At 33.6% G+C, this 57,671-nt stretch carries 59 protein-coding genes, 2 pseudogenes and 1 CRISPR repeat array (1 of these 62 running past the window's edge); of the genes and pseudogenes, 46 read left to right on the forward strand and 15 right to left on the reverse strand.

Features of this window, described 5'->3' with window-relative positions; all coding sequences use genetic code 11:
• A CRISPR array of direct repeats spans nt 1-749; the repeat unit is 36 nt; unit sequence ATTTTATTTTAGCCGATTTTGTAAGGAACGTATAGC (it extends 3,113 nt beyond the left edge of the window).
• 210 nt (nt 750-959) lie between these two features.
• The gene (locus tag B9Y54_RS04735; protein WP_085559191.1) at nt 960-1,208 is read right to left on the reverse strand and encodes a hypothetical protein; all 249 of its coding nucleotides are present in this window, start codon (nt 1,206-1,208) and stop codon (nt 960-962) included.
• A gap of 214 nt (nt 1,209-1,422) precedes the next feature.
• Here B9Y54_RS04735 and B9Y54_RS04740 point away from each other — a divergent pair, with 214 nt between their 5' ends.
• Both B9Y54_RS04740 and B9Y54_RS04745 read left to right on the forward strand, forming a co-directional pair.
• Nucleotides 1,423-1,665 (forward strand): AbrB/MazE/SpoVT family DNA-binding domain-containing protein, encoded by a 243-nt coding sequence (locus B9Y54_RS04740; protein WP_085559192.1) that lies wholly within the window; start codon nt 1,423-1,425, stop codon nt 1,663-1,665.
• Complete coding sequence (locus B9Y54_RS04745; RefSeq protein WP_085559193.1) at nt 1,659-2,000, forward strand: type II toxin-antitoxin system PemK/MazF family toxin; 342 nt, start codon at nt 1,659-1,661, stop codon at nt 1,998-2,000. Before B9Y54_RS04740 ends, B9Y54_RS04745 begins: the two co-directional genes overlap by 7 nt.
• Nucleotides 2,001-2,211: 211 nt before the next feature.
• Here the strand turns inward: B9Y54_RS04745 and B9Y54_RS04750 are convergent, their stop codons facing one another.
• The 4 genes from B9Y54_RS04750 to B9Y54_RS04765 form a co-directional block, all read right to left on the reverse strand.
• Nucleotides 2,212-2,400, reverse strand: a complete 189-nt coding sequence (locus tag B9Y54_RS04750; protein ID WP_085559194.1) for a helix-turn-helix transcriptional regulator — start codon at nt 2,398-2,400, stop codon at nt 2,212-2,214.
• Nucleotides 2,390-2,722 carry a DUF2178 domain-containing protein gene (locus tag B9Y54_RS04755; protein WP_234987817.1) on the reverse strand — a complete coding sequence of 111 codons (333 nt, stop codon included), beginning with the start codon at nt 2,720-2,722 and terminating at the stop codon, nt 2,390-2,392. The genes B9Y54_RS04750 and B9Y54_RS04755 overlap by 11 nt, the downstream gene beginning before the upstream one ends.
• Nucleotides 2,723-3,100: 378 nt before the next feature.
• Complete coding sequence (locus tag B9Y54_RS04760; RefSeq protein WP_085559195.1) at nt 3,101-3,286, reverse strand: RepB family plasmid replication initiator protein; 186 nt, start codon at nt 3,284-3,286, stop codon at nt 3,101-3,103.
• A gap of 209 nt (nt 3,287-3,495) precedes the next feature.
• The gene (locus tag B9Y54_RS04765) at nt 3,496-3,942 is read right to left on the reverse strand and encodes a HEAT repeat domain-containing protein (protein WP_085559196.1); all 447 of its coding nucleotides are present in this window, start codon (nt 3,940-3,942) and stop codon (nt 3,496-3,498) included.
• 376 nt (nt 3,943-4,318) lie between these two features.
• Here B9Y54_RS04765 and B9Y54_RS04770 point away from each other — a divergent pair, with 376 nt between their 5' ends.
• From B9Y54_RS04770 to B9Y54_RS04780, 3 genes are read left to right on the forward strand one after another with little or no spacing between them, the layout of a single operon-like run.
• Nucleotides 4,319-4,717 carry a DUF6508 domain-containing protein gene (locus B9Y54_RS04770; protein ID WP_085559197.1) on the forward strand — a complete coding sequence of 133 codons (399 nt, stop codon included), beginning with the start codon at nt 4,319-4,321 and terminating at the stop codon, nt 4,715-4,717.
• The gene (locus B9Y54_RS04775; RefSeq protein WP_085559198.1) at nt 4,704-5,273 is read left to right on the forward strand and encodes a DUF4256 domain-containing protein; all 570 of its coding nucleotides are present in this window, start codon (nt 4,704-4,706) and stop codon (nt 5,271-5,273) included. Before B9Y54_RS04770 ends, B9Y54_RS04775 begins: the two co-directional genes overlap by 14 nt.
• A 32-nt stretch (nt 5,274-5,305) precedes the next feature.
• Entirely contained in the window at nt 5,306-6,604 is a 1,299-nt protein-coding gene (locus tag B9Y54_RS04780) for a DUF2254 domain-containing protein (protein WP_085559199.1), read from the forward strand.
• An 89-nt stretch (nt 6,605-6,693) separates the two neighbouring features.
• Here the strand turns inward: B9Y54_RS04780 and B9Y54_RS04785 are convergent, their stop codons facing one another.
• Nucleotides 6,694-7,197: a hypothetical protein gene (locus tag B9Y54_RS04785; protein ID WP_085559200.1), complete on the reverse strand. Its 504-nt coding sequence runs from the start codon at nt 7,195-7,197 to the stop codon at nt 6,694-6,696.
• A 336-nt stretch (nt 7,198-7,533) separates the two neighbouring features.
• Here B9Y54_RS04785 and mnmH point away from each other — a divergent pair, with 336 nt between their 5' ends.
• The 5 genes from mnmH to B9Y54_RS04810 are packed head-to-tail and all read left to right on the forward strand — an operon-like array spanning nt 7,534 to nt 11,720.
• Nucleotides 7,534-8,574, forward strand: a complete 1,041-nt coding sequence (mnmH, locus tag B9Y54_RS04790; protein ID WP_085559201.1) for a tRNA 2-selenouridine(34) synthase MnmH — start codon at nt 7,534-7,536, stop codon at nt 8,572-8,574.
• A 3-nt stretch (nt 8,575-8,577) separates the two neighbouring features.
• Nucleotides 8,578-9,606 (forward strand): selenide, water dikinase SelD, encoded by a 1,029-nt coding sequence (gene selD / locus B9Y54_RS04795; RefSeq protein ID WP_085560508.1) that lies wholly within the window; start codon nt 8,578-8,580, stop codon nt 9,604-9,606.
• A gap of 35 nt (nt 9,607-9,641) precedes the next feature.
• Nucleotides 9,642-10,265 (forward strand): sulfurtransferase-like selenium metabolism protein YedF, encoded by a 624-nt coding sequence (yedF, locus tag B9Y54_RS04800; RefSeq protein WP_090005190.1) that lies wholly within the window; start codon nt 9,642-9,644, stop codon nt 10,263-10,265.
• Nucleotides 10,262-10,537 carry a putative Se/S carrier protein gene (locus B9Y54_RS04805; protein WP_085559203.1) on the forward strand — a complete coding sequence of 92 codons (276 nt, stop codon included), beginning with the start codon at nt 10,262-10,264 and terminating at the stop codon, nt 10,535-10,537. The genes yedF and B9Y54_RS04805 overlap by 4 nt, the downstream gene beginning before the upstream one ends.
• 16 nt (nt 10,538-10,553) lie before the next feature.
• Nucleotides 10,554-11,720, forward strand: a complete 1,167-nt coding sequence (locus B9Y54_RS04810) for an aminotransferase class V-fold PLP-dependent enzyme (RefSeq protein WP_085559204.1) — start codon at nt 10,554-10,556, stop codon at nt 11,718-11,720.
• A gap of 202 nt (nt 11,721-11,922) precedes the next feature.
• Here B9Y54_RS04810 and B9Y54_RS04815 read toward each other — a convergent pair whose 3' ends face one another.
• Nucleotides 11,923-12,711 carry a YibE/F family protein gene (locus B9Y54_RS04815; RefSeq protein WP_085559205.1) on the reverse strand — a complete coding sequence of 263 codons (789 nt, stop codon included), beginning with the start codon at nt 12,709-12,711 and terminating at the stop codon, nt 11,923-11,925.
• 247 nt (nt 12,712-12,958) lie between these two features.
• On the opposite strand from B9Y54_RS04815, the gene B9Y54_RS04825 reads away from it, so the two are divergent.
• Nucleotides 12,959-14,065 carry an IS4 family transposase gene (locus tag B9Y54_RS04825; RefSeq protein WP_085559169.1) on the forward strand — a complete coding sequence of 369 codons (1,107 nt, stop codon included), beginning with the start codon at nt 12,959-12,961 and terminating at the stop codon, nt 14,063-14,065.
• A 151-nt stretch (nt 14,066-14,216) separates the two neighbouring features.
• Here the strand turns inward: B9Y54_RS04825 and B9Y54_RS04830 are convergent, their stop codons facing one another.
• The gene (locus B9Y54_RS04830; RefSeq protein ID WP_234987820.1) at nt 14,217-15,218 is read right to left on the reverse strand and encodes a YibE/F family protein; all 1,002 of its coding nucleotides are present in this window, start codon (nt 15,216-15,218) and stop codon (nt 14,217-14,219) included.
• 305 nt (nt 15,219-15,523) lie between these two features.
• On the opposite strand from B9Y54_RS04830, the gene B9Y54_RS04835 reads away from it, so the two are divergent.
• Nucleotides 15,524-16,660: a multicopper oxidase family protein gene (locus B9Y54_RS04835; RefSeq protein ID WP_085559208.1), complete on the forward strand. Its 1,137-nt coding sequence runs from the start codon at nt 15,524-15,526 to the stop codon at nt 16,658-16,660.
• Nucleotides 16,661-16,681: 21 nt separating this feature from the next.
• Here the strand turns inward: B9Y54_RS04835 and B9Y54_RS04840 are convergent, their stop codons facing one another.
• The gene (locus B9Y54_RS04840; protein ID WP_085559209.1) at nt 16,682-18,067 is read right to left on the reverse strand and encodes an ISNCY family transposase; all 1,386 of its coding nucleotides are present in this window, start codon (nt 18,065-18,067) and stop codon (nt 16,682-16,684) included.
• 170 nt (nt 18,068-18,237) lie between these two features.
• On the opposite strand from B9Y54_RS04840, the gene B9Y54_RS04845 reads away from it, so the two are divergent.
• Complete coding sequence (locus B9Y54_RS04845; protein ID WP_085559210.1) at nt 18,238-18,603, forward strand: multicopper oxidase domain-containing protein; 366 nt, start codon at nt 18,238-18,240, stop codon at nt 18,601-18,603.
• Nucleotides 18,604-18,652: 49 nt separating this feature from the next.
• Here B9Y54_RS04845 and B9Y54_RS04850 read toward each other — a convergent pair whose 3' ends face one another.
• Complete coding sequence (locus B9Y54_RS04850) at nt 18,653-20,437, reverse strand: heavy metal translocating P-type ATPase (protein WP_234987822.1); 1,785 nt, start codon at nt 20,435-20,437, stop codon at nt 18,653-18,655.
• Nucleotides 20,438-21,023: 586 nt separating this feature from the next.
• On the opposite strand from B9Y54_RS04850, the gene B9Y54_RS04855 reads away from it, so the two are divergent.
• From B9Y54_RS04855 to B9Y54_RS04910, 14 genes and pseudogenes are all read left to right on the forward strand, one after another.
• A complete protein-coding gene (locus tag B9Y54_RS04855) occupies nt 21,024-21,248 on the forward strand; it encodes an SHOCT domain-containing protein (RefSeq protein WP_085559212.1) in 225 nt (74 codons plus the stop codon).
• 62 nt (nt 21,249-21,310) lie between these two features.
• A complete protein-coding gene (locus tag B9Y54_RS04860) occupies nt 21,311-21,697 on the forward strand; it encodes a DUF302 domain-containing protein (RefSeq protein WP_085559213.1) in 387 nt (128 codons plus the stop codon).
• A 229-nt stretch (nt 21,698-21,926) separates the two neighbouring features.
• Nucleotides 21,927-22,520 carry a UPF0236 family transposase-like protein gene (locus B9Y54_RS04865; RefSeq protein ID WP_085559214.1) on the forward strand — a complete coding sequence of 198 codons (594 nt, stop codon included), beginning with the start codon at nt 21,927-21,929 and terminating at the stop codon, nt 22,518-22,520.
• 194 nt (nt 22,521-22,714) lie between these two features.
• Nucleotides 22,715-22,960, forward strand: a pseudogene (locus B9Y54_RS13170) (hypothetical protein); the annotation flags it as partial.
• On the forward strand, nt 22,961-23,137 hold the full coding sequence (locus tag B9Y54_RS12315) for a hypothetical protein (RefSeq protein WP_159446057.1): 177 nt from the start codon (nt 22,961-22,963) through the stop codon (nt 23,135-23,137).
• Between the two features lie 62 nt (nt 23,138-23,199).
• Entirely contained in the window at nt 23,200-23,733 is a 534-nt protein-coding gene (locus tag B9Y54_RS04870; protein ID WP_085559215.1) for a DUF421 domain-containing protein, read from the forward strand.
• A 753-nt stretch (nt 23,734-24,486) separates the two neighbouring features.
• Entirely contained in the window at nt 24,487-24,723 is a 237-nt protein-coding gene (locus tag B9Y54_RS04875) for a hypothetical protein (RefSeq protein WP_085559216.1), read from the forward strand.
• A gap of 65 nt (nt 24,724-24,788) precedes the next feature.
• The gene (locus tag B9Y54_RS04880; RefSeq protein WP_085559217.1) at nt 24,789-27,461 is read left to right on the forward strand and encodes a sensor histidine kinase; all 2,673 of its coding nucleotides are present in this window, start codon (nt 24,789-24,791) and stop codon (nt 27,459-27,461) included.
• Complete coding sequence (locus B9Y54_RS04885) at nt 27,454-28,164, forward strand: response regulator (protein WP_085559218.1); 711 nt, start codon at nt 27,454-27,456, stop codon at nt 28,162-28,164. The genes B9Y54_RS04880 and B9Y54_RS04885 overlap by 8 nt, the downstream gene beginning before the upstream one ends.
• 278 nt (nt 28,165-28,442) lie before the next feature.
• Entirely contained in the window at nt 28,443-28,523 is an 81-nt protein-coding gene (gene kdpF, locus B9Y54_RS13175) for a K(+)-transporting ATPase subunit F (RefSeq protein ID WP_085559219.1), read from the forward strand.
• A gap of 17 nt (nt 28,524-28,540) precedes the next feature.
• Complete coding sequence (gene kdpA, locus B9Y54_RS04895) at nt 28,541-30,253, forward strand: potassium-transporting ATPase subunit KdpA (protein ID WP_085559220.1); 1,713 nt, start codon at nt 28,541-28,543, stop codon at nt 30,251-30,253.
• Between the two features lie 13 nt (nt 30,254-30,266).
• On the forward strand, nt 30,267-32,321 hold the full coding sequence (kdpB, locus tag B9Y54_RS04900) for a potassium-transporting ATPase subunit KdpB (protein ID WP_085559221.1): 2,055 nt from the start codon (nt 30,267-30,269) through the stop codon (nt 32,319-32,321).
• A 117-nt stretch (nt 32,322-32,438) separates the two neighbouring features.
• A complete protein-coding gene (locus B9Y54_RS04905) occupies nt 32,439-33,071 on the forward strand; it encodes a K(+)-transporting ATPase subunit C (protein WP_085559222.1) in 633 nt (210 codons plus the stop codon).
• 357 nt (nt 33,072-33,428) lie between these two features.
• The gene (locus B9Y54_RS04910; protein WP_159446058.1) at nt 33,429-33,806 is read left to right on the forward strand and encodes a YidH family protein; all 378 of its coding nucleotides are present in this window, start codon (nt 33,429-33,431) and stop codon (nt 33,804-33,806) included.
• Nucleotides 33,807-33,891: 85 nt separating this feature from the next.
• On the opposite strand, the gene B9Y54_RS04915 is transcribed toward B9Y54_RS04910, so the two are convergent.
• Entirely contained in the window at nt 33,892-35,220 is a 1,329-nt protein-coding gene (locus B9Y54_RS04915; protein ID WP_085559224.1) for a DUF1576 domain-containing protein, read from the reverse strand.
• Nucleotides 35,221-35,709: 489 nt separating this feature from the next.
• Between B9Y54_RS04915 and B9Y54_RS04920 the strand changes: the two are divergent.
• From B9Y54_RS04920 to B9Y54_RS04970, 11 genes and pseudogenes are all read left to right on the forward strand, one after another.
• Nucleotides 35,710-36,246 (forward strand): annotated as a pseudogene (locus B9Y54_RS04920) (peptidase dimerization domain-containing protein); the annotation flags it as partial.
• 386 nt (nt 36,247-36,632) lie between these two features.
• A complete protein-coding gene (pdxS, locus tag B9Y54_RS04925) occupies nt 36,633-37,499 on the forward strand; it encodes a pyridoxal 5'-phosphate synthase lyase subunit PdxS (protein ID WP_234987824.1) in 867 nt (288 codons plus the stop codon).
• Between the two features lie 719 nt (nt 37,500-38,218).
• A complete protein-coding gene (locus B9Y54_RS04930) occupies nt 38,219-39,169 on the forward strand; it encodes an ATP phosphoribosyltransferase regulatory subunit (RefSeq protein WP_085559226.1) in 951 nt (316 codons plus the stop codon).
• On the forward strand, nt 39,169-39,792 hold the full coding sequence (gene hisG / locus B9Y54_RS04935; RefSeq protein WP_085559227.1) for an ATP phosphoribosyltransferase: 624 nt from the start codon (nt 39,169-39,171) through the stop codon (nt 39,790-39,792). The genes B9Y54_RS04930 and hisG overlap by 1 nt, the downstream gene beginning before the upstream one ends.
• Nucleotides 39,789-41,075 carry a histidinol dehydrogenase gene (gene hisD / locus B9Y54_RS04940; protein WP_085559228.1) on the forward strand — a complete coding sequence of 429 codons (1,287 nt, stop codon included), beginning with the start codon at nt 39,789-39,791 and terminating at the stop codon, nt 41,073-41,075. Before hisG ends, hisD begins: the two co-directional genes overlap by 4 nt.
• Nucleotide 41,076: 1 nt before the next feature.
• On the forward strand, nt 41,077-42,084 hold the full coding sequence (gene hisC / locus B9Y54_RS04945) for a histidinol-phosphate transaminase (protein ID WP_085559229.1): 1,008 nt from the start codon (nt 41,077-41,079) through the stop codon (nt 42,082-42,084).
• Nucleotides 42,071-42,649: an imidazoleglycerol-phosphate dehydratase HisB gene (gene hisB / locus B9Y54_RS04950; RefSeq protein ID WP_085559230.1), complete on the forward strand. Its 579-nt coding sequence runs from the start codon at nt 42,071-42,073 to the stop codon at nt 42,647-42,649. Before hisC ends, hisB begins: the two co-directional genes overlap by 14 nt.
• A gap of 51 nt (nt 42,650-42,700) precedes the next feature.
• The gene (gene hisA / locus B9Y54_RS04955) at nt 42,701-43,408 is read left to right on the forward strand and encodes a 1-(5-phosphoribosyl)-5-[(5-phosphoribosylamino)methylideneamino]imidazole-4-carboxamide isomerase (protein ID WP_085559231.1); all 708 of its coding nucleotides are present in this window, start codon (nt 42,701-42,703) and stop codon (nt 43,406-43,408) included.
• Entirely contained in the window at nt 43,402-44,157 is a 756-nt protein-coding gene (gene hisF, locus B9Y54_RS04960; protein WP_085559232.1) for an imidazole glycerol phosphate synthase subunit HisF, read from the forward strand. Before hisA ends, hisF begins: the two co-directional genes overlap by 7 nt.
• Nucleotides 44,158-44,754 carry a bifunctional phosphoribosyl-AMP cyclohydrolase/phosphoribosyl-ATP diphosphatase HisIE gene (hisIE, locus tag B9Y54_RS04965; protein ID WP_085559233.1) on the forward strand — a complete coding sequence of 199 codons (597 nt, stop codon included), beginning with the start codon at nt 44,158-44,160 and terminating at the stop codon, nt 44,752-44,754.
• Nucleotides 44,755-44,766: 12 nt separating this feature from the next.
• Nucleotides 44,767-45,567: a histidinol-phosphatase HisJ family protein gene (locus B9Y54_RS04970; RefSeq protein ID WP_085559234.1), complete on the forward strand. Its 801-nt coding sequence runs from the start codon at nt 44,767-44,769 to the stop codon at nt 45,565-45,567.
• A 56-nt stretch (nt 45,568-45,623) separates the two neighbouring features.
• Here B9Y54_RS04970 and B9Y54_RS04975 read toward each other — a convergent pair whose 3' ends face one another.
• Nucleotides 45,624-47,075, reverse strand: coding sequence for an FAD/NAD(P)-binding protein (locus tag B9Y54_RS04975; protein WP_159446059.1), 1,452 nt, complete (start codon nt 47,073-47,075; stop codon nt 45,624-45,626).
• A gap of 417 nt (nt 47,076-47,492) precedes the next feature.
• Between B9Y54_RS04975 and B9Y54_RS04980 the strand changes: the two genes are divergently transcribed.
• Complete coding sequence (locus B9Y54_RS04980; RefSeq protein WP_085559236.1) at nt 47,493-48,314, forward strand: ZIP family metal transporter; 822 nt, start codon at nt 47,493-47,495, stop codon at nt 48,312-48,314.
• A 268-nt stretch (nt 48,315-48,582) separates the two neighbouring features.
• Here B9Y54_RS04980 and B9Y54_RS04985 read toward each other — a convergent pair whose 3' ends face one another.
• Nucleotides 48,583-49,473 carry a mechanosensitive ion channel family protein gene (locus B9Y54_RS04985; RefSeq protein WP_085559237.1) on the reverse strand — a complete coding sequence of 297 codons (891 nt, stop codon included), beginning with the start codon at nt 49,471-49,473 and terminating at the stop codon, nt 48,583-48,585.
• Between the two features lie 213 nt (nt 49,474-49,686).
• Between B9Y54_RS04985 and B9Y54_RS04990 the strand changes: the two genes are divergently transcribed.
• The 7 genes from B9Y54_RS04990 (at nt 49,687) to B9Y54_RS12320 (ending at nt 56,203) form a co-directional block, all read left to right on the forward strand.
• Nucleotides 49,687-50,178, forward strand: a complete 492-nt coding sequence (locus tag B9Y54_RS04990) for a PH domain-containing protein (RefSeq protein ID WP_085559238.1) — start codon at nt 49,687-49,689, stop codon at nt 50,176-50,178.
• Nucleotides 50,171-51,610 (forward strand): PH domain-containing protein, encoded by a 1,440-nt coding sequence (locus tag B9Y54_RS04995; RefSeq protein ID WP_085559239.1) that lies wholly within the window; start codon nt 50,171-50,173, stop codon nt 51,608-51,610. Before B9Y54_RS04990 ends, B9Y54_RS04995 begins: the two co-directional genes overlap by 8 nt.
• Nucleotides 51,611-51,953: 343 nt before the next feature.
• Nucleotides 51,954-52,142: a hypothetical protein gene (locus tag B9Y54_RS12190; protein WP_143062470.1), complete on the forward strand. Its 189-nt coding sequence runs from the start codon at nt 51,954-51,956 to the stop codon at nt 52,140-52,142.
• Nucleotides 52,143-52,737: 595 nt separating this feature from the next.
• Complete coding sequence (locus B9Y54_RS05000; RefSeq protein ID WP_085559240.1) at nt 52,738-54,816, forward strand: ABC transporter ATP-binding protein/permease; 2,079 nt, start codon at nt 52,738-52,740, stop codon at nt 54,814-54,816.
• A gap of 168 nt (nt 54,817-54,984) precedes the next feature.
• Complete coding sequence (locus B9Y54_RS05005) at nt 54,985-55,410, forward strand: cupin domain-containing protein (protein WP_085559241.1); 426 nt, start codon at nt 54,985-54,987, stop codon at nt 55,408-55,410.
• A gap of 244 nt (nt 55,411-55,654) precedes the next feature.
• On the forward strand, nt 55,655-55,792 hold the full coding sequence (locus tag B9Y54_RS05010) for a helix-turn-helix transcriptional regulator (RefSeq protein ID WP_085559242.1): 138 nt from the start codon (nt 55,655-55,657) through the stop codon (nt 55,790-55,792).
• Between the two features lie 192 nt (nt 55,793-55,984).
• Nucleotides 55,985-56,203 carry a hypothetical protein gene (locus B9Y54_RS12320; protein WP_085559243.1) on the forward strand — a complete coding sequence of 73 codons (219 nt, stop codon included), beginning with the start codon at nt 55,985-55,987 and terminating at the stop codon, nt 56,201-56,203.
• 266 nt (nt 56,204-56,469) lie between these two features.
• On the opposite strand, the gene B9Y54_RS05020 is transcribed toward B9Y54_RS12320, so the two are convergent.
• Both B9Y54_RS05020 and B9Y54_RS05025 read right to left on the reverse strand, forming a co-directional pair.
• A complete protein-coding gene (locus tag B9Y54_RS05020) occupies nt 56,470-56,886 on the reverse strand; it encodes a DUF4430 domain-containing protein (RefSeq protein ID WP_085559244.1) in 417 nt (138 codons plus the stop codon).
• A gap of 78 nt (nt 56,887-56,964) precedes the next feature.
• A complete protein-coding gene (locus tag B9Y54_RS05025) occupies nt 56,965-57,561 on the reverse strand; it encodes a cob(I)yrinic acid a,c-diamide adenosyltransferase (RefSeq protein ID WP_085559245.1) in 597 nt (198 codons plus the stop codon).
• Between the last annotated feature and the right edge of the window lie 110 nt (nt 57,562-57,671).

Raw genomic sequence — 57,671 nt, forward strand, 5'->3', positions numbered from 1 at the left:
CCGATTTTGTAAGGAACGTATAGCGCCAGCGGAAACTGGTGGTCTTTTTTTATATTTTATTTTAGCCGATTTTGTAAGGAACGTATAGCGATACAAACGTTTGATTTAAAAAGAATTATATTTTATTTTAGCCGATTTTGTAAGGAACGTATAGCCGCAACGCAGGAACGTTGCAAAGAAAAAAGATTTTATTTTAGCCGATTTTGTAAGGAACGTATAGCTCTTGATAGTCTTCGCCTGTCTTCATCCGTTATTTTATTTTAGCCGATTTTGTAAGGAACGTATAGCTTCGCAAGAACTAATATATATAAAAGGGGAATTTTATTTTAGCCGATTTTGTAAGGAACGTATAGCAAGAAGAAACTAATCGTAAAATCAGGAAAAATTTTATTTTAGCTGATTTTGTAAGGAACGTATAGCCGAGCTGTTAGAAGTGACGCGGTTTTGGTGATTTTATTTTAGCCGATTTTGTAAGGAACGTATAGCAAATGTTACGAATTACATCACGACTCCTGAATTTTATTTTAGCCGATTTTGTAAGGAACGTATAGCTTTGATTACTTGCATTGGTTTTAATTTCGTATTTTATTTTAGCCGATTTTGTAAGGAACGTATAGCGTGAACAAGGCAGTCAACAGCAAGGGCAGGATTTTATTTTAGCCGATTTTGTAAGGAACGTATAGCTACGAAAACAAAAGAGATAAGACTTATGTATTTTATTTTAGCTGATTTTGTAAGGAACGTATAGCAACAATCGCATAATGAATGATAATTTGCTTAGTTGTCATGTTTGTAACGGCTCTTATCATGGGATTAAACGTGAATTGATCAATTAATTGATAGAGTGTAATCCCTGATCCTATGATAATAAAAGGAACGGCTGTTTTAATAATGGATTTTAAAATATCATTAGTTGAAACAGTACTGTTCTTTTTACTCATGGCAAGGTTCCTGTCCATTTAAGATTTTTTTCTCCAAATCACAAAGAGTAAATATAAAGCACTAAATAGTGCCCTAACAAAAGCACCAAAAGTTGACGCTGACACAGCATCAACGACTTCTCCATTAATGACTATCCGAATAATATAGAGAACACCTACTACTCGCGATAGGATGCTACCGCCTGTCATCCAAGCCGATCCATTAACCATTTTATCTTGGGAATTCATTTCATTTATTTTAGTGTTTGTTTCATCGTATACTTGCATACCTCACTCTCATACGTTTATGTAGTAAAGTTCAGTTTACTTCTTTCTTCGTTCTCTCACAACACTTTACTGGTCGATTAAATCGTATTAATAAAAAATTAAACTGTTTAAAGTGAAGATAATTTCTATCATCTTTCTATTTTCAACGAATTGAAAGTATATACAAAGCAGATACTTTTCTGGTATAATGGATAAAAGAAAGGAAGGGATATTAATGATTAAACTACCAGTTAAACAGTGGGGAAACAGTCATGCTATCCGTTTACCAAAAAGCCTATTAGAAACATTGGAAGCAGAAAAAGATGATGATTTAAATGTAGAGATTATTAATCATTCGATTATATTAACCAAAGCCGAAAAAGAGGTCACGTTTGAAGAACTTTTTAAAGACTACAATAAAGAAAAATTCACTACAGAAATACAACGTTTTTCTCCTGTAGGAAATGAAAAATGGTAAAACAAGGCGATATTGTTAAGATAAATTTAGATCCTAAACAAGGACATGAACAACAAGGGTACAGAACTTATATTTGTTTGAGTTATCATGGTGTCAGTGACTATGCTAATATAGCAGTCTTTGCTCCACTATCAAACACAGAACGCAACTATCCTTTATACATTCCTTTAGAAGGTACGAAATCTTCAGGAAAAGTTTTATTAGATCAATTAGTTACCATTGATTATAACGCAAGAAAATATAGTTACATCGAAACTGTTCCTGAGAAATTAATAGATGAATTATTAATGAAAGTAAAAGTAATCTTTCAAAAAGATGAAAAAATAAAGCGATAAAATAGTTGTAACAGTGAAAATTATCTTTTAGCAACGAAGGCTATTAACGTTTAAAAGGACTCTACCGCTTAAAAAGCAGTAGAGTCTTTGTTGCGATACATGAAATGACATAAAGTCATGTATCTAGAACCTTGTCAAATCAAGGTTATTTTTTCATCTTAAAATTAAAAATCAGACACAAAATGTATCTGATTTCTTTTATAACCATTGTTTAATCTTTAAAAATGTCATCAACGTTTGTCTCAAGAACTTTAGCTAACTCAAATGCCAATTTTAAAGTTGGATCATATCGATCATTTTCAATGGCATTAATTGTTTGTCGAGTGACGCTACACTTTTTTGCTAAAACCTCTTGTGTAAGTTTTTTATCTTTTCGGAGTTCAAAAATTTTATTTTTCATAGCTACTCATTTTACGACTATAAATCCAGTAATATATAAAATAACTAACAATCGCAATTAACAAATAAAATAACTCCGGATAATTAAACTCTACCATTGCTAAACGCTCATCATTCAAGTTAAAGAAATTGAAAACAAAGTTAATAATGAAAAACATTATTAGTAATAACCAACTACTTACAATCGCTTTATGTTTAATCAACTGTGAACGTTCGTCGTCCTTTTTACTTGTAACACCGTATTCATTATTTCCAGTCAACCAACCAATAACAAAAAACATAATTAAACCAACTGCAAAAGTAACTATCCACCTGATTAACAATCAAATCACCTCACTAAAATGTCAAAAACTCTTTCCACTTAACTTTACAATAATAACTTCTTAATGTCAAAAACTCTTTACATGTAATGTTTGTACTATCTTACTAAATTGGCCCGGTTTTTGAATATTGAGTAAAGTAGAATATCATCGGCGTAACTTACACTCTAGTTGAGTTTTACATATTCATCATATTTTATTAGATACATGAAATTATATACAATCGTGTATCCAGAATTACTTAACAATAGGGTTCTTTTTTTGTGACCGTCTTCAATACACGATATCATTTTAACCAGCGTTTTAATCGTCTATTCTTTTTTGTTAAAATAGACGGTTAAAAAGCCTTTTTTTATTGTCTGTTTGTTTAATTCGGTAAACTCAATCTTCTAGAGTTGGTTGATAACTATTTAGTTCTTTTAATTTTTTAAAGGAAAACGTTACTCCTTGAGTACCTTGTTCTCTTACCCTAGAACAAATAGCAAAGAACCGATCTATTTCTTTAGAAGTAAAATTTCTAAAACCTAACGTATTCATTTGATTACTTATGTTTATAATTTCATGCATAAATTAATACTCTTCTTTACTCAGACAAAAAGTACTCTTTACTAGTTTACAACACTATATAGGGCGCGACAAAATTTATTTTAGTTGATTGTGCAAGAAATATGCAAAAAACAGAATAGATTTCTTTTTTTAACGTAGTAAATTTATTCAAAAAAGAACCAACATACATGAATTCGTATGTTGGTTCTTTTTATTGATTAGACGAGTATTTAACGTAAATTCTCATATAAAGCAGTCATCCATAAATCAAAGTTCTCTTGTTCTTCGTATTGCATGACATCATACATTTCAGAACTAACAACTTGGAATTGTGTTTTAAAAGCTTCTAAATCAAATTCTTCCATAGTTAAGTCTCTTTTAACACGACTAAATATTTTAGCGAAATCTTTACTGCTGTATCCGATATCTCTTCTCTTTAACACAAGAGGGAGACCTTTTCTTGTAATACCCATTGCTGTTGCAGCATTGAAAGCAGCTTCTTTAACAGTAAACACGCGATCACCTGATGCAAGTTTAGTTAAGATATACCGTGATTTTTGACAATCGTATTTTGCTAACTCATGAACAGCAGCTAATCTAAGCTCCCAATCATCTTTTGTCATAGCTTGTATTTTTAACTCTTCAATATTTGTTGGTTCTGCTTGAATAATTTTCATAAATACGTTGCCTCTTTCTGTTTCTTTCTTACTACCCATATTATAGGGTTCGATTTACTATTACAAGGTTATTTCGATTAAATACAGGATTTCTATAATGTTTTATACACACATAATCCGCAGGCACCTAAAGCGCTGTTTATTGGCTGATAAGGTTTGAAAATTCGTTTTGTATATGCTTACACTTTACTTTTAATCCTACTCCTACTCTTTAATAAATTAGAGAGCAGTAAGACTAACTTTTATTCATCACTTAGTCAATAGGTTAAGCTGATTTCGCAACTTTTAGTAGCCGCTTCGATGGTGCTTTTTCATAAGAAAGGTTAGAATAAAGACAATAGAACAGATTAAAAGGAAAAAAGGAGGAGCTGATTTAATGGATTCAGTCGTTTTAGCTAATTACATTAAAGAAATAAGAACAATCAAAAAAAGTGAGTGGACAAAAGAAGATGAGTCATTAGAAGTGAATCAATTATCCTATCCTGAATATCCTGCTGTAGTAGAGGAATTATTTAACTATTTAAACCGACAGTCGTTTTACGATGTCAATTATTTAGATAATATGGAAAGAATTGAAGGGAAAGCTATCTCTTTATTTACGAAAGAGGAGGTAAAAAGCTATTTGACCTCGTTAAAAAGAGAAGAACGTTATGGTGATGGAGTAATTGCTGAAGCTATTGAGTTAGGCTTATTTTTAAAAGTGTTATTAAGATTAGAAGATATACTTCAAAAAGAAAAAGCAGATAAAGGGGAGAATAATAATGACAAAAAATGAGGAAAAAGAAGTCACAATTAAAAGACGAGAAGAATTGATAACGATACTTAAAAAACGTTTTGATGAAAATAATAGTCGTCATAGCGATCTCAAATGGGAAAAAATAGAAAAAAGATTAACTAAAAGCGGGAAAAAACTCTGGTCACTTAGCCAGATGGAAGAAACCGGTGGAGAACCAGATGTTATTGGTTACAATGAAAAAGAAGATGTTTATATCTTTTGTGATTGCTCACAAGAAAGTCCAAAGGGTCGTCGATCAGTTTGTTATGACTTAGAAGGATTGGATTCGAGAAAAAATAATCAGCCAGAAAAAAATGCGGTTGGTATGGCGGCAGAAATGGGAATAGAACTGTTATCCGTTGAACAATACCAAACACTACAAGACATGAGTGATTTTGATACGAAAACATCTAGTTGGGTAAAAACACCTATTGCTATTAGAAAACTAGGTGGAGCTCTTTTTTGTGATTACCGATTCGGACAAGTTTTTCTATACCATAATGGAGCTGAGTCCTATTATACCGGTCGAGGATTCCGGGGAGTACTGAGAGTATAATATCATTTTTAAAACGGAGGAGACAGGATGCAATGAAGATAAAACAGGGATATGAAACGATAAAGAAAAGTATCTGGCTTTATCCAGTCGTATATAGTGTATTAGCTTTATTATTAGCAGCTATTGTCGTTTTATTAGACAATGGATATTTGTTTGATATGAGACCCTATCTACCTGATTTATTATTAACGAGCGCAAGTTTAGCTAAGTCTGTTTTGGGCGTCGTTTCAAGTGCCTTCATTACAATCACAACCTTTACTTTTTCAACAACAATGGTCGTCTTGAGTGTCTATATGAGTGAGTTTTCTCCACGAGTAGTTGAAAATTTTCTAGCCGATGAGCGAACGATGAAATCTTTTGGTATTTTCGTAAGCGGATTTATCTATAGTATTACTTGCATGCTTTTTATCCGCGAAGAATATTTAACAAAACCCATTCTTGCCGGAACGATTGGAGTTATTTATATTATCTTTGGTTTATTTAATTTTATTTTATTTATTAATAGTGTGGGTAAATACATCCAGGCTAGTAATTTAATTGATCGTTTATACGTTCAAGCGCAAGAAGTTATTTCTATTTATAAAAATGAAATGAGCCAATATGAAATTGTCTCAAAAGCAGGTGTAGAAAGCCAAGGTCCAGGACTTCCGATAAGAGTTCAGACAAATGGGTACATTCAGATAGTAGATTATGATCGCTTATTTGAAGTAGCGAAAAAATACCAGGTAACCGTTCGCTTCAATAGAATGACGGGACAGTTTGTGACAAATGAAGTTGTTATAGGTGAATTGTTACTCAGTTCAGAAAGTACAGACACTCAAAGAGTAGCAGAAGAAATACGTGAGCACTATTTAATTGGGATGCGTCGTTCAGAAGAACAAGATTTTAATTTTTCTATCCAAAAGATGGTAGAAGTTGCGTTAAGAGCACTATCCCCGGGGACCAACGATCCTAATACGGCTGTTTTTTGTATTAATAGTTTGGGATTATTATTAGGAGAATTGTGTTCGTTAAAGGAGGGGTACGTTGTGATGGAAGAAGAAGGTTCAGAAGGTAAAATTTATCGAGAAACCTATGATTTAGATAGGTTGCTACGTGATACTTTCCTTCAAATCATTCACTATGGACAAGGAGATGTTTATGTGATGTTAGCTGTTTTTCAAGCTTACCGTCATATGACGAATGAAGCGAAATTTACCAATAGAGAAGTCATCCAGGAGCAAGCACATTACCTTTTTGATCGTTTGTTGAAAACGGTCCATGATTCTTTAGAAAAGAAATTAATTATAGAGGCCTACGAAGATATTCTTAAATCAGAAAGCAAATTTTAAATACAAAAACTATGTAAGGAATGTGTTCAACAAAAAAGAAGAAACAAGGGAGAACTAATCAGCTGATTAGATTGCTTGTTTCTTCTTTTTTAGATCATTCTACTATCGTATGCCCAATGAAGAAGCGTTTGCCTTTGTTTTTTTCTACAGCTTTGATCTTTATGCTCACAATTTTTCTTGATAGCTCCTGCATGCCTTTTAATAGCTTTCCATCTTTTGATTTGGATTTGATCTTCTTCAGGTAGTCTACGACCATAATAATAACGGCAATACCATTGGAACCAACCGCGTGGGTCCCCTGAATGAATCCAACCTTTTTCTTGCCAAGTTTCTAAGGGCATGGAGGCATCAACTTGATAATAATTCAATGAGATATCTTTTTTTTCTGGAGATAATTTAGCATGGTCAAACCAGTCAGATGGAAACTCATCTGCACAGTCAGTCATATATTTCCCACCAAAGATACCTAACGCTAAAAGTTCTTTAGGTGATAGCTCAGGTTTAAAATCCGGGTCAAAATTTTTACCAGATTCTTCGGATAGTTCGTATTCACCTTGTTGCATCTTATCATTAATAGTAACGATTTTTTTCATTGTATCATCCTTTCGTTGAATGAATTTAAAAGAGTTATGCTCAAATGATGCACTAACGTCTCTTACTATAATGAAAGTTTACCTTATTTACATAAGGTGGTACAACAAGAGAATCAATTTTTAGTAGAATAAGGAACTAAAAGAGAAAATAAAGGTAAAATTATTTAATGAAAGAAGAAGAACTAAGAGACTGGATTAGTCTTTTAAGTGTCTTATTTTTGACATCATTTTTGGTTAAAAAATTCTTTAATCAAGCGGATAATAGAGAAGTCTGATAAAAATAGTAGTATGATAGAAGATGACATGATAAATTAGTTAGTCAGGAAGTGGTAAAAAATGAAGCCAACGATAACGTACGAAGAAATAATAGCAGCTAAAAAAAATAAAATGATTGGCTTTGTAGATGTTCGTAGTCCCAAAGAACACAGTTTTTCTACCATTCCAGGAGCGGTAAATATTCCTGTTCTGGATGATGAAACACGTGCAACGGTAGGGATTTTGTATGTCAACGGACAAGTTGAAGAAGCTAAACAATACGGTGTAGACTGGGCCGCTAGTCAACTTCCCAATATGTATACTCACTACCAAAAATTATTAGACCAATACGATGAATTAGTTATTTTTTGTAGCCGAGGTGGCATGCGCTCTAATTCTATCTTTTCATTATTAAAAGCAATGGGATTACCAGTAAGTAGATTGAGTGGGGGGTATAAAGCCTACCGTCACTATATTAATGAGCATCTAAATACCGAGCTAACAAAGGCAGCATTTATAACTCTCTATGGTCTTTCAGGTAGTGGGAAAACAGAAATTTTGAAAGAACTCTCGAGAAAAGGAGCCAATATATTAGATTTAGAAGGTTGTGCTAATCACAGAGGATCTATGCTAGGCAGTATCGGGCTATCTGAACCTCATTCTCAAAAAGCATTTGAAAGTTTACTTTTTGAAGCTAGCCAAGGATGGAAAGAGGGAGAAGTAGTCTTTACTGAAGGAGAAAGCAAACGGATTGGAAATGTTGTGATTCCTTCAAGCCTATTTTCTGCAATTAAAGAAGGTAAAAAATTCTACATTGATGCGCCTCTAGAATTACGAGTTGCCCAAATTCATCGTGACTATGTAAAAGAAGACAATCAAAAAGAATTATCTGATTCCTTAGGTGCTTTAAAAGCTTTTATTAATGAGGATCGAGTTAATTTATTTCAAGAGCAAGTCATGAGTGGCGATGTAGATTTAGTCATAGAAAGCTTACTGGTCTCTTACTATGATCCACGTTACAATCACCATAAATCACAACGAGATTTAACACTGGTTAGTCTAGATGCTATAGAAACGGCGGATAGGATACTAGAATGGCAAAAAGAAAGTGAGCAAAAATAAATGATGGAAAATCAATGGTTGGATGGATTATTTATATGCGGTGGCTGTAATGCAAAAATCGGTCCCGGAGATTTAAGTAGTATTTTGGAAACATTACCTAAACAAGAGGATAAAAATTTATTAGTCGGATTTGACTCTGCAGATGATGCAGCAGTCTATCAACTAACTGAGGACCTAGCGATGATTCAAACAATGGATTTTTTCCCCGCAATGGTTAGTGATCCACGATTATTTGGTCAAATTGCAGCAGCAAACGCAATGAGTGACGTTTTCGCAATGGGTGGAGAAGTGCTAACAGCGATGAACATGGTTTGTTGGCCAGAAGAAAAATCTTTAACCATTTTAGCTGAAATATTAGCTGGTGGACAAGAGAAAGTAAAAGAAGCAGGTGGTATTCTAGTTGGTGGTCATTCTATTCATGATTCTCTACCAAAATATGGTTTATCTGTATCAGGAAAGGTTCATCCTGATAAAATTTACAGAAATGATACATGTGAACTAGGTGATAGTTTAATTCTTACTAAACCATTAGGAACAGGGATTGTGACAACCGTTTATAGTGCTGGTGAAATGGGTGAAGAAGAATTTCAAGCAGCTGCTGCTTCGATGACGTTATTGAATGTGTATGCGTCAACGATTTTGAAAAAATATACGGTACACAGTTGTACGGATGTAACAGGTTTTGGTTTGTTAGGGCATTTGAATGAAATGTTAACAGATCAATTTAGTTGTGTACTAGAAAGCTCAGCGACACCTATTTTAAAAGGAGCTTATAAAGGGGCTCAGGAATTTCTGATAACAGCTGGTGGACAAAGAAACCGAAATGCACTAAGTTCCGATGTTAAATTTGAGTTTGATGATTATGCTTTAGAGGAATTATTCTTTGACCCTCAAACTTCCGGTGGATTATTGGTTAGTGCGCCAACAGCACAAGCCAATGATTTATTGCTTGAATTACAGGCAGAAGGCTTAAACAGCGGGATAATTGGCGTTGTTACAGAACGGTCTGACTATAAAATGACTATCTATTAAACTAGATTAAAAAGATGAAAGAAGGGTGTAAAACGATGCACGAAATAAATGCGCTAGAACAAGCTTGTCCTATGCCAGTAATTTTAACGAAAAGAGCCATGAAAGAATTTCCAAATGAAGACTTAACCGTTTTAGTAGACAATAAAATTGCTACGCAAAACCTAAAAAAAATGGCAGATCAATTAGGATTTAAAACAACGATAGAACAAAATAGCGTTTCTTCTTATACTGTCCAATTAACAAAAGAAAAAGAAGAAAATAGTTCAATCAACCAAGTGAGTGAACAAAAGCCTACCTTTTTAAAAAAAGAGACGGAATCAAAACAACAACCCTATATTGTTAGTATCCATTCTGAAATCATCGGTAATGGTTCCCAAGAATTAGGCACAACGTTGATGAAAAGTTTTTTCTTTTCTTTATCTGAACAAGAACAATTACCTGAAAAGATTCTCTTTTACAATGGTGGGGCTAAATTAACTGCTGAGGGTTCATCCATTTTACAAGATTTACAAGCAATGGCAAGTGATGGAGTAGAAATTTTGACCTGTGGCATTTGTGTTGAATTCTTTGAACTTGAAGACCAGCTTATGGTTGGTGAAGCAACAAATATGTACCGCATCGTTGAATTGCAAAGCCAATACAAAACGGTCTCTCCATGATCAATCGCCAACACTACGGGATTCTTGTTTTTGAGAGTTCATCAGCTGCCTCACAAGCAGAAATCAAGATGACAGAAAAGAACTGGAGTTGTCGCTTGATTCCTATTCCCGAACAACTTTCAGCAGGCTGTGGTTTGGTGTTGCAACTTTCAGTGGGTGATTTAAAAGAAATCAAAACATTTATCACAAAAGAAGCCATTAGTTGTGATGGAATTTATGAAGTGAAAGTCTCAAAAGAGCGTAAAAAAACCGTTTCACCTTGGAAACAATAAAGATTAGGAGGCAACAATGGATTATTTTGATAACGGTGCAACAACACTAGTCAAGCCGCCTCAAGTAGCAGATGCTGTATACAATGCCATCCAAAGCCAAACAATCGGGAATCCGGCTCGTGGCAGTCATGCACCAGCGCTTCAAGCTTTACGTCAAGCTGAGCAGACACGGATGAAAATCGCCCAATTATTTCATGCACAAGATGCTAGCCAAATAAGTTTCACCTCGAATGCGACGATGGCTTTCAATTTACTTTTAAAAAGTTTATTAAATCCAACAGATGCGGTCATTACAACAAAAAACGAGCATAATTCTGTGTTGCGACCACTTTATCAACTAGAAAAAGAAGGTCTACAACTTGATTTTCTTGAATTAGATGAAAGGGGACAAGTACGGTTAGATCAATTGGAACAGTTAATGAAAAAAAATACTAAAGCGATTATCATCAATCATATGTCTAATGTTACGGGTCAAATAACTGATTTGAAAAAAGTTGGAGCCTATTGTCGAGAAAATCATATTTTGCTCATTGTTGATGTTGCGCAAAGTGCAGGTGTAGTCCCAATTGATATGGTTGAGATGCAGATTGATGCGTTGTGTTTTACCGGCCATAAAAGCCTTTACGGACCTCAAGGAACAGGCGGAATTGTTTTAAATCAGCCTAATCTCAATCTAAAAACGGTATTTAGTGGGGGAAGTGGAAGCCATTCCTATGACAAAGAAATGCCTCAACAGATGCCAGGTCTCTTCGAACCAGGAACGTTAAACGTACATGGTTTGGCAGGTTTAGAAGCAGGCTTAGATTATGTTGCAGAGCTATCGGTAGAATCGATTCAAAAACAATTACAAGAACTGACACTTTTTTTTCTTGAAGAAGTTTCTATCATTACAGGGATAACAATCTATGGGTGTAATCTAAAAAGCTTAAAAGAAAATCCAGAGCAACATGGCGCAGTTGTTAGTTTGAATTTAGCGGGTTGGAGTTCAGGAGACCTAGCGGATGTCTTGTACGAAGAATATGATATTTGCGTTCGCTCAGGCGCTCATTGTGCCCCGCTCGTTCACGAGCATTATCACACAATCGAAAGTGGAATGGTTCGCTTTAGTTTTTCTAGCTTCAATACAAGAGCAGAAATAAATAGAGCTATTGAAGTTTTAACAGAGTTAGCTTTAGAAAAATAGAGAGAAGATGGCAAATAAACCATCTTTTCTCTATTTTTTTATACAGAATTTAAACTAGAAGTCTATTTTTAGAATAACTAGTTTAAATAGATGCATCTAATTTAGTTTTAACTATTTTTTTGCTGAACGAGTGAAATGAATAGGAAGCTTCTTAGTTAGGATAATAAAAGTACTGAACCATCAAATAATCTCATATAAATAACTAGGTGGAAATGATTTTATTTATAGTGAGGTCAACTTTATACTTAGTCAACAGATAGGCTGAAAGCCAAGCAGTGATAGGGATAACGAGAATAGCACCTGTACCAATAAAAAGAATAGAAATGATCTCTGAACTAAACACTTTTGAATTAATGACTTCACCAAAGGTATAAGCTAAATCTTTGAACCACAATATTAAAGCCAAGTATCCACCAGTAAAAGCAAAAAATAGCGTATTTGTGGTCGTACCTAAAATATCTTTGCCGACATTCATACCGGATTTAAAAAGACTAGAACGGTCTAATAACGGATTACGCAGATAGATTTCACTCATAGCAGAAGAAATAGAGATAGCTGTATCTGTAATCGCACCTATTGCGCCCATAATAATAGTACAAATGGCAAGTGTAGTAAAATTTACTCCTACATATAAGGTAAAAGAAGTAAGGTCTTCTATCTCTTCTATACCAAATCCTTGAATCATTGAACGATTAACAATCATAAAAATAAGGATAATTAAGAAAAGTAAGGTAAAGATAGTAGCAAGAAAAGCTGTAATAGATTTGAGATTAATATGATTGATATAGAAAAGATTAATGCAACTAATAATTATAGAAGCTGCTAACGTAATTAAGATTGGATTAATAGCTTGGACAGTCATAAAAAATATAGTTAAAAATAAAACACCCGCGTTTAAGAAAAGAGCTGTAAACGATCGAGTTCCTTTTTCGCCACCGATAAGTTTCATAAGTAGAAATAAAATAATAGTTAAGTAAACTAAGACATTCATTTGGATAGGCTCCTTTTATGAATAAAATAAGTCGCTGTATAAATACTAATGGGAATAGTTAACACGATTCCTATACCACCAACAAGAGCTCTAGTTAATTCTAAAGACAAATTCATAGATAAAGTCACTAGTGTTGCATGAAACATTATGTGTTTCACAAATTTGTTTATATTATTCCAATATGCAAAAAAGTCCTTTATACTGAACTCAGATGACTCATCCAAGACCAATAAAAAGGACCTAACACATGGATAAGTATAAAACAAATTCTGCTTTTAATAAATGGTTTTCTTCCATTAAGCTAAATCTTTTACCAAGCTCTATTCAAAAAAAGATTGTTGACTTTGATAAATACCATAAGAAACTTAGTTTCTTCCAAGCTCTTCAACTTTTTCTTCATGGAATCAATGACGAAAAAGAAAGTCTTAGAGAGATGGATGCGGCTTTTGTTTCGAAAGAACTTCAAAAAGAAATGTGTATGACTAGTATCAGTTATTCTCAGCTCTCTAGAACTCTCTCAAAAATAGATTCAGAGATTCTTTTAGCCATTTTTAGTCAGCTAGTTAGTCAGGCTAAAAATAAAAGGCCCGTAACGAAACGAAATAGTCTCTACCTAATTGATTCTTCGACGTTTTCACTTAACCAAAACCTTTATCAATGGGCTGATTTTCGTAAAACAAAATCAGGAGTTAAGCTTCACTTAAAACTTTGCTTTATGGATAATGAACATCTTTACCCAGATGAATTCACACTGACTAACGCCGTCGAGCACGATACAAATCAGTTAGAAGTATTGGTTAATCAACCTGAAGCGACTTATGTGTTTGATCGCGGTTACCTTGATTTTGAACGATTAGATACGATGCACTCGCAGGGCTACTTCTTTGTGACAAGAATCAAAAAGAATACAAAAGTTCATGTTTTAGAACCATTAGTAGCTTCCAAGAGTGAGTCCGTTATCAGCGACCAAATGGTCGCATTAGGTGCTCAGAACCATCTAACGTCCAGATTTCGTTTAGTAACCGTTCAAGACAAAAAGGGGAAAACTCTCCAGTTTATTACCAATCGTTTTGACTGCTCCTCTACTGACATTGCAGAAATGTACAAAGCACGTTGGCAAATAGAGCTGTTCTTCAAGCATATTAAACAACATATGACGATTAAAAAGTTTTTTTCGAGAAGTGAAAAAGGGGTTGTCAATCAGCTGATTTTAGCCATGATTGCCAGTTTATTAACCTATTTGATTAAGTTAAAAACAAAAAGTAAACAGTCTGTTTTCCAAATCAAACGATTTTTTCGTTATCTGTTATTTCAACCGGCAGAAGAATGGTTTAATCTTTTGATACCGACTTAGACCCTTAAAGAAAGGGTGTCCGTTGGTAATGGAATCAGTTGAATAAGCAAAATTTTCTGGAAATAGTCATCTTTTGCGTAAGCACTCCCTTTTTTTGCCTTTTTTCAGAAAAACAAGAAATGAGGTCAAATTAAGCTATGTTTATGCAACACTAGTGAGATAAAGTATAATTTAAAGGAGCGCCATTCTTTAAATAAAGTAAAAGCATAGGAATACTTCCACTAACATACGCAAAAAATAAAACATTGGTCATACTTCCCATGATATCTTTACCTATCTCCATCCCAGATTCTTTTAAGTCCTCTAGAAGAATATGATTATTTTTATCGTATAGTTCATAGAGTGAAGACGTGATAGTGATAGCGATATCCATTACAGCGCCCAAAGAGCCTATAAGAATACTAGCTAAAAAGACTTTTTGAGGAGACCGAGTTACAAAGGACATTTCCTCGTATCGCAATCCTTTTTCAGCTGTGACTTTCATAACAACGTAAGCGATAAGTAAAGCAGAAAATGTCCCTATAATGGTTGCTAAAATAGCTGCGTATGTTTTTTCATTATTACCACTAACCGATAATAAAGAAGTAACAGTAAAAAATACAACCAATCCGCTACAAATAAGCAATAAGCTGGCTCCCTCTAACTCTGTATAGCGATTTAACGCGAGTATCAATATAAGAACGTTAATTATTAAACTAACAATTGAAAATAACCCGCTTTTTTTACCGATTAGAAACACAGTTACCATAAATAACCACGCAGCCACAACGACGTATGTATCTCTTTTTGGGTAATCAATGATACCTGTTAGCTCTTTTCCTTTGTCGCTTTGAATAGTGATAAATAACTTGTCGCCTACTTGATATTTATGATCATGAGCTCCAGAAGAGGAGTAGGTATTTTCTAACAAAATGAATGCATCTTTTTGTTCGCCATTTTTTATTTTACCGACTAAATTTTGATGAAAGATAATCGCCTCATTATTTACTGAGCCAACGGACTCTGTTTTATCTTTCGGAGTTGCTTGTGTTACTTCAGCAATAGGTTGTTTATATAAATAAAAATTGTTTTGAACAAATAATAGTGAAATAAATACGCAAAATAAAATGAGACTGGATAAAATAAGCGTTTTTTTCTTTATAGTTATCTTCAAAAGAGTACCTCCATTGCATAAATAGCTTGTAATCATTACCTTGTTTCACTAGTTATTGTACCATATTCTTTTTTAACGACTAACTATTAGAATAGAACGTCTAACTGTTTAGTGAAAAATAGAAAGAAAAAACTAATCGTTTACATATGTAGTTATTAGGAATACAATAAAGAAAAAAGTTAGTTACTTGATAAATCTACTAATTAGTTCTCTCTAGAGATTTTATTTATCGTTGGCTGACTGCCTAAATAGATAATGATGAGTTACGTTAAGAATACAATATATTTTGAAAGTAGGTTTAAAGCATGAAGAAAAATAGAATTTGGTACTTTGCACTAACGGTCTCTCTAATTTTGTTGATTATATACGTTGGTTATCTTTTTATAAATAGAAACGAAAGAATACAAGATAAGACTATGGGCGTAGAAGTACCATCAATCGTTAGCAATCAAAAGCAAATAGGCAATAAATTGCCTATTCCACCACTCCTAGAAGATAAAAATCCTGAAAGTGGAAAAGCTGAATTTGATTTGACTGTACAATATGGAGAAACAGAATTTTTTGAAGGTCATAAGACGGAGACTTTAGGCTATAATGGCGATTACTTGGGACCAATTATAAAAGTGAGTAAGGGCGATGAAGTAAAGATAAATGTAGAGAATACATTAAGTGAAATGACTACAGTGCACTGGCATGGCTTGGAAGTGCCGGCAGAGATGAATGGTGGTCCACATCAAACCATAGACCCAAAATCAAGTTGGAACCCTTACTTTACGATAAATCAACCCGCAGCTACACTGTGGTACCATCCGCATTTATTAGGCAAGACGGGTGAACAGGTTTACAAAGGTCTAGCAGGACTTTTCTATATTGAAGATGAAGAATCTAAGAACTTAAACCTTCCGAAAGACCACGGTGTAAATGATATTCCAATAGTCGTACAAGATAAGCGATTTACAAAAGATGGAGACATTCCTTATGAATTAGATATGAGAGATACGATGAACGGTTTTATGGGCGATACGGTTTTAATTAACGGAGCGATAAATCCTGAGTTAGATATCAAAAGTGAACTCGTCAGATTAAGAATCTTAAATGGATCAAATGCTAGAACGTATGATTTTAGTTTTAGTGATAATACTCCTTTTTATCAAATTGCTTCAGACGGAGGATTCCTAGAAAAAAGTATTGAAATGACTCATGTAACTCTTGCACCAGCTGAAAGAGCAGAAATACTTGTTGATTTTTCTGATTATAAAGTTGGAGACAAGGTAACGTTTAAAGACGCTAAGGATAACCTTATGACGATAAATATAGTAGAAGAGAGCAATCAAAAAGTAGACATCCCAAAAAAATTAGTGTCAAGCGAAAGAGAAAATGTCCTAAAACCAAGGGTCACATTAATGCAAGCTTTTACTTCGCAAAAGCTTGCATTAATGTGACCAAATTTGTTAAAATTAGTCTTAAGCTGTTTGTTCAGCTTCATACTCTTCGAGTGTTTTTCCGACACTACGAAGATATCTTTTGAAAGACTCTAGTTTCCACGGGTGAGACTGTAGGGGAATATACTGGCGTCTTTCTTTTTTTTGCTCTGGAATCGAATCAAATTTTTGTGAGTAGTAGTCATGTTCTTTCAGTCTCCTTGTTGTGTATATTTTTTCAGCTATATTTACATAGATATTTCCATTAAACGCTTCGATAATTAGCACCTTTGATCTTCGCGTAAAGTATCTATCTTCACTACCTTCCGTAGGCAGGTAATAGTTATTTTGATAACGAATATGATGCCTACTATCCACTTTTCTATTAGCTACTCGTGCTAATAATAAATTGATTTCTGATTTAGTTGGTGCATTTTCATAGATGGATTCCTTCGTTTTATTACCAAACTTCTTATTAAAAGTTCTAACCCATTTTATTAAAAAGTGATTGGCTTCCTCCATAGACTGTATTCCAGCTAATTCTAAATCTACAGGAAGTCGCGATTGAACAGTCCCGTTTAAACGCTCTACACGGCCCTTAGCTTGTGGTATAGACGTGGTATTAACCTCAATACCGAGTTGATGACAGGCAAAACCAAACTGGGTAAATGTATCTTCTTCAACCGCTCTCATGGTTTTTGATGTGTATTCAAAAACAGTTCGTTTATCTGTTAAAAAAGCTAAGGGGATGCCTTGTTTCGTTAGGATTTGATTGAGCACATGATAATAGCCCTTGAGTGTTTCTTGCGTATCGAAATAAGCCCCAACGATGTTACCAGAAGCGTCATCAATAGCTAAATGAAGATGTGCCACATCTTTACCAAACCAGTTATAGGAGCTGGCATCCATTTGAATAAGCTCCCCCTGATATTTCTTTCTAGGACGGCTAGGATGGCTTTTTTCGGGTAACTCCATTTGATCTTCTGCTCTTGGAACCAGTGGGTTCTCAACCTCTTTTTTTCCTTTCATTGATTTAGCTTTGATTCGAGCTTTTATTTTCTTACGCGTTTTTCTTTGAGTTTTAGGTGATAGAATATGAGCTTGATATAAAATACGGCGAATAGTCGTATCAGTGTAACAGATGTCATGATCTTCCTTCAAAATTTCAGTAAAATGCTTCACGTTAGGTTTTATCTTAAAACTTTGATAGAGCTCAATTACTTGTTTTTTTGTTTCCTTAGGCACGGCGTGCTTAGCTATTTTTCCTCTATTACCGTGTGAAAAAACACCTTTTCCTCCTTCTTGATATTCTTGAATTAATCTGTTGACTTGCCTCATCGAGAGCCCAAGTTCAATACAAGCTCTCTTTTTGTTCTTTCTTTTTTCTGCCACAGCTTTTATTGCTTTATATTTCTTATCTTCATTCATCGTTAGTAGGATCCTTTTCATTAGTTTATTTTATCATTTTGGGACATTTTATGCTTCGACCTACTTAGGACATTATCACGTTCGAACGATAAAAAGTAGACATCCCAAAAAAATTAGTTGACATACCAAAGTACGATAAAAAAGATAGTATCCGTTCAAGAGATTTTGTCATGAGCGGTATGGGTCCAATGGTCGCTATAAATGGTAAGCAAATGGATATGGATAGAATTGACGAAGAGTTAAAGCTAAATCAATTAGAAGAATGGGTTGTCGCTAATGAATCAACTGGAGGAATGGGTATGATGTCTTCTTCTCCTCATCCTTTCCATGTACATGGTGCACAATTTCAGATAATAGAAAGAAATGGAAAAACTCCTCCTTTAAATGAACAGGGTTGGAAAGATACGGTAATAGTCAAAAATAATGAAAAAGTAACATTACTAGTTGTTTTTAAAGAGGAAGGCTTATTTATGTATCATTGTCATATCTTGGAACATGAAGACTCGGGAATGATGGGGCAGTTCAAAGTTGAGTAAGTTAAATAGCAATAAAATAATATGCTTTTTAGCTTCTTTTAAATGAACGTTACTTTGCATCTTTAGTCGTTATATCGTCTACTTTTAGTAGACGAGCATTAATAGCGACAATTACTGTACTTAATGACATAACTGCTGCTCCAATTGCAGGCGTAACAACGATTCCTTGATTGATTAGTACACCAGCTGCAAGAGGTATAGCGATAATGTTATATCCCGCAGCCCAGATAAGATTCTGGATATTTTTTTTATAGGTTGCTTTAGACAAGTTGATAATATTAATGACATCTCGCGGATCACTATTAACTAATACGATATCAGCAGTCTCTATGGCTACGTCTGTTCCAGCTCCAATAGCAATGCCAATATCAGCTTCAGCTAAAGCAGGTGCATCATTGATACCGTCTCCAACCATGGCAACTTTCATTGTCCCGTTTTCTTTCAACTGTTTAATTTTTTCTGATTTTTCATTAGGCAACACTTCTGCAAATACATGAGTCAAGCCGAGTTCTTTACCAACGCTATTTGCCACTTTTTCATTATCACCTGTAATCATGATTGATTCGATGCCACGTTCATTTAACAGTTGAATGGTTTGTAAAGCGGATGAACGAATTCTATCACTTAAGGCAATCATTCCTTGTAATGTATTTTCTTTTATTACAAATACAACTGTTTTCCCATCTTGAGAAAATTGGTCAAATGTTTTTTTATCAAAAGATAGATTTCTTTCTTTCATAGTACCTGGACTGACAATAGATACTTTTTCACCTTCAACTTTCGCATTTAGGCCTCGACCCGCTAAATTTTCATATTCAGTTACAGATAGCTTAGAAAGATTTTCTTCTTCTCCCTTACGAACAATCCCTTTAGCAATAGGGTGATCAGATTGGCTTTCTACGGAATAAGCTAGTTGAAGTAAGTCTTCATCTAGAATACCTTTTGTAGGCAAAATAGCGTCAACTCCGAATTGGCCTTCCGTTAACGTACCCGTTTTATCAAAAACAACTTTATCGATAGAACGTGCAATCTCGAATTGAGTCCGATTTCGAATTAAAAGTCCTTCTCTGGCAGCAATAGAGGTTGACACTGAACTGACCAGAGGCATAGCTAACCCTAGAGCATGTGGACAAGCAATAATAAGAACCGTTACCATCCGTTCAAGAGCAAATTCAAAGTCAGCGGCTGTTATCCAATAAGCAAGAGTCAATAGTCCGGTACCTAAGGCTATATAGAATAACCATTTTGCGGCTACATCTGCAAATCCTTGAGCTCGAGACTTAGTTGCCTGTGCGTTTTTGACTAACTCAACGACTTGCGCCAAGTAAGTGTCAGAACCGACCTTTTCAACTTTTATCGTTAAGACACCATTACCATTGATTGCTCCGCCAATAACACCGTCTCCGCTTTTTTTATCTATGGGAACGGATTCACCAGTGAGCATAGATTCGTCTAAAGTAGATTCTCCTTTTAAAATTTCACCATCTAAAGGGATTTTTTCGCCTGATTTCACCAGAATGTAATCTTCAGGTTTTAATTCTTCAACGGATACGTCAGTTGTATTCCCAGCGTCATCTAGTTTATGAGCTTCATTAGGCATGAGTTCAATCAATTCTTCTAAGGCTTTAGATGCGCCCATTTGAGATCTCATTTCTATCCAATGGCCTAATAGCATAACGACAATAAGTGTAGCTAATTCAAAATAGAAGTCGCTTCCGGTAATAAAGAAGGTTGTTAAAGAACTATAAACATAAGAAGCGACAATGGCTAAAGAAATAAGAGTCATCATTCCAGGAGTATGGTCTTTTAGAATTTCTTTTTTAGCACCACTCAAGAATGATTTTCCACCATAGAAAAAAACAAAGGAAGCGAGGGCAAAAAGAAGAATATTTGAACCTGTAAAAGTAAGTTGATAATTAAATAAATTTTGAAACATAGGGGATAATAGTGAAATAGGAATTGAAGCAATCAAACTTACCCAAAATCTTTTTTTGAAATCTTCTATCATATGGGCGTGATGATTTGTGTTGATTTTTTGACTGATGATTTTCCATAAAATTTCCTCCTTTTAGCTAGCTATCAATAAGTTTATATTAACTAATACATTGGGTATTTTATCTGTTGTTGGACAATAGTAATGGTCCAATTATTTTTTTATAGCTGTCTTAGCGAAAGGATAATGGCAAAGGTTTATATGGGGCCTATTCTCAAAAACCAAGCAGCAGGTACGACTACTTTTGTAATCGTTCTATAGATTAAGCATACCTGTACACTTAACTAAAGTCAAAAATTATAATTTATACACTTACTAGTTGAATAGGTATTGAAAGCTGCTCTTATCTTTATTTAAGTCTTTTTTATTTACATCAAAAAGTGTGGGGGTTATCATTAAGTTGTCTATAAGAAGAAAGGAGCATGATATGCATAATCAATTTGATTATATGGGTCCTAATATGTTTTTAATGTTTTTGATACCGTTGGTTATCCTATTAGTGGTTGGATTATCCATCTATATGATAAATAAGAATAATAACGAGAACAGAGGAGATAAAGAAACTGCGTTAGATATTTTAGATAAAAGGTACGCAAATGGTGAAATAGATGAAGAAGAGTACCTTAAGAAGAAAAAAATACTAAAAAATTAAGGATAAGTAATTGTATAGAGAGTCATCTATTTGTATCTAAATAAAATTTAGGAGGCAAAGAAATGAATATTGTATATGAAAAAAGAACAGATAAAAGTTTAAACGAGGCTATCGAGGCATTAGAAGAAAATTTAAAAGAAAACAGTTTTGGAGTTTTATGGCAGCTTAATTTTAAAGATAAGCTTGCTGAAAAAGGGTTAGACTTAAAGGATGATTTTGTCGTACTAGAAGTATGTAACCCAAAACAAGCGAAAGAAGTATTGGAAAAAAATAGCCATATCGGTTATGTGTTGCCGTGTAAAATGGTCGTAAGAACAGAAGATGGTCAAACGTATGTAGGAATGACAAGTCCTGAAAAACTTATTAGTTTATTTGACGATTCGGAATTAACAGAGATTGCTAAGGATGTTGAACAAGCTTTGGAAAAAGCTGTTCTAGCTTCAATTTAATGATAATAGCTTGAATTTAACAATTAAAAAGCGATTTAAAAGAAAGAAACGAAAGATTCTAAATAATAGATTGTCTTCATTTTTATAAAAGCTCTTTGGTGCATATATGTACCGAAGAGCTTTTTTTGTTATTTTCACTAATGACCATTTAACTTTACATAAAAAAAGAAACAACTCCTGTGTTAAACTGTTTTTACCACTAAAAACATAGAACAGGAGTTGTTCCTTAATGGACATTATACAGTATGCAGTTGAAAAAATCAGTGAAACAATGGTAAAAAATTTAGATTTAACACAAAAGAAAGAATTGGCTTTCCATAATCTTATTTCTGACGTCCAAGAATCGATGAATCAAATTGGTATTACTTTAGTAGAAGACTTCATTGAAAACTTAGATGATTCTCTAAAACACTATCCAGCAAGAAAAGAAGCCTGGCATGTTCAACGGAAGAATGATGAGAAACGACTTTCTACTACTATGGGAGACGTCGTCCTAAAACGGACGTACTATAAAAATAAGCAAAGTGGTCAGTTTACCTATCTAGTAGACGATCATTTAGACTTAGCTCCTCATAGTCGTATGGACTTAGGATTAGAAGCTGAGATTTTAGAAAGAGTGAAAGATTTATCCTACCAAAAAACAATCGATAGTTTTAAGACTATTTCTATTCGTAGCCGCACATCCGTCATGAACGTCGTTCATAAACATCTATTAGAACCTACTGATGTCGCTATTCCTTCACAGAAAAAAATAGTCGATGTATTATATATTGAAGCAGATGAAGACCACGTTGCCTATCAAGATGGGAAAATCGGTTTATGAAACTTGTGTATGTTTATGAAGGTCGCAAAGAAGTGGCTGGTACAGCTAAGCGAATAGAATTAGAAGGGAAACGTTACTTTACTGGGCTTTACCCAAATAATGAAGAATGATGGTTCTCAGTATTAGACCATTTTGATGAAGCGTATGATTTAGAGAAAGTAAAACACATTTATCTTTCTTGAGATGGCGCTCCCTGGATTAAAGCAGGAGCTAAAATTATTCCAAATAGTACATTTATCCTAGATAGTTTCCATTTAATAAAGTATATTAAAAAAACCTGCACGGCTCACCAAGAGTGGTTTTCCATCCTCTACGGATGGATAGTAAAAGGTCAAAAAGATCTCCTCCACTTATTTTATCAAACACGATTAGATGATGAGTTAAACGATTCTGAAAGGATTGCATTATTAAACTTTAAAAGGTATATTTTTAGGCAATAGATGGCTATTCAAAATCAAAAGAATCCAGATTATTTTAGATGCAGGAGAAACAACTGGCCATTAGTAGAAGATGATGTCTTTGAAATCAGCATGCAAAAAATAGAAGAAAGGCGAAAAAAGCTTTTAGGTCTATTAATCGAAGACAATTGGAAAGAGGAAGACTTAAAATTAATTTAATTTTATTAGATCATAAAGTAGAGGAATAAAAACCAACTATATTAAAAGGGAGAAGGATTAAAGTGGATTTCTTATTTAAAGACTGGACGATGGTCTATAGAACAGTAATTGTAGGGACGTTAGCTTACTTGTTATTAATTTTCGTTCTTCGGATTTTTGGAAAACGAATATTAGCAAAAATGAGCGCTTTTGACTTCGTTGTAACAGTTGCCTTTGGTTCTATTTTAGCAACCATTCTAACAAATAGTAAACTAACCTTAGTCGACGGAATGGCTGCACTAACGTTATTGGTATTATTACAATTTATTTTATCAAAATTAATTTTACACGTTAATTTTATAGATAAGTTGGCTAAGTCAGAGCCTGCCTTGTTGTATTTCAATGGGGAATATGATGAACAAGCTATGAAAAAAGAGCGAGTTTTAAAAGAAGAACTTTATCAAGCAGCACGCTCATCTGGATTTGTTTCAATGGATGATATTTTAGGTATTGTCCTAGAAGCAAATGGTGAGTTTTCAGTTCTTTCTAAAAGCGAATATACTACTGGAAATAGTACCCTAATAAACATAAAAAAAGATTATTTTACTAGCTTATAAGTCGCTTGAATCAGGTATAATATTTTTCATAGTAGTAAAAAAAGTTAAAATATAAATAGTTTGAAAACAGATAGTTTTTATGAGTATAGCACTGTAATAAATATTGTGTGGTTTATTTAGAATCTAGTTTTATTAGGTATAAAGTTAGAGGAGATAAATTATTTACAGTATACTCATATTAAAAATAAAAGATGAGAGAATCTAGATGACGAATGCATTAAAAACTTATATCAATCAATTGGTATATAATTTAGTAAAAACATTAACACATCGAGAGTCTATTTAAAAAAGTTTTCAATGACTACAGTATTATTTCTTCTTCTTCTTCTTCTTCTTCTCAGTCTCATGATACACAAAACACTGTATAACAATTTAGAAAGAAGGGACAGAAACTGTAGCCGATGTAAAAATAAGAGTGTCATCTAAAGATACTTGGAAATTAAATAATTACGATAGTTATTATTTTGGTATTATCAATTTGGATAAAGACTATTAATTCATTTATTTAGTTTTAATCTAACAGAAGACTTCGACTGGCTATCTTCGGGCACCAAAATGGGTTGAGTAATTAAAATACCAGACAATATCGTTTTTGAAGAATTAGTCCGAAAAATTATGGAGGAAAATAGTTGTATTTGGTATGGAGTCAACAATATTCTTTCATTTGATGGTGACCGGCAAGAAATAGAAAAATTATGACAACTGATGAAAAAGGTATTTTTATTACCTTGCGATATTTAGTAGATTATAGAAATGGAACAAGTAGAAAGATCTCACTACAAAGAGAAAATTGATAAGAACTCAACTATAAAATTTGAAGCACTAGATAGTCGGATTTTATCCAAAGTAATAAAGGTTATAAAAAGAAATCGAGAAAGTATTAAAAAAATAGAGAAACTAATGAAAAATTGTATACCAACATTAGAAGAACAAAATCAGATGTATTTAAAGGGTGCTAATAATAGAAATTTAATAAAAAAATCAAGATAGTTCGTTTGTCTAAATAAATATAAGTTTGTAGAGATAGGATAGTTCGTTTCTTGAGAGGAGAAACTATGGAGAATCAAGAGAGTAGAACAGTTGGGCACGAAGAAAGTAAGCAGGGAAAGCTAAGGATATATTTTGGATATGCAGCAGGAGTTGGGAAAACTTATGCGATGCTTAAGGATGCACATGAAGCAATAAAAGAAGGGGTGGATGTTGTTGCAGGCTATATTGAACCACATGAACGCCCTGGAACAAGTCAATTACTTGATGAAAATCTAGTTGTTTTATCTTTGAAAGAGCTGTCTTATAAAGGGATAACACTTAAAGAATTTGATTTAGATGCTGCACTTAAAAGAAAGCCAAAATTAATACTAGTAGATGAACTGGCACATTCGAATGCTCCAATGAGTCGAAACAAAAAAAGATTTCAAGATATTGAAGAGCTATTAAAAGCAGGTATTGATGTATACACAACAGTAAATGTTCAGCATATTGAAAGTCTCAATAATATTGTTGAAAAAATTACAGGCGTTTATGTTCAAGAACGAATTCCAGATAGTATTTTTGATCAAGCAGATCAAGTTGAATTAGTAGATATTGAACCAGAAGATTTAATTGACAGATTAAACAAAGGAAAAATATACAAACAAAGTCAGGTAAAAAGAGCATTAGATAATTTTTTTACTAGAGGAAAACTAGTTGCTTTAAGAGAAATCGCATTAAGAAAAACAGCAGATCAAGTAAATAGGATGGCAATACAAAGTAAGATAAGTACAAAGAGTTCTTTTACAAAAGAACACATATTAGTATGTGTATCTTCTTCACCAACGAGTTTGAAAGTAATTCGTTCAGCTGCTAGAATAGCAGATGCTTTTAAGGCAAGTTTTACCGCGCTATATGTTGAAGAGGCAGAAGATGGGATAGTGGATGATAAAGAACAAGTGTCATTACGTGAGAATCTACGTTTAGCTGAACAATTAGGAGCACAAATTTCGACTTTATATGGTGATGACGTATCCAATCAAATTGCAGAGTACGCTAAAATCAGTCATGTTTCAAAAATAGTTATAGGAAGAACAGTGCATTCTAAAAGATGGGTAAAAACAAATTTTGTAGATACTCTCACTCAATTAGCCCCTGAAATAGATATTTATATTATTCCAAATTCTAATTCTGTTTTAAAAAAAGAAAAAAAGTTTAAACTGATGAAACCACCAGAATTTTCATTAGAAGATACGATAAAAACACTCATTATACTTATGTCGAGTACAGTAGTCGGGTTTTTATTTGAGTGGATGCAGTTTGATGTATCCAATATTATTATAATTTATATTTTAGGTGTACAAATAAATGCTGTTGTTACAAAAGGAAGGCTATACAGTATAGTATCCTCTGTATTAAGTGTATTAGCTTTTAATTACTTGTTTACTAATCCACGTTTTACTTTTGAGGTATTTAATTCTAGTTACCCTATTACTTTTCTAGTAATGTTAGCAGCTGGGCTTATTACAAGCTCCCTTACAAAAAGAATCAAAGAACAAGCGAGACAAACAGCGCAAAAGGCTTATAGAACAGAGATTTTATTAGAAACCAATCAAAAATTACAAATGGCAGATGGCGTTCATGAAATTTTAAACCAGACTGGAAATCAGCTTGTAAGACTACTAGATAAGGATATAATTATTTATCCGGTTTTTTCAAACAAGCTATCTGCTCTTATTTTAATGGCTACTGATCATTCTGAAGAAACGTTAGTCACATACAACGCACTGAAAGAAAGTGGCGTAGCAGAGTGGGTATTAAAGAATAATAAGCGTGCTGGAGCAACAACAAACACGTTACCTGCATCTAAGTATCTATATATGTCCGTTAGAAAGAAGAATCAGGTTTTTGCTGTTATTGGCATATCAATGGGTGCTGGGAAGATATTAGAAATTTTTGAAAAAAGTATTCTAATTGCGATTTTAGGAGAATGCTCGATAGTTTTAGAAAAAGAAATCTTTAGGGATAGACAACATGAAATCTCTACAAGAATAGAGAAAGAACAATTACGTACAAATCTACTCAGATCAGTATCACATGATCTCAGAACACCTTTAACAGGAATATCAGGGAATGCTAAATTATTGATGGAAAAAGGTATTGATTTAACCAAAACGCAAAAAGAGGAATCGTATGCTATGATTTACGACGATTCAATGTGGCTAATAAATCTGGTTGAAAATTTATTATCGATTACTAAAATCGAAAATGAAAATATGAAGTTGAACCCTCAAATTGATGTGATGAATGAGGTGATAATAGAAGCAATTAAACATGTAGATAGACACCTTTCAGAACATGAATTTCATGTGGATTTAAGTGAGGACATTCTTATTGCTAAAATGGATCCACAGCTAATCATGCAAGTAATTGTAAATATTATTGATAACGCTATAAAATATACAGAAAAAGGTTCAGAAATTCAGTTAAGAGCAAAAAAAGAGGGTTGTCATATCCAAGTAGAAATAGCTGATGATGGCCCAGGTATTTCAGACGACGCTAAGATAAAAATCTTTGAGCTATTTTATACGGCTAATCAATTAGGAGCTGATGCGAGAAGAGGACTAGGTTTGGGTCTGTCATTATGTCGAAGTATACTTGCAGCACATGGAGGAGAAATATACGTGAAAGATAATAAGCCTAAAGGAACGATTATCGGATTTAGATTGGAATCAGTCGAGGTGAATCTAAATGAATAAGTCAACCATTTTAGTTGTAGAAGATGATCCTTCTATTAGTAAACTCATTTCTATCACTCTAGAGACCCACGATTATCTCTATCGGACAGCTAAGAGCGGAAATGAAGCTATTCTTGAAATTTTATCGAATAAGCCAGATATAATTATTTTAGATCTAGGATTACCTGATATGGATGGAATAGATATTATAAAAAAAGTTAGAAGCTGGTCTAGTATTCCAATTATTGTAGTAAGCGCTCGTGGAGAAGACCGAGATAAAATAGAAGCTTTAGATGCGGGTGCTGATGACTACCTAACAAAACCTTTTAGCGTGGATGAGCTTTTAGCAAGATTGCGTGTTAGTTTGAGGCGTATCCAAAAAGATGATGAATTAAAATTGAAAGAAAAAAGTATATTTATTAACGGTCGTTTAAAAGTTGACTATTTATCCCATTCTGTTTTGATAGAAGAGCAAGAAATTCATGTTACACCAATCGAGTACAAACTCTTGTGTCTGTTAGCGAAAAATAGCGGCCGAGTTCTTACGTATAATTTTATCTTGAAAGAAGTATGGGGGATACATGATAACGATGCATCGGCTTTACGCGTATTTATGGCTACTTTGAGAAAAAAGATAGAAGAAAAACCAGCTAAACCACAGATTATACAAACTCATATAGGTGTAGGATATAGAATGGTTCGTATAGAAGAGAGAAAAGAATAATGTTGTTACTTTAAAAGTTTATTAAAAAAGCCAATCCCACCGATTAGCTTTTTTAATAACTTTTTTTAGTAATCTGAAATCTTAACACGATATTAATGTATTACAAGGAATCCTTACACTACCTTAATAGTGCAGATGGTAGGATTCTACTATCAGATAAGAGGAGATGAATGAGATGGATGCTATTGCGATAGGTATGATTATAATCAGCTTTTGGTTGATAAAAATGTTGGTTTCATGGTGTGATCGGCAAATAAAAAATACAGGAGGGTGATGAAATGTTAATTCTTTTAGGTGTTGTGCTTATTTTTTTAGCAGGCTATCTTTTATATGCTTTAATTAATCCAGAAAAATTTTAATAGTGGAGGTGTTCAATATGCTTCAAATAAGTTTAATAATAGTCGCATTTTTATTGTTGATTATTCCAACAGGCAATTATTTATACCACATTGCAACAGGACAACATACTTTTGCAGATCCATTTTTCGATAAGATAGATAATGGCATCTACAAATTAAGTGGGATAAAAAAAGAAGATATGAGTTGGAAAAAATATGCATTTTCGATGTTAATGACAAATGCAGTTATGGCAATGTTGGGCTATTTTGTTTTGAGAATACAATCGATTCCTTTACTAAACCCAAATGGGATATCCGGTATGGAATCTTTTCTTTCTTTTAATACGATTATCAGTTTTATGACAAATACAAATCTTCAACATTACGCTGGAGAAACTCACTTGTCTTACCTAGGACAAATAGTAGTCATTATCTTTATGATGTTCACTTCAGCAGCAACGGGATTCTCGGTTGCAATGGCTTTTATTAGAGGACTCTCAGGAAAAGTTATTTCATTAGGAAATTTTTACGTTGATTTAACTCGCATCATCACAAGAGTCTTGTTGCCGTTTTCGATTGTCGGAGGTTTATTATTAGTTTCTCAAGGTGTCCCACAAAACTTTACGCAAAATGTAACCATTCAAACAATTGAAGGTACTTATCAAGATATTGCTATGGGTCCTGTTGCATCATTAGAAATCATCAAACATTTAGGAACGAACGGCGGTGGTTTTTTTGGAGCAAACTCAGCAACACCATTTGAGAATCCGAATGTGGTAACGAATATGATTGAAATGCTAGCCATGATGTTACTACCTGGATCTATCGTTATAGCATTTGGGCATATGGTTAGCAATCGAAGAAAAGAGAAAACGAAAGAAAAAGCCTCATGGATTGGGAGGCAAGCCAGACCGCTATTTATAGTGATGTTATCGCTGTTTTTTATTGGATTAAGTATTTGCTTATGGGCTGAAAAAGCTGGTAATCCTATTTTAGAAAGTATCGGTTTAAATCAAGATATGGGAAGTATGGAAGGTAAAGAAACGCGTTTTGGGATAGAACAGTCGGCACTTTTTACAACAGTAACAACTGCATTTACGACAGGTTCTATTAACAATATGCATGATACTTTGACACCAATTGGAGGAGCTGTTCCATTAGTAAATATGATGTTAAATGTTGTATTTGGCGGTAAGGGTGTTGGCTTAATGAATATGGTTCTGTATGGTATTTTAGCAGTCTTTATCTGCGGCCTAATGATTGGTCGTACACCAGAGTATCTGGGTAAAAAAATTGAAGGAAAAGAAATGAAACTGACTGCATTAGGAATTATCATCCATCCTTTAATTATTTTATCTTTCTCTGCGCTCGCATTAGCAACTTCAAGTGGAGTTGAAGGAATTACGAACCCAGGCTTTCATGGACTCACACAAGTAATATATGAATTTTCATCATCAGCTGCTAATAATGGATCGGGATTTGAAGGATTGGCTGATAATACTAATTTTTGGAATATCACAACAGGACTTGCTATGTTTTTTGGCAGGTACCTTACAATTATCATTCAGCTAGCAATTGCAAGCTCGTTAATGATGAAACGACAAGTAAATGAATCTATTGGTACATTAAAAACAGATACAGGAACGTTTACGGTAGCACTGTTTATGGTTATTATGATTATTGCAGCGTTAACATTCTTCCCTGTAGTAGTACTAGGACCAATTGCGGAACATTTAACCTTATGGAAATAGAGGTGGATTTTTGATGAATCAAACAGAGAAAAAAACTTTAATAGATAAAAAAATATTATTGAGCGCTATAAAGGGCTCATTTATAAAATTAAATCCAAGATATATGATGAAGAATCCAGTGATATTTGTAGTTGAAATTGGCTTTTTTATCACACTACTTTTAAGTTTTGTACCGGATTTATTCGGTAGTGTAAATACAAACGCAAGAACGTACAATATGATTGTAACTTTTATTTTATTCATAACCGTTTTGTTTGCAAATTTTGCTGAATCAGTTGCAGAAGGTCGAGGCAAAGCACAAGCAGAAAGTCTTAAAAAGACACAAAAAGATATGAAAGCAAGAATTTTAAAAGAAAATAAATCAGAAGAAATGGTTGATGCTAATCAGTTGAAAAAAGGAGACTTGGTTCTGGTTAAATCTGGCGAACTTATTCCTACAGATGGAGAAGTAGTTGAGGGAATTGCTTCTGTCGATGAGTCTGCTATAACTGGAGAATCTGCTCCTGTAGTTAAAGAAAACGGTGGTGATTTTGCTTCCGTAACTGGTGGTACAACAGTTGTGAGTGACTGGCTAAAAATAAGAGTTACTTCTAATCCAGGAGAATCTTTTTTAGATAAAATGATTTCACTTGTTGAAGGGGCTTCAAGGAAGAAAACGCCCAATGAAATTGCATTGAATACGTTACTGGTTAGTTTAACCATCATTTTCCTGATTGTCATTGTTACTTTGTATCCACTAGCTAGTTACGTTGGAGTAAAGTTAGAAATCTCCACATTAATTGCTTTAACGGTGTGCTTAATTCCTACAACGATTGGTGGGCTATTATCGGCAATAGGCATTGCAGGTATGGATCGAGTAACTCGTTTTAATGTTATTGCCATGTCTGGCAAAGCAGTTGAAGCTTGTGGTGATGTAGACACAATGATTTTAGATAAAACCGGAACAATTACCTACGGGAATCGTATGGCAGCTGAGTTTTCACCTGTAAAAGGGGTGAGTGAAGTTGAATTAATTGAAAAGGCTGTTCTAAGTTCTCTTCAAGATGATACTCCAGAAGGTAAATCCATTGTCGATTTAGGAATTAAGCAAACTGGTAAACACTTTAGTGAGAATTTACAGACAATATTTATCGAGTTTACAGCTCAGACGAGAATGAGTGGTATAGATATAGAAAATGGAACAAAAATTCGTAAAGGGGCCTCCGATGCGATAATCGAATATGTTCAATTGATAGGTGGATATATTCCAAAAGACTTAGAAGAAATTGTTCGAAATATTTCTTCGCTAGGTGGTACACCACTAGTAGTGAGTGAAAACAAGACTATCCTAGGAGTTATTTATTTGAAAGACACCATAAAACCAGGTTTGGTTGAACGTTTTGCTCGACTTAGAGAAATAGGAATCAAAACAATCATGTGCACAGGAGATAATCCATTAACGGCTGCAACAATTGCACAGGAAGCTGGAGTAGACAGTTTTATTGCTCAATGTAAGCCTGAAGACAAGATTAAGGTAATCAAAGATGAGCAATCAGAAGGAAAAGTCGTTGCAATGACTGGAGATGGTACTAATGATGCGCCTGCACTTGCTCAAGCAGATGTTGGAATTGCTATGAATAGCGGAACCTCTGCAGCTAAAGAAGCAGCTAATATGATTGATTTAGATTCAGATCCAACGAAAATTTTGGATGTTGTAGAGATTGGCAAACAACTTTTGATTACTAGAGGATCTCTCACAACGTTTAGTATTGCAAATGATGTAGCGAAATATTTCGCGATTATTCCAGCTATGTTCATGAACGTTATACCCCAATTAGGTGTATTGAATATCATGGCTTTGTCCACTTCTTACAGTGCAATCCTGTCGGCATTGATTTTCAATGCACTCATCATACCTTTACTTATTCCTTTAGCAATGAGGGGAGTTAAGTATAAGCCACAACGCTCTGAGAAGATGTTGATTCACAATATGCTGATTTATGGTTTAGGTGGTATGATTGCTCCATTTATAGGGATAAAGATGATTGATTTAGTCATTACTCCTATACTAATTATTATTGGACTTTGATTGATAGGGTAGGTTATACCATTATTTCTATATAAAGTAGTAAAATTAAATACAATAGATCAATTAAAAATAAGCTTAAAAAACAAATATTATGTTAACTAGGAAGGAGAATAAACTATGAAAAAAGTAATGCTAGAACTAAAAACACCTTTTTTGATAAGTATTGTATTTCTATTTATTTGTGGCTTAGCATACCCGCTACTGATGACAGGAGTGAGCCAAGTTATTTTCCCGAAACAAGCTAACGGCAGTTTAGTCATGGTAAATGATGAAATTGTAGGATCAAAGTTAATAGGACAAAAATTTACTGATCCTCGCTTTATGAAGAGTCGTCCATCTGCTGTGAATTACAATACGTATACAATAGAGGAAAAAAATGAAGGTTTATATAGTGGCGTAGCTTCAGGTTCAACTAATTTTGCAGCAACTAATCCAGAATTAGAAAAAAGAGTAGAAAAAGATATGGCCTATTTTTTACAAACTAATCCAAGTATCAAAAAAAGTCAAATTCCAACTGATTTATTAACAGCTTCGGGTTCTGGATTAGACCCGCACATAAGCTACGAGTCAGCATTAGTTCAATTGCCAGAAATTTCTGAGACTTCAGGTCTTAATCAAGATGAGCTTCAAAAAATTGTGAAAAAAAATACTGAAAATAAATTTATTGGTATTTTTGGTGAGAAGATTGTAAATGTTTTAGGTGTAAATATAGATATTGCTAAAAAAATAGACGTGGTTATAGGTAAATAAAGGTCAGATGTACTAAGAAAGAAGTACTATTTGTTCATTTTAATAAATTTCTGATGGGATTTAATTATAAGTAAATAAGTATTTAGTCAGTTAGGATAATAGTAACCAATAAAAAAGGAAAATCTACAATAGATAATATTGTAAGATTTTTCTTTTTTTAATTCATATGTAAGTTATTAAATGTTAATGTATACTAGATTTGAAAGCTAACAATAGCAAGTATAAACTTACTTTAGATAAATAGATTGCAGTGTGTTTATGTTAATGACAAAAATGTTAAAAACATTTGATAATAAAAGCAAATTAAAAATATTTAACAGAATAGAATAAAGTGAGCAAAAATAAGGAGTGATGATTTTGAAAGACGAGGCTAGTAAAAATGATCTTGCAAAGAAACGGACAGAACTAGCAGTGCAAAGAACAATATTAGCAAACGAAAGAACCTTTAGTGCATGGATAAGAACAGGATTATCCTCAGTTCTAGGTGGATTAGCAGTTGTTAAATTTATGGGCGATAACGAAATTTATCGTGGCTATATCTTACTGATTGGTATCTTATTTGTACTAATAGGGATAGCTATTTACATTCTTGCTTTCTTAAGCTTTAAAGATAGTTTTAAACGATTGAAAAAAGAGAATGAAGATATCTCAAATTCATTGGCTATTCTAATAGCAATTACCACGGGGATGGTCCTAACGGCTGTACTTATTATGGGGCTCTTAATATCCTATTAGATTAAATTCTTATCTGTTCATTTTTTTGCTCCAGACAACATGTTTAGCAGTCTAAGGCAATCTTTTAGAAATAGGCTTACTTTTTTTAATTTAACTTAACTTCATCAGCGGGGTTAATTTCTTGATCCAGTAATTCATGACCTACTTTGCGATAATGAAGAGCTTCTAGGAATGGAACAAGAATAGCAGCGACTAAACCAGCTGCGAATCCATTATTATAAAGATTGATACCGCCATGTAGAAAACCGATATTGACTACTAAAGTAAGATGAAGAGCACCTGCAATAAAACCAGCAATTGCACCATAATGACCAGCAATAGGCGAAAGTGATGTAACAAAAAGAATAGAAATTAAAACATTCGTATCTTGGATTTCATAAAGAGTAAAGTAAGACATGACAGTAGCGCCTAACATAGGTGCTACTATTGTTTTAATATTTTTACCAAATGCACCAAAACCGACGATACAAAAAATTCCACCTAAAACAGGTCCATTTAATTCTCCACCTAGAAGTAATATATATATAGTAGAAATGATACCCAATAATCCCATATTAAAAAAAGTCGCACCGACTCCACCTATTTCAATATAATCAGTTGAAAGTTGACCAGAACGGCTCAAAATTTCTTTTAACCCTTTTAAATCTCCCTTATTAACGATAAGGCCTATCAGAATCATGCAGGTGAAAAGAACGAGTAAAAAAAGAGAAAAAGGGAAATTATAACCACTGGCAAGGATAGACACACTTTCTACTTCACGTCCGAAATTCCTCATAATAGAAGTAAAGACCGTTCCTATTAATCCACAAACGAATCCGATGTTATACAGACTGAAACCTTTGGTAAAAGTGATAACGTGACGTGCAAGTGGAGGCAATAAAAAGCCAGCAATAAATCCAGATAGACTACCTAGAAAAATACCAATAGAAAGAGGAAGTTCTTGTCCAAAGCTAAGTTCGCTTACTAGTGGACTCAACGCTGTTCCGAAAAGTGCTGCAAGCAAGGACTTCTCTAAAGGAATCTGAGTAACTTTTGCAAAACCGAAAGCTCCTAAAATAATGGGTAAAGAGTTGTAGAAATTTTTACCAAAGAAAGAAAATCCTGTGATAATAAGTATTCCAGCAATGACAGGGCCATTAATTTTAGCTTTACACATTCGCACGAGGAGTAGCGATTCCAATGTCATAATGGAGACATTTAAAAAAGCTGCTCCTGCATTAGCTAATTCGATATAGTCGGTTAATAAAGTTGCTGGAGAGCTCATAATTATCCAAAAGCCAGTCCATATTTCTTGTGGAGAATTGAATAAAAAAGCTAGCACACCAAAGGATAAAGCGAAAACAGTAAATAGAAAATACATTTTTTTTTGGGATAATTCGGGGAATTTTTTTCTTTCTTCAGAGACTGCTATCATTATCTTCCTCCTATCAAAAAGTAGGTTTTAAAAAGAGAACGTGACCTTTTTTGAGTGTAACAGAAAAAACTAGAGCTCTACAACAAGAAACGACTTTTATTGCTATATTATTTACTAATCATAGCGTCCACCTCTCTAGTATTTGATAAAAGTCAAACTGATTTCCTAAGATAGAAATATAAATAATGATTATTTTATAGATGACTGAGATTGTGGTATCAACTATTCTATATTAGTATTAGGGAAAAATTCGCTCAAATTATTTTTCGTCGCTATTATTTTCAATAGCCTGCTATAAATTTTTCAATTCTAGTAAGATTATTAATGCTACTCTTATCTTAAAAAAGAAAGAAATGATTTAATGAGTAAATTAAGAGGTAATTATTTAGAAAAACTACTAAAAAATGAAGGAATAGCTTACCACATAAACCATTGCTTACTGGCAATGCTCTCGATATGATGCGTTAGCAGCTAAAACCTTATACGAGAGTTTCTTATAGTATCACGAAAGGCGGCGAAGCATCTAACGTTATTCCGGAAGAAGCAGAAATGATCATTAACATGCGCAATTCAGATAAATTTAATTTGAAACAAACTCTTGAAAAAGTGATGAATTGTACCAGAGGAGCATCAATCGCTACCGAAACAGAGTATACCACTATGAAAACTGGTGAAGACTTCGATAATATGAATGTTAATTATAAAGGGACGGAAGCTATTAAAGAAATAATGGCTTTAATTGATCTTCCATATGTAGAAGAAAAACAAGGACAAGCTACAGGTAGTTCAGATATCGAAAATGTAAGTTATGTTTGTCCAACTTTTTATCCAATAATGACTATTCTGGATCATTATTTCCCATTGCATACGAAGGAAGTCGCAGATATTATGAAATCTGACTCTATTAACGAATTCATTTATCAAGGAGCTAGAGTTGTTGGCTTATTTATTCTAAAAGCCATTAAAGATTCAAATCTGTTGAAGGAAATCAAACAAGAATTTCAAAAGTCTGGTATAGGTAACTAGAATGGAGGTTCCTCATGTAAAACATTAAAAAAGTAATCTATTCTCTTTGAGATACCTATTTTTTATCTTTACTGCCAATTAAAATAGCGAAAGAAGGCTTTTGGAAATTAGAATCTTGATTAAATTTATTATTTAGGTTTATTATCCTTTAAGTGTTAGACTTAGGTAGGACCATATGCTTGACTAGACACTGCGGGAATAGTATTATATGCCGGTAGATACTAAGCTATTCTAGTGGATAGTATGTATATTTTAGAGAGTCACTCGAAGGAAATAAGTATCCGTTTTGAAGAGGGATTATCCTAATAAGTATAGTAATTAGGTAGACCACTTTTTTTAGCTGGAAACGTAAAATCCTATCATATCAGTTAAAGGAGCAATAATTTATGAGTATGATTGATAAAGAAGCTATCTCAAAACAATTTCTTGGAGGCGTCATCATGGACGTTACCACACCTGAGCAAGCAAGAATTGCAGAAGATGCTGGTGCAGTTGCTGTAATGGCTTTAGAAAGAATTCCAGCGGATATCCGTGCTGCTGGAGGAATTAGTAGAATGAGTGATCCTGAGATGATTCAATCTATTATGGATGCTGTTTCCATTCCAGTTATGGCAAAAGTTCGAATTGGCCATTTTGTAGAGGCACAAATACTTGAAGCCATTCACGTTGATTATATTGATGAGAGTGAAGTTCTTTCGCCAGCAGATCATGTGTACCATATCGATAAGAACAAATTTAAAACACCATTTGTTTGTGGAGCAAGAAACTTGGGTGAAGCACTTCGTCGCATTCAAGAAGGCGCTTCTATGATTCGGACTAAAGGAGAAGCGGGTACTGGAGATGTTGTTCAAGCAGTTAGTCATATGCGCCTAATCCAATCTGAAATTCGCCGAGTCGCTAGTTTGTCTGAAGAAGAATTATTTCATACAGCAAAAGAATTAGCAGTACCTTACGACTTACTAAAATATGTACATGAAAACGGCAAATTGCCAGTTGTAAACTTTAGTGCAGGCGGCGTTGCGACTCCAGCTGATGCAGTTTTAATGAGACAACTAGGAGCTGAAGGAGTTTTTGTAGGAAGTGGTATTTTTGCTTCTGGCGATCCTGAGAAACGCGCAAAAGCAATCGTTCGCGCAGTTAAAAACTATCAAGATCCAGCTATTTTAGCCGAAGTAAGCAAAAATCTTGGTAAAGCTATGGTAGGAATCAATGAGAGTGAAATCGAAATTCTTATGGCCGAACGTGGCGAATAATAAGAAATAAATAAGACTGTTTGTCAATATAAAAACAGGTTTTAAAATGAACGAAACAAAGACTGTTAACACGAGACTAAATGTGTTAGCAGTCTTTTATTTATTTAGAACGGTTTAGATGATAATTTACCATTGCGTAACTAAATATAAAAATTGATTTTTAATTTTTATGCATGAAAAAATATATTCTGTTGTTTTTAAACCATATAATTATATATGTTTTAATACATTTAAAGTCAATAGAATAGCTAGTTACCTCAATATTTTTTAAAGTTTAATCTGTTTTCAAAAAGGTTAAACAAATAAATTTGAAAAAACAACGATAGTTAAAGCTTGCTTAATTGTTTTGATAATGTTATCTTTCATTAAACTAAATTTCAAAATGTAAATTTCAAAAGAGAAAAAGCTAAACCTACATAAAAAATCCAACTAAAAAAGAAAATAAAATGAAAAAAAGGAGGAAGGCGCGATGAAAATAAATCAAGCAAAAAATCTAAAAATCGAGAAAAATGTAATTAAGAACCATCATAACCATCATAGGTAGTAGAGTCTGTAACCATGAACTAACGGCTAAAAATTAGTTCATAGATGCATGCTCTGTTTAGTTTATTTTAACTAGAGCATGAATCTATGATGGGAAGTAGTTAAACCATATAGATTTTCTATATGGTTTTTTTGTATACTTTTTTACAAATTTATAAAAAGAAGGAGAGAGTTACATGCAGTTTAGAACAATTGCCCAAGAATTAGAAAAAACAAAAATAAAAAAAGACATCAAGAGAGGTATTGAGAATTATTTTGAAAAAACAGGTTTTTCTTTAATTGAACCTAAAACATTTCAAGATTACGATGATTTTATTAACTCAGCAGCTAATCCTGATCTAGCTAAGACGGTAAAAGTTTTAGGTGGAGATTCTAAGATATATGTTTTAAGACCAGATATTACAACAAATATTCTAAGTCAAATTTTTACTAAATGGGACGGAAAAAAGCCTCTAAAAGTTTACTACAATTCTAAAATTTATAGAAATGAATTAAGAGGAAATGTAGCTGAAGACTATCAAATGGGAATTGAATCATTAGGAGATAACCAAATTAACGGGGATAGAGAGGTTTTTGAAATAGCACTAAATCTGATGTCAAAATTAGACAAAGACTATATTCTAGAACTTGGTTCCAGTAACTATTTAGATAGTTTTTTCAAAGAAAGAAAGCTAGCAGATGCTGATGAACTGGCTATAAAAACACTAATTAGTAGGAAAAATCGTGATGAGCTTAAGGGGAAACTGAAGTCATTAAAACTTGAAAATACAATGTTAACTAATATATTAGATATGCAAGGGAGTATGGAAAAAGTCATTACTATGGCTAAAACCTATGAAACAAATAAAGAAATGAAAAAGGCTATCCGTTCTCTTGAAAGTCTTAACGAGTATTTTTTTGATAAAGGTGTAACGGATAATATCAAAGTTGATCTTTCTATGGTACCAGACCTTGATTATTATGATGGCATCATTTTTAAAGGCTATTGTTCAAATAAACCAACCAAAATTTTGAGCGGTGGTCGTTACGACAAGTCAACTGAAAAATATGGTTTAACGGTTTCTGCAATAGGATTCATGATTGATATGAATATCGTTACTGAAATTAGAATGGAGGGGAAAAATTAGTGGAGACTCTAACGATAGCGATAGCAAAAGGGCGACTTGGAAAAAAAGGATTAAAACTTTTTGAAGAAACAGAGTATGCGATTGAAATGGAAGAAGATTCTAGAAAACTAATTTTTAATAATGCTAATAAAACAATCAATTTTATCTTTGTTAAACCTTGCGACGTGGTTACTTACGTCGAAAAAGGCGTAGCGGATATGGGTATTGTAGGTAGAGACACTATTCTAGAAGAGAATAAAGATATCTACGAAGTATTGGATCTCAAATATGGTAAGTGTAAATTTGTTGTAGCTGGTTTTGAGAATCAGGACTTAGTTAAAAAGAATGAAGTTTTAAAGATAGCGACAAAATATCCTTCCTATGTTTATTCTATTTTTGAGGATAGAGGACAAAAGATAGAGATAATAAAATTGGGAGGAGCTATAGAATTAGCACCATTAATGGGGTTAAGCGAGGTCATTGTCGATATAGTAGAAACTGGAACAACCTTGAAAGATAATGGATTAGTTGTTTTAGAAGAATTGGACCCAATCAGCGCTCGTCTGATTGTGAATAAAGTCAGTTATCGATTCAACTATGAGGAGATACAAAAAATAGAAAAGGTCTTAGGTGAAAGACGATGATTAAAATAATAGAGGCAAACAAAGAAAGTGAAAAAATAGCAAAGATTTTATCTCGTAGCCAGATGGACTCGACAGAAGTGCTAGAAACAGTCAATCAAATATTGGAAGAGGTAAAAACAGATGGCGATAAGGCAGTATTAAAATTCACCCAGTTATACGATGAAAATAAGTTGGAAAACTTAAAAGTAACTCAAGAAGAAATAGAAGCAGCTAAGCAGGCTATTGATAAGGACCTAGAAAAAGCCTTGAAAAATGCGATTAAAAACATCACTACTTTTCATAAAAAACAAGTAAAAGAAGGTTTTATGATAAATGAAAGTCCAGATGTCATGCTTGGCCAAATGGTGATGCCGATTGAGAAAGTAGGGTTATACATACCAGGCGGAACTGCTTCTTATCCTTCCACGGTAATGATGAATGCTATACCTGCAAACTTGGCGGGAGTAAAGGAAATAGTCATCACAACGCCAGCAGATAAAAATGGTAAGATAAAAGATTCTGTTTTAGTGACAGCTGATTTATTGGGAGTTGACCAAATTTATAAAATTGGAGGGGCACAAGCTGTTGGCGCTCTTTGTTACGGCAGCGAAACGATTCCTAAAGTAGATAAAATTGTCGGACCAGGAAATATTTATGTTGCCATGGCTAAGCACAAAGTATCTGGATTAGTGGGTATTGATATGATTGCTGGACCAAGTGAAGTGCTGATTATTGCAGATGAGAAAGCAAATCCAACTTTCATTGCGGCTGATCTATTAGCTCAAGCAGAACACGATAAAAGAGCTGCGAGTATAGTGGTAACAGATTCTCATAGTCAAGCAAAGGCTATTCAAAAAGAGGTAGAAATCCAACTTCAAATGCTTGAACGGAATGAAATAGCTAGAGAAGCCCTTTCTGAATATGGTGCAATTATTCTTTGTGAAACGAAAGAACAATGCTTTGAAATAGCCAATGATTTTGCGCCAGAACATTTAGAAATATTGACTGAAAATCCATTTGAAGACTACAAAAAAATTAAAAACGCAGGCGCTATTTTTCTTGGAGAATATTCACCTGAACCTTTAGGAGATTATTATGCTGGCCCGAATCATACGCTGCCTACTTCAAAAACAGCGAGGTTTTCTTCCGCTCTTGGTGTCGATGACTTTTATAAAAAAACTTCTCTTGTTTATTATTCGAAAGAAGCACTCAGACAGGCGTCAGAAGACATTTTATTAATCGCTAATAACGAAGGATTGACAGGACATGCTAATTCTATCAAGGTGAGAATGGAGGAATCATAAAGTGGAAAAATATGTAAGAGAAGAAATAAAAAAGTTAAACGCTTATGAAGTTCTAAATAAGGATTTTACTATTAAGTTAGATGCAAATGAAGGTGTGGAGTGGATAAAAGGTCTGAACCGTTACCCGCTAGATAAAAGCGATACATTAAGAGGAGAATTAGCAAAAAAACTGGGAAAGGACAAAGATGAAATCGTGCTTGGAAATGGTTCTAGCGAACTAATTGAACTAGCAATGAAAGCTTATTTAGAAGCAGGAAAAACGGTGGTTAGTTTTTCACCCACTTTTAGTATGTACCAGATTTTCACCATAATCCATAAAGGAAACTATGAAGAGTATCCGCTAGACGATAAAAAAAAGTTAAACATTGAAGGCTTTGTAGAATTTATTCAAGAAAAAAAAGCTAAGTTAGTTATTATTAGTAATCCAAATAATCCAACAGGTCTGTTTATTCCAAGAGAAGAAATCAAAAAAATCCTAACATCAGTAGATGCAATGGTTATTTTAGATGAAGCTTACATCGAATTTACAAATGAACCGAAAACAGATTTCACTAAAGAATTCAAAAATATGCTTGTTTTAAGAACTTTTTCTAAAGCGATGGGGTTAGCTGGAATTCGATTGGGGTACATGATTGCGGACAAAGAAAATATTGGTTATATCAATCGAGTACGCTCTCCTTATAACGTAAACGCTTTGACTCAAGAAATGGGTCTAAAAGTACTCAATGATCAAGAGATTACAAATAAAAATATTGAAATGATTAAAAAAGAAAGAGAAAAGATGAGACTCTTTTTACAAGGAAAAGACTTAAATCCTTTCCCATCAGAAGCTAATTTTTTGTTTTTCCAAGCGCCAAAAGCGGTATTTGATGCATTAGAAAACAAGGCCGTATTGATTAGGGATTTTTCAGGAAAACTTGAAGGATACTATAGACTCACTATTGGTACACCCCAAGAGAATGAAAGTGTTAGGAAGATAATAAAGGAGGTACAACATGCGACAAGCTAAGATTACGCGGCATACGTTAGAAACAAAGATAGATTTAATGTTAAATCTAGAGGGGTCTAGAAAGATTTCTATCAACTCTGGAATTGGTTTCTTTGATCATATGCTAAGAGCAATGGCTTTTTATGCAAAATTCGATTTGACTGTCGAATGTGACGGAGACTTACAGGTAGATACTCATCACACCGTTGAAGATATTGGACTTTCCTTAGGAGCTGCATTTAAAGAAGCTTTGGGAGATAAAATAGGGATTGCTAGATTTGCTTCTCCAATCACACCTATGGATGAGAGTCTAGCACTTGTCGCTATCGATATTTCTAATCGACCTTTTCTAGTTGAAAATTTAATGTTCACATCTGAAAAGATAGGAGAAATGGAAAATCAATGTTTCAAAGAGTTTTTCTATAGCTTTGCTATGTCTGCCGGACTTACTCTCCATATCGATGTGATGAGAGGAGAAAATGACCATCACAAGATAGAAGCTGTTTTTAAAGGATTAGGAAGAGCAATGAGAGAAGCTGTGTGCATCGTTGATGATGAGGTAGTAAGCACGAAAGGCGTATTGTAATAAAGTAGTTGAAATAGTTAATTAAATAAAGGGAATCAAGGAGTTGATTAAGTGTTTATCTATCCAGCAATTGATATCAAAGATAAATCGTGTGTCAGATTAGAGCAAGGTCTTTATGAGAAAATGACGGTATACGAAAAAGATCCTGTAAAAGTAGCAATAAGATGGGAAGATACTGGAGCTGAATTTTTGCATTTAGTAGACCTTGACGGGGCTAGAAATGGAATTCGTTTAAATGAAGAAGTTGTAAAAGAAATAATTAAAAACGTGACAATACCCATTCAATTAGGTGGTGGAATTAGAGATTCTCAGGGAATAGAGACGCTATTAAATTTAGGCGTTTCTCAAGTGATTATAGGAACGGCTGCTCTCAAAGACCCCAAATGGATGAAAGAAGTTATTTCGCAATATGGTGACAAAATAATTGTCTCAATTGATGCTAGTAATGGATTTATAGCCACTGATGGATGGGAACAAGTTTCTGATGTAAAAGCGATAGACTATATAAAAGAACTTGAATCCTATGGTTTGAATCGAATAGTTTATACAGATATTGTAAAAGACGGGATGCTAAGTGGTCCTAATTTTGAAATATATGGAGAGTTAATTGGAAAAACCTCAATAGAAGTGATTGCTTCAGGAGGAGTTACTACGTTAGAAGATGTTAAAAGATTAAAGTCAATGGGACTTTATGGAGCAATTATTGGAAAAGTCTTATATGATGGAAAATTAGACTTACAGGAGGTTTTAACATGTTAATAAGAGTGATTCCTTGTTTAGACGTTAGGGATGGTAGAGTAGTAAAGGGTAAACAGTTCGATCAGATTGTGGATGTAGACGATCCTGAAGTTTTAGCAGAATATTATTCAAAAGCAGGTGCTGACGAGCTCGTTTTTTATGATATCACAGCTACTAATGAAAAAAGAAATGTATCGCTAGATTTTATTGAAAAAGTAGTAGAGAAAATAACGATTCCTCTTTGCGTAGGCGGAGGAGTCAGTAACTTAGCAGACTTTACAAACATTATGGATAAAGGCGCAAATAAAGTTTCCATTAATTCTGGAGCGGTGAAAACGCCTGAATTAATTAAAGAAGCTTCAGAAAAATTTAGCTCTAAAGCAGTTGTTTTAGGAATGGATATAAAAAAAATAGGGGAAGATAAATGGCGAATATTTACAAATGGTGCGAGAATAGATACGGGTCTTGATGCAGTAGAATGGGCGATAGAAGCCGTGAAACTTGGAGCTGGAGAATTAGTGGTGAATAGCATTGATGCAGATGGGATGAAAGAAGGATACGATATTGAACTATTAAATAAATTAGCGTCTGCGGTATCTGTTCCGGTTATTGCATCAGGTGGTGCTGGTAAGTTAGAAGACTTTGTTGAGGCAGCTACAAAAGGTAAGGCTAGAGGTGTTTTAGCAGCGAGTGTGTTTCACTACAAAGAAATCGAAATTGGGGACTTGAAACAATACATGAAATCAAAGGGATTAGAGGTGAGTTTATAAATGGAAATAAAGTATGATGCAAACGGACTAGTGCCTGCAATAGCTCAAGATATCGCTACGGGAGAAGTTTTGATGTTAGCGTATATGAATGAAGAAACGGTTAAGTTAACATTAGAAACAAATATAGCACACTATTATTCTCGCTCAAGAAAAGAGATATGGAAAAAAGGAGCGACCTCTGGAAATAGTCAAGAAGTAAAGGGCTTTTATTACGATTGTGATGGCGATACGATTCTTATAAAAGTTAGTCAAACGGGTGTAGCATGTCACACGGGAACATACTCTTGTTTCACAAATGAGTTGAAAAGTTCAACGGCCAATAAGAATACGATTGGAGATTTATATAAAGTTGTACTAGATAGAAAACTAAATCCAGTTGAAGGATCTTATACAGCTTATTTATTCGATGAAGGAGTAGACAAGATTCTCAAAAAAGTGGGCGAAGAATCTGCAGAAGTTATTATAGGCGCAAAAAATAATAAAGAAGAATTAGTCTATGAAGCGAGTGATTTGGTTTATCACCTACTCGTTTTACTTGTCAATGAAGGGGTTCCACTGGGGAGTCTCTACGAGGAATTAGCTAAGCGAATGAAATAAGGAGGAGCTAACTTGTTATACACAGATCAGCACGTCCATACTTCTTATTCTCCAGATAGTGAAGCGAAGATAGCAGACTACTTAATTAAAGCAAAAAAACTTGGTTTAGACTATGTTATTTTCACTGATCATGCAGATATGGGTGCAATAGAAGAAGCTTTCCAAAAGCAAATAGACTATCAAGAGTACTTCAAAGTAATGAAGCGCTATGAAGAACAATACGAAATTGAGATAAAAGTAGGAATAGAAATAGGATACGAACTTAATTATAAAAATCAAATCAATGAGTTATTAAATGAGTATCCTTTTGATTTTGTTATAGGTTCAATTCATTATGGAGATGGAAAAGACCTTTATTTAGGCGATTTCTATCAAGGGAAGTCACAATACGAATCCTACATGAGGTACTTTGAACTCATGTTAGAAATGGTAGAGAATTTTGCCAACTTTGATGTTATAGGACACTTAGATTACATCGTTCGCTATGCCCCTTTTGCTGTTAAGGATTATGAGTATAAAGTATACAAAGAAATAATAGACTTAATCTTAAAAACAGTCATTAAAAAAGGGAAAGGAATTGAATTAAACACATCTGGTTTACGAGGTCCTTTAAAAACAATCTTGCCAAAAGAAGAAGTACTAATTCGGTATAAAGAATTGGGTGGTAAGATTATAACGCTGGGCTCTGATGCTCATTTAGTAAAAGAGTATTATGCAGGAATGTCGAATGAAATAAACCATCTAGAGAGAGTGGGTTTTAGCGAACTTTCTTCTTTTAGCAAACGAAAAGTTAGACAGCATACAATTAGTTAAATAAAACAGTTAAAACCCCTCTGATTTTTTCTATCAAAGGGGTTTTGACTCATTAGCTATTTGCTCATTTTTAAGTGATGTAAAATATCTTTGACTGCTGGCCGTGCACTTTCAGAAACCATGTTGACTGAATTATTTCCAAATTGTACACCAGAAATTAGCTCTCCGTGTACTTTTAAGGTATGAAGAATGCCGTGTCTTTGACTAACGGCACTAAAGTCCGGCAAGCTAATTTGAACCCCACCAAATGTTTCTGGTTGGAGAAGACGTTCATTAATTAATTGACGCAAGAGCGGCATCCGGTCTACTTGATACGAGACTTTCTTTTCAGTACCAGCGGCATTAATAATATAGTCTACATACTTTGGAGCTTGGTCTTTCAAGACAAGTTTAAAGGAATTTTCTTCTTCAATAACGTCTATCAAGTTGTCAGATACCGCGATGCTATTTGCTTGCCAAGCAGCTACCAATTCTTTAGCAGTAGCTACAGGAAATGAGCTCCGTAGTTTATCCCATTTCTCATAATATAAGTCAAAGAAACGTTGTTTGTCTGTTTCTTCTAAAGCCATCCATATATCTGGTAAAAAAGGACTCATATCGTGAAGTAAATTTTGAATAGCGCCAATTTCTTTAGAATCTGTTAACTCTTTTTTGAGTGTTTCTTTTGAGCCAAGCTGATTATTTTCCCAATTATCTTTTAAGGATAATTCTTGGTAAACTGCTTCTTTTTTAAACCATTCGACATATATTTCTAATGGAATAAAACCATTATTTTTTTCTTTAGCCCTTTTTATATTTTCTATTGTAAAAAAACGATAATCAATCGCATCAGCTTGGCCACGAATGGATTTAAAACGTCCAGAAGGAGAAAAGAAAGATACGGTTAAATCAGGTCGATTATAATGAGCGTACCTAAAAATATCAATACCCGTCAAACCAGTACCTAATACTCCAACTGTTGCACCTTTAGGGATTAAAGGCATTGTTTTTTTAACTGGGAACGGATTAACAATAAAGTTCGGATGATTAATTAATTGATAAGGATCCTTATAAGCAAGACCTCCAATACATAAATGGATAGCATCAAAATCTTTTACTGTAGAAGATGAAGTCAATTGAAGTTGATTATTCGCTAGTATCTTAACGCTCTCAACTTCTTCTTTTATGATTTCAGCATTAGATTGGAAAAGCCAATCGCTCATTCGATCCTTTAAGTAGTCACCAAAAAGTTCACGAGGATAATGTTTTACTGCTGGCTCTGTTTCCTTTTTAGTACTTTGCAGCCATTCAACAAAATCATTTTTATTTTCCGGTATAATAGTAATAGTTCCGGCAGCTTGGTTCATAACTAATTTTTCATTGTCTTTTTGATAAGGTGCACCGGTTCCAAAAGTATCTTCGTCTCCAAATACAGTTATTTCTATCGAGGGATTGTTTTCTTTTTCTCTAGTCCACTCTCTAAGTGCACCAATACCAGCAACGCCCATTCCAATAATAGCAATTTTCATATGATTCTCCTCATCTTTCATTTAAATAATTGGATAAAAAATAAAATTTTTTCAGTACGTAATCTTGACGACTAAGTTTACCAAAAAAAAGTAGGAAAATACAGTTTATGGCTTTTTTTAAAAATTTTCCTTTAGAAAGAGCAAGTAGGGTTTTATTGAATACTATTAAGTTGTTTTTAGAGAAGAACTTAAGAATGAATAAAAAGAAAGTGAAATTGTACTAGATAGATGAAAAAAAGAAATCTATTGGATTAAAAAGACGAATAGGAATAATTTTCTGTAGATGAGCATGAACGTTCTATCTTTAAATCAGATGAAGACACTATAAGAAATTAGGGTCAAATTAGCAAAAACAATAGACTTAAATTGATTTGAACAATAAAATAGATTATGATTTTATAAAAGGAGAGGATAAATATCACTGATACATTTATTTCATTTCACCCAGTTTTACAGGCTTTAATAGCAGGTTTATTTACTTGGGGCTGTACAATTGTTGGTTCTTCCTTTGTTTTTCTTTTTAAAACAGTTAATCGTAAGTTTTTAGATACAATGAACGGCTTTGCAGCAGGTGTGATGATTGCTGCGTCTTTTTGGTCGTTATTAGCACCATCTATTTCTTTTGCAGAGCAAAATGATTACGGTTCTTGGTCTTGGTTTCCTGCCGCAATAGGATTTCTAGTAGGTGGACTATTTTTAAGATTAATCGACGTAATTATTCCGCATTTACATTTAAATGAGCCTATAGAGAATAGTGAAGGACCTAAGACTAAAGCTTCGAAAAACTTACTTTTATTTCTTGCCATTACAATCCACAATATTCCTGAAGGCTTATCGGTTGGTGTAGCTTTTGGAGCTGCCGCAATCGGAGCAGCAAATGGTGATGCCTTTATGAGTGCTGTTGGACTTGCTTTAGGAATTGGTATTCAAAATATCCCTGAAGGATCTGCTTTGTCCATGCCTATAAGAGCAGCCGGCAGCAGTCGTTGGAGAGCTTTTAATATTGGACAGCTTTCTGCAATTGTTGAGCCTATAGCTGCAGTAATTGGAGCTATAACGGTTATTTCAATTACAGCTCTTTTACCATATGCTTTATCTTTTGCAGCAGGTGCGATGATATTCGTTACTGTTGAAGAACTTATCCCTGAATCTCAGACAAACGGAAACAAAGATAGTGCTACACTAGCACTAATGGTCGGATTTGTTATTATGATGATTTTAGATGTTGCTTTAGGCTAGTTGAACAAAAAGTCACTAGAGGACACAAAAAAATAACTTATGAGTATAAAAACTTGAAAGGTATACCTTTCAGTTTTTTTAATGATAGTATCTATTCTTTTATTTTGACTAAACTGTCTCCCTTACATTGCCGTATCAAATTAAATTAAAACGAGTTTCAACTATTAAGGAGAAATAAAAATGAAAGGTTTTTATAAAGTATTAACGCATATAATTTACTAGTCAATAGACCTATCATTCAAAGATAGTAAAAAATGAATATAAAGATTTATTTTACTTTTGTACTACGGCCAGAGGTAATTTCAATTGTTTCAGATGCTACCTCTATACGTTCTCCTTCTTGTTCAAATCGACGGAGGATTTCTGAGAAAAGTTGATCTTTGACACCACGACGTTCTCGATAATCAACTACGTATCGCAGACTCACTTCTACCCAGTTATCATTAAAGCTAAGATAAACTTGGTTTTCTAAAGAAGCATTCTCTAATTTATACCGTCTTTTCATTTTTTCCCAAGCAATAGTAGCTTCGGTATTGTACTGTCCCGTATGTTCTTCGGCTAGTTCTAGTAAAATCGTTTTAGCTAGCCTCATGTCACTTTCAAAACGTAAGGGGATCATAATTTCATCCCATAAAAATTCAAAGTCAGCGTTATAGTTGTAAACGGGAGAGCTAAAGATATAGCTGTTAGCCACTCGAACAATTCTACCCGTATATTGATCGCCATCTACCCATTCACCAAGTTCCATTAAGGTTGTTCGTAAAATACCAATATCTACTACGTCGCCTTTAATCCCACCAAGAAGGACGCGATCTCCTGTTTCAAAAAAGTCACCAAATAAAATTGCAAACCACCCTGCAATGCTGACAATAACTTCTCGTAAAGCATAAGTAACTCCAGCGCCAGCTAGCCCAATTGCTGTTGTAAAACCAGAAAGGTTCCGTCCAAAGATAGACATAAAAACAATAAATAAGACAAAATTATTTGCCCAACGAGCAACTTTCCGAACAACATACCAATGTCCAGAGTCTTTTAAGCCTCTATATAGGCGATTTAAAAGAAAACGGCGGACACCATAAAGAACAACAAAAAATATAAAAAACCAAATAATATTAACTAATAGGGGATACGATCCAATAAAGTTACGAATATAGTTCATAGGGGTAACTCCTTCCTTTTAATAGAAAGATGTTTAGCTTCACTCTTTTTTCATTATACTAGATATTGCTAGCTAAACGCGAAAAATGAGCCTTTTAATTGAGGAACAACCAAAATATTAATTAAAAAACGATAAGTAAATGTAAAGTTAACTTTGTAGTTTTTATCACGTTATAGTAAAATTGAATGAAATCGCTAGTGAAGGAGACTGACAATGAATTATCCACTATTAAAAAATCAATTACCAGAATCGATAAAAAAAGTATGGAAAAAAACTAGCTTTATTACGTTTATTTCTCTCTTGTTATTTGGTATAGGCGTTATAAGTGTGCTGACTTATTTTGAATTAGCTAGTAGTACATGGTATTTGGTATTCAGCATTTATTTTACACTTATCTTAATTTTATTTTTATTAAATTTTTTATTGATAAACTATCGCTACCATTATTTTCGTTATGAAATAACTACTAAAGAAGTTGTTTTTCAAAAAGGCTTTATTTTTCGCTCAATTACATATGTTCCTTTTTCTCGTATTCAACATATAGAAACCGAACAGGGCCCCTTTTTAAGAAGAGAGCACTTAATGGAATTGGTTATTCATACTGCTGCAACTGCTCATCATATTGCTGGTCTGTCTCTAAAAGAAGCAGAAAAATTACGTGAAAGTTTGCTAGAAAGAATAGAGGAGGCAAGTATAGATGACTAGTGAACGAAAAAAATTTCATCCTTCAGTTATGCTTGTTCATTTCATTAAAGGGATTCGAAGTTGGCTGTTTTTTATATTTATCATCGTGATAAATACTGACGAAATAAGTATCTATCCAATAGCAGCTATGAGTACCATCCTAATAGTAGTCGTTCTAACGAGTATTTTTAAGTACTTTACGCAAACATACCAAGTAACACCACAAAAAATAATTATTCATAAAGGATTAATAAAAAAAAGAGAAACAGATATTTATTATGATCGGATACAAACGATTAAACAAAGGCAATGGTTCTTTTTCAAACCATTTAAAGTAGTTGAACTTTTAATTGAGACAGCGAGTAGTACTCCTGGAGAGGCGGAAGCTTCTTTAACAGCAGTAGATAGTTCACTAATACAAACGATTGAAGGACTGCAGCACAATCTACGTTCTGACTCTAAGCAAGACAAAAAGACTGCATCATCTCACAAAGCTTCTTTTGTTTTATCCAATAATCAGATTGCTTTATATGCTTTAACGGATATGACTGTCTTTCTTATTTTTGGAACAGCTTTTTCTTTTTTTGGCGACTGGATTCCTGATAGTTTTTTTACAAAAATAGAGTTATGGATTAATGACTTACAGTGGATTGTAAGTGCTGTGGCCTTTGTTATAGGAGTTATTGGGATTGTTTTTTTATCTTTACTAAAAAATTTCATCTTATTTTATCAGTTCAAAGCAACCCTTGAAGAAAATACTTTATCAGTCGAATATGGATTGTTTGAAAGGAAAATTCAAAAAATACCGTTAAAAAAAATACAGGCAATTAAAGTTCATAAACAAGTTCTACGTAACTTATTTGGAATGTCCTCTGTAGAACTCGTTCTGATGGGTGGACAAGAAAAAGAAGGAGAAGGTTTAGCTTCAAAAAAAGTTTTACTCTTTCCACTTATTCAAACAAAAATAATGTATGAAATGTTAGCTGAATTTCTTCCTGATAGGCCCGTAACAGAACCCAATATTCACTTTGTTACAAAAGGAGAGCTATGGTACTTCTGGCGTTGGATATTACTAATGGGACTACCTTTCGTTCTAGGTGGGTGGTTTATAAGAAGATGGGTGAGTTTAATTGTTCTTATTATCCTCATTTTCTTATTAATCCTTCAATGGATCAAGAGCCAAAAACAAGGATACGCTATTCAAGGAAATCAAACGATATGGTTGCAACAGGTTCAAGGTCTTTCAACCGTTCAACTATTTATTGCACGACCAACTATTCAATCCTTTACTCGTTCGTCAACTAAATGGCTCATGAAAAAAAATCACGGACATATTCAAGTATGCTTTAAAGCAGGAGATAGTCCAGCCTATTTTGACTTGCGTTTTATCCAAAAAGAAGATGAAGAGCTTATCTATGAAAAATTTTGGAAACAAGTAGTCCCTACTGAGTAAAGGGCTTACCGTTAAAAGAATCTAGAAGTGTCTTGAAATAAGATAAAGGGCGTAATCTAGAGTGAATTAAAGATACAAATAGCTAACATTAATTTGAAAACTAAGTCGATTATAAAATTATAAAAAAATAACAAAGGAAATAAAAAAAGAAACCAATGAGTAGAACTCAAAATTATCTAAAAAATAGAAGAGAAAGTTTTAATAGTATGATGACTAGCTTAGTCCCTCAAACAGTTTTGAAGAGGGATACGATACAAGATAGTGGAAATTCGGGTAAAAAGAACTAGACTCATCTATTTTTCTGATCCCAGAAGATTACTATGGCCTCACCCAAAACGAAGGAGTGATTGATCCTATACCTTCTTATAGTTTGTGGTTAGGTTCTCTAAAAGCAGGAGACTCTATTCTATTAAGAGAAGCGACAGTCGGTACGACAACTAATTTTATTTATATTTCCGATATAATTGAGTGTTTTACAAAAGAAAAAATTAGTTTAACTAGTAAAGTAGAACCGGTTAATTATTATGGGTAAACAGTCTACAACGTGCCTAATGATGTTACTTTTAACTATAAAATTTTTCCTGCAATTTAAAAAATAAATAAATACATTAAAAAAACTCGTGATTTCACAAAAAGCTATCGGTATTTTCACAACTGACGGACTAATTTAACGAATAGCTATTTCCCTTCAGCCATTGATAGGAGCGTATTAATCCTAACAGTCTTAACTAGATGAATAATTGAATTAAACTGCCTATAATAGCGGCTGAAAGCATGATTTTACTAATAAGTAGATTCATGCTTTTTGACTTGGCTAAAACAGATAATAGTACTAGTAATACAAAAAATATAGCGACGGATCTTTGCCTAATATAGTTGGTGGGTAAAGATGTAAAAATAAAGATAGATAAACCTATCTCGAATAATATAGTCATCATGAAAATCCTATTTACAGATTACAGATTTAGGGAAAACTGATTTAAAATAAAATGATTCTTTTAATAAAAGTTTCAGTCTTAACGGAATAAAAATAAGTTGACAACGAAGTATAAGATGATTATACTTTAAAAGTAGGTAAGTGAGTGATTACTCACTATAAAATTAAGTGAGAGAGGAATGATGAATAAATGGCTTTTTTAGAAGTGAAAAAATTAAATAAATATTTTCCAATAGGAGAGGATAAACGATTTCATGCATTAAAGAATATTGATTTATCTTTTGAAAAAGGTGAATTAGTTTCTATTATTGGAGAATCAGGTAGTGGAAAATCAACGTTAATGAATATTCTTGGCGGATTAGATTCAAGTTTTACGGGGGATGTTTTTGTAGACGAAGAGAATATTGGGCAATACGAAGAGAAACAAATGGTACAGTATCATAAAGAAAAAATTGGTTTTGTTTTTCAAAGTTTTAATCTTGTGTCCCATCTTTCAATATTAGATAACGTTACACTTGCTATGACGTTATCTAATGTGGATAAAGAAACCCGTATTGAACGATCAATAGCTATCTTAGATCAATTAGGTTTACAGGAGCAACATAAAAAGAAACCTAATCAATTATCTGGTGGTCAAAAGCAACGTGTTGCGATAGCTAGGGCGCTAGTAAATGACCCAGCTATTATTATTGCAGATGAACCTACTGGAGCTTTAGATTCAGAAACGAGCGAACAAGTTCTTGATATCATTCAGCAAATAGCAGAGAGTGGGAAATTAGTTATTCTTGTAACCCACTCAGAGCGAGTAGCAGAAAGATCTAGTCGTATCGTAACAATAGCCGATGGTGAAATAATTAATGATAAAAAAATGGGATCATTAGATAAAGTGGATAATACATTTATTTTACGTCCTCTTGATAAAAAACAAACAAATAAAAATTTATCTATTTTTTCAGCTATTCGTATGGCTCTTTTGAATATGAAGGAAAAGCTAGGTAGAAACGTTCTAATTGCATTAGGTGGAAGTATCGGAATTATGAGTATCGTACTTATGTTATCTCTTGGACAAGGAGTAAATGACTATCTAACTGAAACAATGAACGAAAATGTCAATCCGTTAATAATTGAGACCAAGATGACGGAAGATACTAAAACCAAAGATGCCCGTAAAGAGCGTGTGGATAAAGAAGAAGAAGGGAAAAATGCAGCTGTTAGTAATGGCCCCAGTTTACCGATAAATATTGGCGGCAATGGTGAAGCAAAAGGTGGTTTTGAAGGTCCACCAGGAACACAAAATGAATTAGCCTTTGATAAAAATAATATCGAGGAACTTCAAAATATTGAATACGTAAAAACAATCATAGAAGGCTTTACTTCTTTTTCATTTTCAAAAAATGCTGTTGAATATGAAGATGAAAATTACACTTATATGAATTTTGGAACAGTTTCACCGGATATGACTCCTTCGAATATTATTTTTGGTGAATTACCAGAAATAAATGAAGTGATGATCACAGAAGGACTTGCAACAAGTATAGCTGATGAAGCAGATAAGATGATTGGCAAAGAGATAAACGTAAAGACTGAAATGGGTGAGGAAATACTAGAGGGTACTTATACAATCAGTGGTATCTATACACCAGGTGATGCAGTTGGACCAGCCGGAATCTTTGAATCTGTCTTCATGACGATGGAAACGTTTAAAGCACTAAATGAAGAAGCAGGTAAAAAGACTGAATCTAATGTTGTTTACATCACATCAGAAGCGGAAGGATTTACTAAAGATATTAAAGAAGAAGTAAAAGAACTAGGTTATGCAGGTTCATCTTCTGATATTTTAACTGAAATTTTTAGCCAATTATTAGCTATCTTTACGTACATTCTTACGGGAGTTGCCGGTATTTCATTATTGGTATCTGCTATTATGATTTTGACTGTTTTGTACATTAGTGTTATAGAACGTACGCAAGAAATTGGTGTAATGAAGGCCATTGGTGGACGTAAAAAAGATATTAGAAGAATTTTTGTCTCTGAATCATTTTTAATAGGATTTTTTAGTGGTATTCTCGGTGTTGGAATTGCATACGGGTTATCATTTATTGGAAACCTCTTTATTGAAAGTATCTTTGATGCAACAGTCTTTAATATGACTCCGATGTTTGCACTAGCTGGAGTTTTTGTCAGTATTATTATTAGTGTTTTAGCAGGGTTGCTACCTGCAAATAAAGCAGCTAAATTAGATCCTGTAGAAGCACTAAGAAGAGACTAACGATAAGGAAGTATTAAAAACGAGTACGATAGATTTTTATTTTTAAAAACGATGGCTATAAAGCTAACCACACTCACTTGCTTTTGGATTCGTTTACTAGTATTCTTATGGTGCGTTCAGTTTGTATTGATTACAAAATGACATTCAATTTAATTAGGAGGAATGAAAATGAAAATTAGCGATAAAGAATACGGAGAAAAACCTTATGTAGTAAATATCGAGGACGCTACTGTACAAAATGAGACTTATCGAACAACGATGTGGACTGGTAAAAAATTACAAGTAACCATCATGTCTATCCAGTCTAATGATGATATTGGCTTAGAAGTGCATCATGGTATTGATCAGTTTATTCGTATCGAAGAAGGACAAGGATTATGTAAAATGGGTCCTACAGAAGATAACTTAAACTTTGAACAAGAAGTTAAAAACGATGATGCTGTTTTTGTACCAGCAGACATGTGGCACAATATTTTAAATACAGGTGATAAGCCCTTAAAATTATATACAATTTACGCAGGACCAGATCATGTTGCAGGAACGATTCATGAAACACATGAGGATGCACATAATGATCCCAATGAACAAGACTAATACAAAATTGTTTTAGAGTAAACTAAATAAGAAACTAGTAATAACTAGTTAAGAATAAAAAAAGTTCCATCTATCAGTTTAAAAAAATTGATAGATAGAACTTTTTTTTATTACGTTTAAATTATTTTACTTCAGAATAAAAGAATAAAAAATTCACTTGCTTATTCTGAGATAATACAATTACTTAAGATGAATGTTATACCCAATTTAATGTAAGATATATCTGTCATATCGGGAAGATAGTATGGCTAAGAATATCATATTAAAGGTAGCACGTACAAAGAGTGAACTATCTCAACAGCAATTAGCAGATACGGTTACCATAACACGGCAAACAATCAGTGATATTGAAAGAAGAGATTATAATCCGTACAAGACCTAACAGGTCTGCTCGACTTGTGGACAACCAGCCTACCATGTAGAACCACGACCGCGATATAAATGCGGTGAAAAACAGTCTTTCCATTGGCATGGGACATGCCTTTGTCAAACAGTCTAAACCACTGCCTGTAAGCATTCGTGTAAAAAAGTTAAGTTAAGGGCGTTCCCAGGAGCTCTGTACTTTAGTGCCGATGTGGTTCACGATAAAGATAATAACTTTATTCATTCATTTAGCCAAAATATAGATTTTACGAGAATAAATAATGAAATTAAAGAAGAAACAGGTACTATTATCGACAGTAAGAACTTTAGATCTGGTTATGAAATAAAAATAGACGTGACCTATACTTTTAACGATGAAACAGAAAAATCATTTACCACTAAAACAATACTTGAAGAACAGGTTAAATAATCTATTCTGACTAGACACAAAAATAAACTATAGGCTAAAAAAGTGAAAAATGTAAAACAAATCTCTGTTACTAACGTTTAGATTCTTAAAAATAGTAGTAAATAACAGGGGGATAGGCTAATCGATTATCTTTCACTTAAAGAAACTTTATAAAAAAGCAAAAAAAACTTTGTCAGCACCTACTAATAAATATGAAGTCTTTTTTTGTACTAATTTTTAACCATAATATTACTCATATAAAAGTCTGAATCATTTCATAGATGAGTCTAGTTTCCGTTTAAAGTCCACTTTATTTGATCGTCTTCTTTTATTTCATAGTCAGCAGCACCGACTGTTCCATCTTCACCGTTTACAGAATAGAGCCACCATTTATTTTTTGAATCATCTTGTTCAATACCATCGATAGCAGTGATGAATCCATCTGTTTCTTTTACTTCATATTCTACGTTCATAGCGTCTAATAAGGTTGTGCCCTCTTCTACTTTTAAAGATCTCGCCATATCAGCCTGCTCTTCTTCGTCTACTTCAAAGACAATAGTAGCCTCCACTGTTTCTGGTATTGAAATGGAACTAGCTTGTTCAGGTACAACCTGACTACTAGCTGATTCATTATTTGCTGGTGCTCCACAAGCGGTTAAGATAAGAGTTAAGCCTAGAATTAACAGGGGTTTTAGTTTGTACATATTTTTTCCTCCAGTTGAATAAAATCGTTGGTTTAAGTAAGTAAAATTTTTTATTGGTATAAGTTACAGGTGTCCATTTTAGTAATGTGTTTTTGGAATAGTTTCTTTTTTTAGTTCAGAATGAAAGACTTTTCCTCCTTTTTCATAAAAAGGTTCTTTAACTCCTTTTCGTGAATTTACTACACGTGCTATGGCAAAAAAGTAATCTGATAATCGATTGATAAAAATCATAACGACTGGATTAATCTTTTCTGTTTTACCTAAAGATACGATAATACGTTCTGCTCTTCTAGTGACTGTTCGAGCTAAGTGTAAAAAACTAGCAACAGGGTGACCACCTGGAAGAACAAATTTTTCTATTGCAGGGGGCTCTGTTGAGTAATCGTCAATTCGACTCTCCAGCCATTCCACCGCTTCTTTTGTAATGAGGTAGTCTTTTGTTCCCTCTAACATGGCTAAATCTGTTCCACAATCAAATAAAAGAAGCTGGATTTCGGCTAATTCTTCTTTTAGAACTAGTTCTTCTTTAGTCATTTGACTAATGATTACCCCAACTAATGAATTTAGTTCATCTAACGTACCGTAGGATTCTACTCGGATAGCATCTTTTGAAATTGTCCGTCCACCAATCAAGTTTGTATTCCCATAATCGCCTCTTTTTGTATAAATTTGCATAATACCCTCCTGTTTTATAAATTTCTTCATTCTCATTCAGTCTACACAAATCTCTTTTAAATACAAGTCTTTACAAACACTATATATGGTGTAAAATAAAATTAACATAC

Origin of the sequence: Carnobacterium iners (assembly GCF_900177385.1) — a bacterium.
Taxonomy (GTDB): domain Bacteria; phylum Bacillota; class Bacilli; order Lactobacillales; family Carnobacteriaceae; genus Carnobacterium_A; species Carnobacterium_A iners.

Bases quoted from the DNA above. Each gene is read 5' to 3' on its own strand.
- B9Y54_RS04735 (WP_085559191.1), bottom strand. From the start codon at position 1,208: ATGCAAGTATACGATGAAACAAACACTAAAATAAATGAAATGAATTCC.
- B9Y54_RS04740 (WP_085559192.1), top strand. From the start codon at position 1,423: ATGATTAAACTACCAGTTAAACAGTGGGGAAACAGTCATGCTATCCGT.
- B9Y54_RS04745 (WP_085559193.1), top strand. From the start codon at position 1,659: ATGGTAAAACAAGGCGATATTGTTAAGATAAATTTAGATCCTAAACAA.
- B9Y54_RS04750 (WP_085559194.1), bottom strand. From the start codon at position 2,400: ATGAAAAATAAAATTTTTGAACTCCGAAAAGATAAAAAACTTACACAA.
- B9Y54_RS04760 (WP_085559195.1), bottom strand. From the start codon at position 3,286: ATGCATGAAATTATAAACATAAGTAATCAAATGAATACGTTAGGTTTT.
- B9Y54_RS04765 (WP_085559196.1), bottom strand. From the start codon at position 3,942: ATGAAAATTATTCAAGCAGAACCAACAAATATTGAAGAGTTAAAAATA.
- B9Y54_RS04770 (WP_085559197.1), top strand. From the start codon at position 4,319: ATGGATTCAGTCGTTTTAGCTAATTACATTAAAGAAATAAGAACAATC.
- B9Y54_RS04775 (WP_085559198.1), top strand. From the start codon at position 4,704: ATGACAAAAAATGAGGAAAAAGAAGTCACAATTAAAAGACGAGAAGAA.
- B9Y54_RS04780 (WP_085559199.1), top strand. From the start codon at position 5,306: ATGAAGATAAAACAGGGATATGAAACGATAAAGAAAAGTATCTGGCTT.
- B9Y54_RS04785 (WP_085559200.1), bottom strand. From the start codon at position 7,197: ATGAAAAAAATCGTTACTATTAATGATAAGATGCAACAAGGTGAATAC.
- mnmH (WP_085559201.1), top strand. From the start codon at position 7,534: ATGAAGCCAACGATAACGTACGAAGAAATAATAGCAGCTAAAAAAAAT.
- selD (WP_085560508.1), top strand. From the start codon at position 8,578: ATGGAAAATCAATGGTTGGATGGATTATTTATATGCGGTGGCTGTAAT.
- yedF (WP_090005190.1), top strand. From the start codon at position 9,642: ATGCACGAAATAAATGCGCTAGAACAAGCTTGTCCTATGCCAGTAATT.
- B9Y54_RS04805 (WP_085559203.1), top strand. From the start codon at position 10,262: ATGATCAATCGCCAACACTACGGGATTCTTGTTTTTGAGAGTTCATCA.
- B9Y54_RS04810 (WP_085559204.1), top strand. From the start codon at position 10,554: ATGGATTATTTTGATAACGGTGCAACAACACTAGTCAAGCCGCCTCAA.
- B9Y54_RS04815 (WP_085559205.1), bottom strand. From the start codon at position 12,711: ATGAATGTCTTAGTTTACTTAACTATTATTTTATTTCTACTTATGAAA.
- B9Y54_RS04825 (WP_085559169.1), top strand. From the start codon at position 12,959: ATGGATAAGTATAAAACAAATTCTGCTTTTAATAAATGGTTTTCTTCC.
- B9Y54_RS04835 (WP_085559208.1), top strand. From the start codon at position 15,524: ATGAAGAAAAATAGAATTTGGTACTTTGCACTAACGGTCTCTCTAATT.
- B9Y54_RS04840 (WP_085559209.1), bottom strand. From the start codon at position 18,067: ATGAATGAAGATAAGAAATATAAAGCAATAAAAGCTGTGGCAGAAAAA.
- B9Y54_RS04845 (WP_085559210.1), top strand. From the start codon at position 18,238: ATGAGCGGTATGGGTCCAATGGTCGCTATAAATGGTAAGCAAATGGAT.
- B9Y54_RS04855 (WP_085559212.1), top strand. From the start codon at position 21,024: ATGCATAATCAATTTGATTATATGGGTCCTAATATGTTTTTAATGTTT.
- B9Y54_RS04860 (WP_085559213.1), top strand. From the start codon at position 21,311: ATGAATATTGTATATGAAAAAAGAACAGATAAAAGTTTAAACGAGGCT.
- B9Y54_RS04865 (WP_085559214.1), top strand. From the start codon at position 21,927: ATGGACATTATACAGTATGCAGTTGAAAAAATCAGTGAAACAATGGTA.
- B9Y54_RS12315 (WP_159446057.1), top strand. From the start codon at position 22,961: ATGGCTATTCAAAATCAAAAGAATCCAGATTATTTTAGATGCAGGAGA.
- B9Y54_RS04875 (WP_085559216.1), top strand. From the start codon at position 24,487: ATGGAACAAGTAGAAAGATCTCACTACAAAGAGAAAATTGATAAGAAC.
- B9Y54_RS04880 (WP_085559217.1), top strand. From the start codon at position 24,789: ATGGAGAATCAAGAGAGTAGAACAGTTGGGCACGAAGAAAGTAAGCAG.
- B9Y54_RS04885 (WP_085559218.1), top strand. From the start codon at position 27,454: ATGAATAAGTCAACCATTTTAGTTGTAGAAGATGATCCTTCTATTAGT.
- kdpF (WP_085559219.1), top strand. From the start codon at position 28,443: ATGTTAATTCTTTTAGGTGTTGTGCTTATTTTTTTAGCAGGCTATCTT.
- kdpA (WP_085559220.1), top strand. From the start codon at position 28,541: ATGCTTCAAATAAGTTTAATAATAGTCGCATTTTTATTGTTGATTATT.
- kdpB (WP_085559221.1), top strand. From the start codon at position 30,267: ATGAATCAAACAGAGAAAAAAACTTTAATAGATAAAAAAATATTATTG.
- B9Y54_RS04905 (WP_085559222.1), top strand. From the start codon at position 32,439: ATGAAAAAAGTAATGCTAGAACTAAAAACACCTTTTTTGATAAGTATT.
- B9Y54_RS04915 (WP_085559224.1), bottom strand. From the start codon at position 35,220: ATGATAGCAGTCTCTGAAGAAAGAAAAAAATTCCCCGAATTATCCCAA.
- pdxS (WP_234987824.1), top strand. From the start codon at position 36,633: ATGAGTATGATTGATAAAGAAGCTATCTCAAAACAATTTCTTGGAGGC.
- B9Y54_RS04930 (WP_085559226.1), top strand. From the start codon at position 38,219: ATGCAGTTTAGAACAATTGCCCAAGAATTAGAAAAAACAAAAATAAAA.
- hisD (WP_085559228.1), top strand. From the start codon at position 39,789: ATGATTAAAATAATAGAGGCAAACAAAGAAAGTGAAAAAATAGCAAAG.
- hisB (WP_085559230.1), top strand. From the start codon at position 42,071: ATGCGACAAGCTAAGATTACGCGGCATACGTTAGAAACAAAGATAGAT.
- hisF (WP_085559232.1), top strand. From the start codon at position 43,402: ATGTTAATAAGAGTGATTCCTTGTTTAGACGTTAGGGATGGTAGAGTA.
- hisIE (WP_085559233.1), top strand. From the start codon at position 44,158: ATGGAAATAAAGTATGATGCAAACGGACTAGTGCCTGCAATAGCTCAA.
- B9Y54_RS04975 (WP_159446059.1), bottom strand. From the start codon at position 47,075: ATGAAAATTGCTATTATTGGAATGGGCGTTGCTGGTATTGGTGCACTT.
- B9Y54_RS04985 (WP_085559237.1), bottom strand. From the start codon at position 49,473: ATGAACTATATTCGTAACTTTATTGGATCGTATCCCCTATTAGTTAAT.
- B9Y54_RS04990 (WP_085559238.1), top strand. From the start codon at position 49,687: ATGAATTATCCACTATTAAAAAATCAATTACCAGAATCGATAAAAAAA.
- B9Y54_RS04995 (WP_085559239.1), top strand. From the start codon at position 50,171: ATGACTAGTGAACGAAAAAAATTTCATCCTTCAGTTATGCTTGTTCAT.
- B9Y54_RS05000 (WP_085559240.1), top strand. From the start codon at position 52,738: ATGGCTTTTTTAGAAGTGAAAAAATTAAATAAATATTTTCCAATAGGA.
- B9Y54_RS05005 (WP_085559241.1), top strand. From the start codon at position 54,985: ATGAAAATTAGCGATAAAGAATACGGAGAAAAACCTTATGTAGTAAAT.
- B9Y54_RS05010 (WP_085559242.1), top strand. From the start codon at position 55,655: ATGGCTAAGAATATCATATTAAAGGTAGCACGTACAAAGAGTGAACTA.
- B9Y54_RS05020 (WP_085559244.1), bottom strand. From the start codon at position 56,886: ATGTACAAACTAAAACCCCTGTTAATTCTAGGCTTAACTCTTATCTTA.
- B9Y54_RS05025 (WP_085559245.1), bottom strand. From the start codon at position 57,561: ATGCAAATTTATACAAAAAGAGGCGATTATGGGAATACAAACTTGATT.